Here is a 57,671-nt window from a genome sequence, read left to right as displayed (position 1 = left end):
GATGCACGAATTGTTCACAGATTAAGAATTGTGAATATTGCGGGTGACCAAGTGGAGTGGCTTGCTGAGCAATCCGGTTTTTCGATATTTTTCTAACAGTAATCAATTATTATCCGATAATTTTCCAGTAGTAATGGCGAATTATCAGATAGTGGCGCTTTTTCACAATAGATGATGACTACCGTATTCTAATTTTAGTATCGCTAACGAGAGTGAATTTGTTGATAATTTGCTCGCTGTAAGTCTGTAAAATTTTTACAATGACATCCGAAATCTCCGTTACACTTTGAGATGAAAGTCTAAGGAGGATAACTCCTTTGTGTGGAAGTTGCTTTCTTATAACCAGATCACCAAAATCTTTATCATTTGTTAAAAGTATGCAATCCAATTCATTTGCAACAGACAGTACAAAGTTATCATCCTCGCCCTGGTGCATGTCCATAATAGAAAATACTTCGAATCCGAGTTCTCTTAAATTTCGAATTACCGGATAATCAATATTTTCATCAGCGAGTATACGCATCATGCAGCAATGTCATGGATGATTTCGTTTTTAACGGAATCGACAGCATAGAGTAAGCAAGCGCGTATGGAGTCTGCCGAAAGATGAGGGTAGGATTCAAGAAGTTGTTCCGTCGTCCAGCCGTTGCCAAGCCTTTCCAAAATTAGTTCAACAGTTATACGGGTTCCTTTAATAACAGGCTTACCTGTCATAACCTGGGGATTCAAGGAGATATATTCTTGCCAGTTCATTTTCTTTCAACTTAGTTAATACAAATATAACGAGTAACGACTGTAAAAAATTTGTAGCTACTCTTTTAACAGGCAATTTCCTTTTTACTCATATTTCTAAAAGTTATTACTGTACAGTCACTTTCCCGCCACCGGAATAACTCCTGTATTCTCCCTGATACATGGCGTCTGCGGCGGCTGGACCCACGGTGAAAGTTCCTTTGGAAACAATCCTAACCTGATAGTAAAATGACTTTTCAATTTTTCCGGCAGTAGTGAAAAAATGGATGCGGTCGTCACGAATGTCGAGATAATCAGGTACAGCAGCTTGTTTGATCCATGGCATATCTCGTGGTTCGGTAATTCTTGGGTTTTCGATTTCAAACCCGGCGGGCAGAATGTCTGTTACCACTACATTTTCAACCGGCAGACCATTGGTGCTGACAAGCGATAATTTTACAACAACAAGGTCGTTCTGTTTCAATTGACTCACAGGTTTTCCATCTCTGGTCAGGAATAATCTTCTTACGCGCAATCCCTGATCTTCCGCCGTGAACGATCCCGTAGCCGACATCCCTTCACTTTGTGAAAACCAGTACAAATTCCCTTTGCCAGCTGTTGCAACGGCGAGTTTTTGGTTAGCAATTCCTTTGGACACTTTCCATTCCTTGCCGTTGAATGCCGCAATATTTTTCCCCGCAGACAATACGGTGGCTGTTACAGTTGAACCTGCACTTTGTTTGGCCACTTTTCCCAAAGCCAGTACAGCGAATGCAGCCTCCTGAGTGTTCAGATACGAAGCCGATTGTAGTGCTTTTGAAAGTTGTCTTGAAAGAGGCGTAATCTGCAAATTGTCCGGATCCGATTCCAGAAGTGTATTCAACACCAAAGCCATATTCCTCAGAGGAGATGAATAACTATCATCGAAAGTCTGGTTGTTATCTGCAAAAGAATATGCTTTTGGTAGCAAAGCAGCAAAATTACGTGTGTCCCCAGCCAACTGAAATGCACCGGCAAGTAGGTACTTGGAGTCGGTGGTGAGCAGTTGTTGGTTTTGCTTGTAATAATTCATTGCTGCTCGGTTGGGTTGTCCGGCAAGTGCAAGTACATAAAGAGAATAAATAGCCTCCCGTTTCGCAACCGTTTTCCGAACCTGCGAACCCGACGACGGTTCTCCGTTGTACGCAAGTCCGTTACCTGTACTTGCCACAACGACTTCCTTAGTTGCGGTTACACCTGTTTTTCCAGTCAGATATTCTGATGCTTTACTAAGTGTTTTGGTATTTACCTCAAACCCAGCTCTGCGCGCTTCTTCTAAAAAATGAACTGCATAAGCTGTTGTCCACCAGTCTTCTCTGGCGGCTCCGGGCCACATGGCCATGCCGCCGTTGAACAGTTGCTGCGATTCTATTTTTCGAATGGCTTGCTGCACATTGGTCATTGGGTTGAAATCGCTTTCTCCATTTTTTACGAGATATACCGGTGCCGCCATTGCTTTGGCAAGATCAGCGAAATAGAGCTGTGGAAAAGCTTTGGATACTGTTTGTTCCAAACAGCCAAAAGGATATCCCAACAGCGTTGAAAATGCTTTTCCTCCACCTTGTACGAGCGGCGATCTGCTAAATACCACTTCGCTTCTACTGGTGGATGGAATAAAACTATTGGTCAGGTTAATCATTCCCTGAGTTCCACCGGCTATGGTACCAGACTGGCTGGTATTCAGTAAAGGGGAAGCCGGGCGGACCATCAGCTCGGTTTCCTGCGAAAATGTTTCACCAAAGGCATTTACTTTTACAATCACTTTCCCAGTTCCAATAGCCTGAGCTGCTTTTATGGAAAAAATCGCCCTCGTTTCTTTTCCTGGTGCAATACTGATGTTTTGAACAGCGGAGGTGCCGGCCAATGGTCCGGTGAGTTGCAGGCTTACTGTTGCGTTGGCTGTTTTGCTTTCCGTATTACTAATGTTCACAGGCAGAACGAGATCGTCCCCCGGGCTCAGGAAGCGAGGCAAACCAGAACTAATCACAACCGGATCAGACACTTTTATGTTTTTTGATGATGAGCCAAAAGCATTGTCTTTATATGCAACTGCCATCACCCTAAGATCACCACTGAACTGGGGAATGTTAATATCAAATGTAACTTCTCCACTTCCATTGGCATTGAGCGCTCCACTCCAGAATGAAACCAGTTCGGTTCGTCCGTTACTCAGCGGGTTCACACGCCGTTCAAGATCATAGCCATCACCGCCGGAACTGGAATTGCCGGAGATGTTTAATTCTGGGAACAGCATGGCGTAAAGATCATGGCTGGTTACTTCCAGAGCACGTTTTTGGTAAAAATAACCGTGTATGTCGGGAGTTTTGGTATTTTTAATTTGCAAGATTCCTTCATCCACAATGGCTAGCGTAACCTGCGCATTGGGTTGGGTTTTGATTCGTATTTTCTGCGTCAGCTTCGACCTGGACTTTTCGATGGCAGTGATCGCAACCGGCAAAATACGCTTGGAATCCTGTACAAGTATCGGAGCAAAGCCATGTGCAACGGTAAGTGGCATATCCGATGCATCCAATGGGCGGATAAGCGTTGCAGTGACAAACACATTGGGAAGATGTGCTTCTTTCAAATTCAGTTTGAGCTCAGCAGCTTTTTTATCTGTGGTCAGCACATGCTGTTCCAGAATATTGTTGCGCTCAATTGTTACAAGTAACCGACCATCGAAAGGTGTTTTGAATAAAATTTTTGCACTTTCGCCAAGGTTGTATTTAGGTTTGTCAGTTTCTATCAAAACCCTGCCTTCATTGCTGACTTCAAAAGAAGAATACTGGGTGTAACCTGATCCATAAGCGTAAAAGTTGGTAGCTGTGTAATGCGCTGCACCCGGTCTCCGAACCCGGATTTCATATTCTCCTGAAACAACAGGAACATAACTGAAAGTGCCCTGACCTTTCGGCAAGCCCAATATATTGGAATAAACTACCTTTTCTTTTTTTCGGGAAGTGTAACGCAGTTGGTCATTTTGTTTTTCCACCACCGTCTGGTATTCCAAACGTACCACTTCCACTTTTGCAGAAGTTCCTCCCTGCAAATTGCCTTTATTGTTAAGACCGATCAGATCTACCGCTACCGGGGCATTTACTCCAAAATACGTAGCCGGAAGTCTCACGCCGTATAATACAGGCTGTGTGAAAACTTCAAATTGATGTAAACGATTTACGGGACGGCTGTTTTCGTCGAAGACTGTCACATAAATTTTACCTTCAAGTACACCAATGTCTTTTAGTCCGGCAGCGAGCGCGAAACGTTCCGAAGCCTGGCCTTGAGCATTGGTGACGCCCTGCCTTCTCTCTCTTTCAAAAGAAGTAACGGCAGGAATATCAAAGGTGTATTGCGGGAAATTCGGAGCGAAATAGCCTTTACGTTTTAACTGGGATTCCATTTCGTAGGTTCTGTCTGCCGCAGGTGGACCAAACAGGTTCGTGGCAGTTGCGGTTAGTGCAACAGTGCCGCCGGAAACGTAGGTTTTTACTGCACCACTCAGATCAACTTTAATCCGGTCAGGAATAAATTCTTCAACACTTACAGGATGGGATGCGAGTAAAATATCATTGGCATTGTACACTTCCAGGATATAGGTTCCTGTCATCACGGCAGCATCGAGTTCCATATCAGTTTGCACTGCTCCCTGTTCGTTTGTACTTTTTCGCCAGGTACGAAGCTCTTTTCCGTTTGGTGTGACGAGACGCAACTTCAAAGGTATTTCCTTCGCCGTTTTCCAATTGGCTGTTCGTAATACCGTATTGAAATGCATGGTTTCGCCGGGTCGGTAAATATCCCGCTGACCATATACAAAAGCCTGAAATCCGGAGAGATTATCACGGCGGCCATCCACTTCAAATCTGGAAGTTTCTACACGGGTATCGTCCAATAACAGATAATTGAAATCATCTTTATCGCCCGCAGTAATCATCGCAATTCGAAAACCAGGAGCTTTTTCTTTCAGTTTTTCGGCATGAGCAATTCCTTCTCCGTTGGTTTTTAGCGTATATACCGATTGGTTATTGGAGCTAACCAGTGTTATTTCCAGATTCGCAAGCGGTTCATTGGTTTTGATTGAATTCGCAAAAATCCAGATATCATCCTGCCCTTGTTTTGCGATGAGTCCAATATCCGAAATGGAAACAAGCTTCGTAGCACCCAGATACGCCTCATCTTTGGAACTCACCGAAACCAGGTAGATGCCTTTTCTCTGATTGTCGTCAGGCAATGCTATATTGAGAGCTGAAATTCCTTTATTCACCGGAAGATTTTCCGTATCTACCGTTTTATCTACAATGATATCACTAAAATTACCTTCCGAATCATCGCTGTATTGAAAACCGCCACTTGGTGTCCATACGTCGCCTACGTAAGCATAATCTTCCCATCTGTTGTTTCTTATGTAGGCAAGAATATTGTTCGAATATAGTTTTGAAATCCGAACCTGAACTTTTGGCACATTCACAATTTGCACGCCCATATTCCGGGAGCCTTTTGGAGTCATGTACAATGCCTTTTTATTGGCAAATGATATACCGGCAGGCATTTTGCCAAAAAAGAGATCTTTGGAGGTTTCTTCTTCAAGATTTGGACCTAAAATTCCTTTTAAAGTTTTGTTGATCAGAAGTGCGTAGGTTTCCGTTTCATTAAAATCTCCACGAACAATGAATCCATTTTCGGTCGCTTCCGTTTTTGTTATCAATGCAGGATTTATCCCAAATCCTTTTTCAATACTTTCCTGGTTGAGTTCCTGAGTGGTGATAATTCGTGCGAATGCGCTATTATTTTCAAACCCAGTTTTAATGTCCGTTACTTCCAGATGAAGCGGAGATGGCAGGCTTGTAGAGGACGAAATGTCTTCTTTTGTAATGTATTCAAAGTTTTGGGCTTTAAGTCCTTTGGTCAAATTTACTGTAACAGGCGATGCGTTGTTGTCCGCCTTGCCGGGATTGGTAAGGGCGATGGTAATAGATTTTTCACTGGCCGACGGAAGTATTTTGAAATCAACAGCATTGCTTGAAAGTGTGATTTTTAATCTTTCTGCTACATTTTGAGCATTTACAGGATAATTGAAAATTAGTTTCAAACGTGCTTCCTGTCTGCCGCTTTCCTTCGACAAAGCCCACCAGCTTTCGGTTTCAATCAGATTGAGGTACGGAGTATGGAACTCCACCAAATCTCCGGTAATACCGTACTTTTTATCTTTTGGAGTTGTTTTTACAAGTTGCGGAGTAAGTTTTGCCTTGTATGCAGTTGCCGGGGCAAATCCTGCGAGAGGGGAGAAAACCACTTCGTTGGGAGCAGTCCATTTGAACTTTCCCTTTACTGCCGGTTCAAACTGAACATATTGTGTAGAATCCCAGCTATTGAGCTGACTTTCTGAAACCAGATCTTTGTTAAATGTAAAAACCAGATTCTGCGACTGACTGATTTCGCCGGTAAAATTGGTGCCCGAAATCTTGACCTCATTCAGTGACGAACAACTATTGAGCAGAAGAGAAATAATGAAGAAACAGAGTACACGGAACGCAGAAATTTTCATATCCGAAGGAGATTTTCAATTATACGTCGAATGTAATCTTTTATTATTTCCGAAGGTGGAATATGAGGGATTTAATAGGTAATGCTATGACGGGAATGTTGAGGCTAAATTGGTCCTGTGCTTTGAACATAACAAATTTCAATACCTGTAAATGATCGGTCAGTGGTTTGTCTTTTGCAGCAAGGCCTTTTCACAAAATACCTGTGCTTCACTGTAAACTCTTCCCACGATTCCATTTGGCGAAATTGACGGATGATTTTATTAGAGGCTTTGAGAATCAATCAATTGTAGTCCTTCTATTCCTTTGAAATGGTCGTCGTTGGATATAAGTATTAAATTATGAACAATCGCCGTAGCTGCAATGATTGCATCGGGTGTTTTGATCTTTCTATTTCTCCGGATTTTCACACAGCTTTTAACAATTGCAGGTGTCAGAGGGAACACATTAGCATCACTAATAAATTCTCTAATCAATGCCTCTTTACTCTTGTCGGGATTTACCCAGGAAAGGGCTTCGATCTCAGTAATAACGGATACGTTGGGAGTTTGATCAAGGATCTGTGCTATAAAAAGCATCCCATTTTCAGATAATAGTTCCGAAAAGTAATGTGAGATCACATTGTTATCAATCAGGTATTGTCCCATTCCTGACGCATCATTTTGGTATGATTATCAAAATTTTGGGCGTCTTCTTTTGAGAATACGCCTCTATACTTGTCCGATAATTTTGGTTTGGAGTCGATATTTTCTTTTAAAACCTTAATCAAGTTTAACTCTTCTAGCTCATGCAAAAGCCGAACAGCTTTTTGGTTAGTGAGTTGTATAAGCATCGTATCCATGATATAATTCAATTAAATGATGCAATTAAAATCTTGAAGGAAGGGAGATCAAGACTCTCACTTCATGCAAGATAACTAATTCTTAGTAAAAGCAAGTTCGTGAACATAGGCACTCTCTCATCAAAAATCCAACATCACCTCCTCAACCGGCTTCACGCCTTCATAAAAGGATAGTAATCTTAATAATATAGCTTCTACAACAGCATCGGGGCAGGAAGCTCCGCAGGTTAGCATAATGCGTACCGGACTGTTTTCAGGAAGGTAATTTTCTGTAACAACTTCTTCTTTGGTATGCAGGTTAAAATGGCGTATGAGCTGTTTGTCGAGAATTTTATTAACAGATTCAATGAAGTAAGTCGGAAATTTTCCTTCACATAATTCCACCAGATGGGAGGTATTCGAGCTGTTGTATCCTCCGGCAACCACCACGATATCTGCTTCATGAGTAAGCAAAGCATAAGTGGCGTCCTGATTGTCATTTGTTGCGTAACAAAGTGTATCACGGGTATTGGCAAAATGCTCTTCAACCTGTTCCGGGCGCAGACTGTAATGTTTGATCATCACACTTTTGAGGTAATCTGCAATTCCCTGTGTGTCCGATGCCAACATGGTGGTTTGGTTCACTACACCAATGCGTTTTAAATCCTTTTCCGGATTGAAACCGTCAGAAAACTGGCCTTCAAATTCTTTGAAAAACGAGTCTGATATTGCTTCGCCGGTAATATATTTAGCCAAACTTTGCGCTTGTTCTATATTTTCAACGACAACGGTCGGTGCGTTTTCTTTGCTATGTGAGAATGTTGCCCTGGTTTCTTCATGATATGGTTTCCCGTGAACTACAATTGTGTAATTTTTTTCACCGATTTGAGCCGCCCGATTCCAAACTTTTTCAACAAACGGGCAGGTAGTATCGTATACGTAAGAATCAATTCCAAGTTCTGCCAGTTTACTCTGGTTTTCCACTGTAGTTCCAAAAGCAGGCACAATTACAATATCTGCAGGTGTGAGTTCTTCCCAGGCAATGAGTTGCTTTCCCTTCGTATCCATCAGAAATTTAACGCCGCGGTCTGTCAGGTCATGGTTCACATCCGGATTGTGGATCATTTCACTAAGTAGAAAAATACGCTTATCAGGATTTTCAGAAATAGCCCTGTATGCAATATCAATGGCATTTTCCACACCATAACAAAATCCGAAATGACGTGCGATCAGAAACTGAACAGGTCCGAAATCCAAAACCGTAGGGCTGAAATCGCGTTTCAGTTTGTCCTTTTTTCTTCTGGCTTCTTTTATCGGGGTTATGATCCGGCTTCTGTAAAAGTCCGGGATATTGAATGTTTTCATGATGCGTGGCTATCGGTCGCCAGCTTTCAGCTAGCGTAAATCTTGGTTGTAAATACTGCGTTCAAAGATACGCATGTCCTTTATGAACAACAATATGACTTTGTGCATTGTTCGTGCAGCACTTTTTTATGAAATATTTTTAATAACATGCAACATCTTTGTCCTGACTCATGTCTTTGATTCAGAACGTTCAAAAACTAAACCTTCTGCTTGAAAACAAATTTGTACATCGACCGGCATGTCGAACTGGTAGAACGCTGTAAACTCGGGGAGCGAAAGGCTCAATACGAGCTTTACAAGAGTTACTCGAAAGCCATGTTCAACATTTGCATGCGGATCATTAACCACATGGGTGAGGCAGAGGACGCTTTGCAGGAAGCCTTTGTGGATGCATTTTCCAATTTGCATCAGTTTCGGCAGCAGTCAACTTTTGGAGCCTGGCTAAAACAAATTGTTGTAAACAAAGCGATTAATCAGGTAAGGAGCAGGAAGGTAAAGTGGGTTGAGATTGACGAGTGGCAGGAGAATGAATCGGATGAACATGCAGAGGGAATCTCGGCTTGGAATGAAGATGATACCTCTTTCGAAGTGGAGCGGATACGTAACGCTGTACTGAAATTGCCGGATGGTTATCGTGTTGTGCTGAGCCTTTATTTGTTTGAAGGCTACGACCATGAAGAAATAGGTGAAGTATTAGGGATCAGTGAGTCGACTTCGCGTACACAGTATATGAGAGGGAAGAGAAAGCTGATCGAAATGATGGAAAGGTAAACCGGAGAATGAAGTACAATGTTGCAGGACTTTGCGTTTGAAACTTTTTAAACCATGAAAATTTGAGGCAAAACATTTACACTTTACCAGTAAGTTACAAATGAAAAAGAATTCTGATAAAAAAGATCGTCTGGAGAGGTTTGTGCGGGATAACAAAGACGGATTTGACAGCTTCTTGCCACAGGACAATTTGTGGGCGCTCATCGAAAGTAAAATTCCAGGTGAAGCAACACCTGCGGAACTTCCCAAAAACAATAAAACCTTAAAGCTCTGGAATGGTAATGCCCTTTTCAATTGGCGCATTGCAGCAGGTATATTTCTAGCGTTGGGTATTGGTTTTGCGGTATATCTCAACCAGCAATATGGCGTAACCCGGGATCCGGGCGTTGCCTTGAAAGTGCCGGGATATGCAAAGGAATTTAATGCCTATAATGTGGCTATTAATGAGAAGAGGGATGAGATAATCAAACTCACCCGAAACAATCCGGAGCTTTACAAAGACTTTTCGGCAGATTTGAAAAGTCTGGAAAGCAGTTATGGAAACCTGCGATCCAACCTGTCGGATGCTCCCAATCAGGAGGCTTTACTGCAAGCCATGGTTCAGAACCTGCAATGGCAGGTAGATCTTCTCAATCAGCAGATAAAAATTTTACAACGTATTAATCAAGTCAAAAATGGCTACGATAAAGAAAATAGTAATTCACCTGTTATATAGTCTGGTTGCTATGCTGCCTTATGCAGTGTATGCAACCGATCCGGACCCTGCCGGGCTTATAGAGAAGCGCAGAAATATTGTGAAAGTATTTGATGTAAAAGACCAGGATATGCTTTTGGTGGACAACCAGTTTGGTCAGGTGAAAATTAATCTGTGGGCAAAAAAGGAGATTAAAGTGGAGATCGTTATTACTGCTAATGCTCCGTCAGATAGCCGTGCAGCCCAGTATTTAGGTGCTGTAAATATTGAAGAAAATCGGGAAAAGAATAAGATCAATCTGGTAACGGTGATAGACAGAGGGCAATTTGGTTCTAACAGCTGGACCAACCGAAGAGGAGAAAAGAACTTTATCCAGATTGATTATACCGTTTACATGCCCAAGGAAAATGCTTTGGTTGTGAAGAATAAGTTCGGCAACACGGACATTCCCTCATTCCTGGCTCCGTTGATTGTCGATTGTCGTAACGGTACTTTTTCAGCGACCTCATTATCGGGAACCAATAACACGATTGGTGTCCGCTACGGAAATGCCCGTATTGGGAAAATGGATGAAGGTAAATTGGAAAGTCATTATTCGAATGTACGGCTCGACCACGTAACCAAGTTACTTCTTAACAATAAGTTTGGGGAGCTTAGTATTGGTGATGTAAAGGATCTGGAAGCTGATATTGATTATTCTGGTGTGAAAATTGGTACCATACGTGGACTTACCAATATCAAACTGAATTATTCAGGCAATTTCAAGATTGACGAATTGACCAAGTCAGCCGAAAATGTAAATATAAAAGCCGCTTATTCTTCCGTAACCCTTCCAGCTGAGGCGAATCGGTTTAACGTGACTGTTACTTATGGAGATTTTAGTTATCCGTCTGATAATGTAAACTTTACACAACAGCCTGCGAAAGAAGATCGCCACCACAAAGTGAGACAATATCAGGGGAAAATAGGATCCGGGTCTGGTACCAAAATCACAGTAATTTCAACCTATGGAGATGTGAAGCTGAAAGACTGACATTGCCAGTCTGATCTTAAATAAAATTACTATTGGCCGGACTTTGCTTTAATCTTCAATCAATATAAAGTACTTAAAATCAAGAGGTTCGAATACGTCGAATAGCTTATTTATAAAGGAAGAGTCGTCTATATAAAAGCTTAGCAAATTGTCATAACGTTCCTGGGCGGTTCCGTTCGGGAACAATTTGTTTTGCAGGTTCAATAGCTGATCAATCTCGGATTCATGATTTCTTTCTTCTGCTCTGCGAATGCGTTTTTCCAGATTTTTCAGTGATTTAACCAATCTTGCCTGTTCAGCTTTCACAGCTCCTTCCATGGTCTTGTCAACGGCAAGGGCCTTGTCCAGAATTCCGTCAAAGACATTCGTGAAAGCCAACTTTTGCTCTTCCAGAGACAACACATTTACTGTGTTTCTCTCAACAAAAGTTCTTCTCAGCGCAACCTGATCAAGGAAAAGCTCGTCGTGACTAACATTAAGTTTTTGAAGCTTGTTGTTTTGAGAAGCTTTAATATACATCCCGAAGTTACGGGGAATAAGCATCGGGAACGGAACCTGATGGTGGTCGAAAACGCCTTTAAGCTGCAACCAATAGGGAACTTCTGACGGTCCTCCGATATAGGCAAGATTGGGCAGGATTATTTCCTCATACAATGGCCGCAATACAACATTGGGGCTGAAATATTCAGGATGCTCTTCTGCCTGTTGTAATATTTCCTGCTGCGTAAAAGTCAGATCCGTGTTTAACACCTTAAATACGTCTCCCTCCCGCGTGATGCGCTCTCTCAGGTTATCCTGTAAATAAAAAAGATTAATTTCTCTTGCGTGAAGTGGGGTGTGATATCCCAGAGAGGATAGCTTGGATGTTGTCTCTGCAACAATTTTTTCAGCGACCGGGTCTGTTAGTTCCTGCCGGATTACAGGGAGAAAGTGACGTTTTAAATCAGTATTGTCGGCATCAATACAAATAAGGCCTTCCTGACCGAATAATTCATGCATATAACATCGAACGGCATCCGCTAGGGTATTGTTTTCGAGATATGCCTTTGCAAATAGCAATGGTTTAACCGGCAAAAGTTTAAGGATGCTTTCAAGTTCCTTTGGGTCCAAACGACCAACTGCACCCGAATGTTCACCTTCCCATTTATAAGTTTGTCCGAACAGATGAAGTGAGGCTATTTCCTGAAAATCGTGGTCTTCCGTTGCCATCCAATAAACCGGTACAAAGTTACAGGACGGATAGGCCTGTTTCAATTCCCTGGCCAACTTAATGGTGGTAACAATTTTATATATAATGTAAAGCGGTCCTGTGAAAATATTGAGCTGGTGACCAGTTGTTACTGTAAAAGTATTGGCATCCAGCAAGGAGGTAAAATCGGGTTTATGGGCGCTGCCTTTGTACTGCTTTTCAAGCACATCCACCAAAGTGCGGCGTTTAGCAGGATCAAACGCTGCTCTTTCGGAAATTACCTTCTCAGCATTTTCAATTGTAGGGTAAGTACTATAAAATTCTTTAATAGAATCTTTCTGGTCAAGGTAGTCGAGCAATAATACCGGAAACTGCCCTGTATTACGCAGATCCACTTTTTTAAGAGTCATGAAAGGTGGTTTTTCAGTAGTCAGTAGAGAATCCAACGTGGTTGTTTTTTGAGTATAAATGAAACCCTGCAAATATCGTTAAAGTTCGGGATTGGTCAATAACTTAACGAAGAAGCAGGGGCTTCATTATGTATAACTAAAAAGCCGGAACTGATGCAGCCCCGGCTTTCCTTATAACGTTTTGGTTTTTAGTTGCGCCGGTGTTACCCGGAATATTTTTATATTTTAAAATGTGTAATCGTTTTTAGCAATGAGCTTGTCGGCTATTCTGCGGCGGGCGTCTTTAAGATTGACAGGTTCTATCTTGGTAAATCTTTTCAGACCCATAAGCATCACACGAAGTTCGTCTCCCTCTGCAAAACTGGTAATCGCCGATCTGCCGGCATTGTTCGTTTTTTCTACTGCCCGGTTCAGATACACCGTTGCTATATCTTTGTACAATCCATTTGCTGCTTCTCCGGTAAGCCCTATTCGTTTTTCCACGCGTAACAATACCGACTCAGCCGCATATGTTTCTATAACCATGTCGGCCAGGTTCATGATAATCTCCTGTTCGTCCGAAAGTTTGGTCATGAATTTCTGAACCGCAGCTCCCGCAACCATCAAAACAGCCTTTTTAAGATTTTTCAGAACCTTCTTTTCTGCTGCAAAAATGGTATCATCCTCATCTGCACTAAAATCCGGGATCGACATAATTTCCTTTCCTACTGCCATTGCAGGAGTCATCAAGTCCAGTTGGCCCTTCATGGTTCGTTTCAGAAGCATATCCACCACCAGCAGCCGGTTTATCTCGTTGGTACCTTCGAAAATACGATTAATCCGACTGTCACGATAAGCGCGATCCATTGGTGCGTCTGCCGAGAAACCCATTCCGCCATAAATCTGCACACCTTCATCCACAACATAGTCAAGTACTTCGGAGCCGTGTACCTTCATAATGGCGCATTCAATGGCAAGCTCTTCCAGTGCTTTGAGTTTTGCTTCTGCTTCCGGCATTCCCTTTTCAAGAAGGGAAGCGGTAATGTCGTCGATACTTTGACCAACGCGATAAGCCGCAGCTTCGGTTGTAAACATACCGACTGCCATTTCAGCAAGCTTGTGCTTTATAGCTCCAAAAGTTGAAATGGACACACCGAACTGCTTGCGCTCATTGGCATAATTGATAGCCTGTTGTGCAACCTTTTTAGATCCACCCAAAGCCGCCGCAGCCAGTTTGATTCGGCCAATATTCAGGATATTCACAGCTATTTTGAAACCGTTGCCTCGGTCAGAAAGCATATTTTCGACTGGAACGAGGCAATCATTGAAAAATATCTGTCTTGTATCCGAGCCCTTAATACCCATCTTATGCTCCGGCTCATTCATGGTTATACCGGTAATGGTTTTATCCAGAATGAATGCGGTCAGGTTTTTATCAGTTTGTCCGTTTTCTTCTATTTTGGCAAAAACAATGAACACATCTGCGAATCCACCGTTGGTAATCCACATTTTTTGCCCGTTGATGTTGTAGTGTTTACCATCTGAGGTCAGTATGGCTTTGGTTTTTCCGGAGTTTGCATCGGATCCAGAATCCGGCTCTGTAAGGCAGTATGCCGCCTTCCATTCTCCGGAAGCGAGCTTCGGAAGATATTTCTGTTTTTGCTCTTCATTCCCATAATACAGGATTGGTAATGTACCAATACCCGTGTGTGCGGAAAGAGCTACTGAAAATGAATTTCCCGCACCAGTTGCTTCGGCAACCAGCATAGAGGTGTTAAAATCCATCCCAAATCCACCATATTGCTCCGGTACCACCGTTCCTAACAAACCGAGTTCACCTGCCTTGTCCATAAGAGAAGCGATCAATTCCGGACTTTTAGCCTGGTCAATCTCATCTAACCGTGGCCATATCTCTGTCTTCAAAAAATCCCGACACGTGTCGGCGATCATTTTTTGCTCCTCACTAAACTCTTCAGGAATAAAAATTTGTGATGCAGATGTTTCCTTTATCAGGAATTCACCTCCTTTAATCGACGTTTTTTTATCTTCTGCAACGGCCATGGTTAAGGGAAATTTGGTTATTGATATAAGATAATTGGTATGCATGCATACCAATTATAGTGTCACAAATATATCAAAATAAATTGTTATGCAAGCATACGGTTTGCCTAAATTTTTTCAAACCGTATGCCTGGGATGGAGAGATTATTTTTTGAATATTTTGAATTGTTTCAAAAGCTGCCCGTTACTTTCGAGATGAATAAAGTAAATACCTGATGCGAGCTGCATGGAGCGAAGGTCAATGTTAACCAGGTGGTCATCAATATTGGTATAACCCAAAGGGATTTCACTTTTCTTGCCGAGCGAATTGATAACGTAGTATCTGATATCAGCCTCTGGCAGCTCGTCAGGCAGTTTTATATTGATTACAGATTCAACAGGATTTGGGTAAAAGTTCCATGCTTCTATGCCCCTTGTAATATTGAGTGAGTCACCGTACGAGATACCAAACTGCATTGTGTTGGAGATGATGGAGGCATCCTTATTCGTTGCTGTTACCGTGAGTGTATACCTTCCCACAAATGGCGTAAAGCCTCCTTCGCTCTCGAAAAGTGCGTATGGGAATCTCATGGTTTTGGAGCTAATGTTTACAGGACCTTTAAGGCTGAATACCACCTGGTCATAATCGAAATTTCCATACGCGAAAATGTTCAGCAAAGGCGGCATGTCTTTCAGGTCAAGAACATCATCATGTTGTAATGGCCGGATAATCTGCTGGTTTACAGCACTACCTCCTTTCACAAGTTCAAAACGCAGACGGGGGATTTCGACTCGTATAATAAAAGGCACTTCCGCATAGGCCCCGAAATTATCGTATGCTCTTACGATCAGCCTGTGCTCGCCTTCTTCGGGAGGCGTACCCGAAATAACATTAAGTGCCACATCCAGCCAAGACGGGCGATTCTGAATGGTGATTGATGATATATAGCCATCGCTATCGGTGAAAATATCATTTGGAATGGCGTATGTAAAGGGCGTATTAACAGATGCATATTTGATAGGGAAGGAACCTATCGCGTAAGGAGGATTATTCAGGAACTGCGGCTCTACCACTTTAAGTGTGAAATAGGTTTCCACAAACGCGTTCAAATCATCGTACGCTTTCAGCGAAATTCGGTATTCCCCTAGCACGGTAGGAGTTCCCGTGAATGCTCCGTTAGCGAATTTGAGCCATGAAGGCATTTCAATTACCTCTACCTTAGTCACTTCGCCATCCGTATCTATGAAGGCATCTTTTGGAATTGTAAGCGAAAACGCCTTGTCAATTGCAATGGTCTGGTTGGAAAAATTGGTGTTTACAACAGGTGGCTTATTTGCATTTTCTCTGGTATCCACTCGTATGGTGAAATAAGCCTCGGAACTAGCGCCTTCATCATCAAAACCTTTTACTAAAATACGATGGTCGCCCAGAACGGTCGGTCTGCCTTTCAGTTGTCCTCCTTCATATCTTAGCCAGGAAGGCAAGAGCGATACATCCATCCGAACAATAGTACCATCCACGTCGGAAAAGGTGTCTGTTGGCAATCTGTAAGTGAAGTCTCTGTTTACAGCAATAATCTGCATTGGGATAGGCCTGAAAACGTAAGGCGCATAGTTGGATGCATCGTCCCAGTATTTAGGAGAAAATAAATCTTCGTCGACCCGAATGCGCACAGGTTTGGGGTTCGATGGGTCTGCATATGCTTTTTTAGCCCAGTCACTGTAAATGACATTACCCGCTCCTGATTTTTCCACAGCGGCGGATAACTTATAGCTCACCTCATCTTTGTAAACAATCGGGGTTATGGGCTGATTGAGCCAGGTAGCAGATGCCTGTTGTAAAAAAGGAGCGGCTTTCTGCATGGAAGCAACTGTCGATATTACTACAGCTACCATATTAGCACCGTGGGCAAAATTCTCATTGAGCTGTTTGAGATGAGTTGCGTTATCAACACTCGCATTTACAAACAATTCGTTTGCTGTGATGAAATGTGCCGGAGCGTCACTTTTGAGGATATCCACAGACCAGCGGTGATCGTGCGTTAACAAATCATCGTTTACCTTAATTCCGTCCGCTTTTTCGCTGAGACTTTTATATCCCAATGTGCCCCGTATTGCCGACATGCCGTCGAAAACGGATCCGTAATCAGCCACAAACTTAATTCCCGGATCGACAGATTTGATTGTTCCAATCATTTGATTTACAAATTGTTTCATCACATTGTGGCGGTAGATATACATATCTTTACCAGCACGCTGTCTGAAAGACTGAAAAGGCTCCCATCTATTACCCGGAAGAGGAACCTCGTCAAAGGATTTGTAGTGTGTTCCCCATAAGAAATTTAACCTTTCAATTTTTTTGTAATTGGGTTTCAGCCATTCCTTAAACCCCTTCCTCATAGATGACGAATAATCGTAAACGGTAATTTCTTCTTTGTCATTGATAATAATACCTCCGGGATATTCTCCTTCCTGTGTCGGGGTATTGGTTACAGTAACAAAAAGTAATTTTTTTTCGGTTTGAAGGTGTTTGTATCGTGTTGCTGCTTCTTTTACAAAAGCGATTGCTTTATTGGTAATTGGCTGATTGTCGAATCCAAAAAAGGTATCTCTGTACCCGCCGGATAAAGGCAGGTCAAAGTTGCTGATCTGGCTGTCAGAAATTTCCCAAAAATTCTTAATTCTCGTAGTGTGTCGCGCCAGATGAACCCGAAGCGCGACTTTCATACCCAGGCTCGTGGCCAAATTGATCTGCTCGTCAAACCTTGCCCAGCTTGGGGTTTCGGTAGGGGAGTTGAGATATATTTTATCCCAGGGAAGGGTGAGGTATACGGCGTTGAGACCGTTCTGTTTGGCTTGCCTTATGATGTCAAGCTCCGGACCTTTTTCAACAGTCAGGTTCATACAAAGTACTGCCAGATACCGCTGAGGATCGACTTCATTTGCGGAAGGCGTATTTTGTGAATAAGAAGCCAGACTTTTTAGTACAAAAAAGAGGGCTAAAATTATTTTTTGGTACTGAAAAGTGTCTTTTATAAGTAGAAACATAAGCTCGTGTTGGCTTTACAAGGTGTCCATAATTTTAATCCAGTCGGCGTAGCCATTTGCTATGTTGAAAACGCCTGCACGTTCCTTACTGATCTCCGCATTTGTAGAAATCTCCTTATTCATAATCAGATGCATAGCGTTAACCATTTGTTTAACGCTGATTTCTTCTGTTACAATACCCATGCCTTCCTGAATGAACTCAGAAGCTCCGCCCGAAGGAAATGAGATGATCGGTTTTCCAAGGAAGGCAGCTTCTATCATGACAAGCGGGAAAGGATCCTGTCGGGATGTTAACAGAAAGCCATCTCCGAGATTAATATAATTGTAGTAATCTTCTTTTTGTTTTCCGGTAAAATAAACCCTTGTTTGCGACTTGGAATTCCGGCATTTCTGCTCGGTGTAATAGACCATTCCATCATCGATTTTGTTGCCGACCCACACCAGATGAACACGCGGATCGTTAAGCTGATTGGCGATTTCTGGTAAAAGATCAAAGCCTTTTCGCTCTGAGGTCATGCCGGATAATATCCAGATGTGATCCTCCTGAGGTATACCCAGGGATTTCCTAAGCTCGGCAGTACGCGGGTTATCGGTTTTGATTTTTGTAGAATCGATGAAAGAATACAAGAGCTTTACATTATTTCCGCCCGCATCGCTTATCGCATCACAAGTTACCTGTGAACACCCGATTAGCAAATCTGACTTTGTGATGATGCTCTTCATATCTGTACTGCTTAGATAAGCGTAGGTGAGTGGTAACTCATGAAAGTGAGTAATCACCTTTACATTGAATTCCTTTGCAATCAGATAAACCTCCGGGAGCATTGTTGTATTAATGTACCAGATATCTGCTTTAAATTCTTTCCCAATCTTTCGAATATATTCCAGTGTTGGATTGAAACCCATGCGAAACTGGACCTTCTGAAAAAGGTTGTATTTTTTCGGAGCCACAAATGTGGGTATATCGGCAGGAAACTCTTTTAGCAATTCCCCATTATCGAAACTAACCAAACCTGCGTCAAAACGTGCTCTGTCTATATTTTGAAGTATATAAAGCAACATCATCTCAGATCCTGTTCGCGTGGCAAACGGTGTAAAAAACAGAATGCGCTGTTTTGGTTTTGTCATGGTAAAAAAGCTGATGATGTTATCCTTTTGAGGAGGTTAAGAGGTCTATGTTTTCGGACGGTTTAATCTTATACAGCTCTTTTTGCGCTAGTAAAGTTTTCCAGAAGTACTTCAACAAAACGACCGTTTTTCTAAAAAATACATGTTGGGTGCCCAGCTCTGAAAATGGATTTCCCGAGTTTTTTATATTTAATACAATCTTCCAGATGTACACGACAGGAATCATTAGTAAGTAATGAAAAATGAGTATTAAATAGGGCAGCACACCATACTGTTTTCTGATCCACAGCAAATTAGAAACCTGCATTTGGGTACTGAATCTGTTGATCCATGAAATGTTGGTCCGTCTGAAAGGGTTTTTGTTTTCCAGATGTATGTAGGTGCAATCTTCAAAAATACAGAGCTTGCCCAGTAATCCCAGTCTCCACGACCATTCCACATCTTCGCCATACATAAAAAAGTCTTCGCTGAATCCTCCGGTACGTTCAAAGCCTTCCCTGCGGGTAAAAATGAACGCTCCAACGAGCCAATCATACTGGTCAGGATCTTGATGGCTGGGTTCAGGATATAATTTATGCATGATTTTATCAGAAGTATTTCCCGGAGGCAGGATGTAGAAAGTACGCCTGAAATCATTAAAACTTTGATAGAATGGCATTTTGGTGCCGTCTTCGTAATGCTGAAACGCACCGCACGCCATGATGTCGGTTCTTGAATTCATTCGATCGAAACAGCGTCCGATCACGTTGTCTGTCAGAAGTGTATCAGCATTTAAGAGTAAAAAATATTTTCCAGAAGAAATCTCCATTCCCCTGTTATTTGCTCTTCCAAATCCGGCATTGTACTCCATGTCAATCCATTTCACTGCCGGGTGCGTATTCCTGATCACATTACCTCCTCCGTTTTCCGGGTCATTGTCTACGATTATAATTTCAAAACTGACATTTTGTGTGTATTTGTAAATAGAATTTATGCAATTAAGAATAAGGTCCGGACACCGAAAGTTTATGATGATAATGGATACATCCATATATAGTTTTCAAAGTTTGTACGGCAAAAATAAAGAAACTCCCCGGAAGACTGTTACATCTGCCGGGGAGAGCTTCAAAATACTGTAATATGTAACTTTAACTTAATTAAGTCTTTCGTATATGCCCGCTACTCCTTGTCCGCCTCCTACACAAGCAGTTACCATGCCATATTTTTGATTTCTTCTTTTCATCTCATTAAAAAGCTGTACCGATAAACGGGCTCCTGTTGATCCTAACGCATGCCCTAACGCAATTGCGCCTCCATTTGGATTCACTATTTCAGGATTGATGTCCAATTCCTGAATTACAGCGAGTGCTTGTGCTGCAAAGGCTTCGTTCAGCTCTATCTGTTCAATATCCGACAATTTAAGTCCGGCTTGTTTTAGTGCGATCGGGATAGCTGCAACTGGTCCAATGCCCATAACACGCGGATCTACTCCGGCGGTGGCATAGGATAACATTCTCGCAATGGGTGTGAGTCCCAAATCATTCACCATTTTTTCCGACATTACCATCACAAACGCTGCACCGTCGGATGTTTGGGATGAGTTTCCCGCAGTTACTGATCCACCTGCGGCAAACACAGGTTTTAGTTTCATTAGTGCTTCAAAAGTCGTGTCTGCACGTGGTCCCTCGTCCTGAGTTATAGTCGTTTCTTTTGTCTTTTTCTTCCCGGTAGCCTGATCAAAATAAGTTTCCTTAACCGTGATAGGCACAATACCATCTGCGAAAATATTCTCCTTTTGGGCATTGAGTGCCTTCTGGTGAGAAAGGAATGCGAACTCATCTTGTTTTTCGCGGCTTATTTTGAAGTCCTTGGCAACCTGCTCAGCAGTAAGTCCCATACTGAGATAATAGTCAGGATTTGTATGGGCAATTTCATAGTTAAGAGCGGTTTTCCATCCCATGGTTGGTACCATAGACATGGATTCAGTGCCTCCTGCGATAATACAGTCGGCCATTCCGGCGTGAATTTTAGCTGCTGCCATAGCAATAGCTTCAACTCCTGAACCACAATAGCGGTTAATGGTTATGCCAGATACATTTTTAGGAAGTGCTAGTAATGCTACATAACGTCCCATTTGCATACCCTGTTCTGCTTCGGGAACCGCATTGCCGACTATAACATCGTCTACACGTGCAGGGTCAAGATTGGGTATTTTGTCAAGAAGGTATTTAATTACTTCTGCTCCAAGATCGTCCGGTCTTGTAAAGCGGAATCCTCCTCTTGATGCTTTTCCAACGGCACTCCGGTACCCGGCAACAATGTATGCGTTCATATCTAAGGTTGGTTTTAGTTCAAATTTTTGCCAGTGATGCAAAATAGTATGCCTGCATACTATTTGTAAAATTAGCAATTAAAAATAAAACAACAAACCACCGGAATTTGTTTTCCGATGGTTTGTAAATACCAGTAAGTTCTGAGTTTTAATATTGATTTTCTAGGAAAGAATAGGTTGCCTTGCTGTTACTGTGATACAGAATGGCCTTGTTCAAGAGCTTTCTGTCCCGTATTTGCAGGCATCACAGCCCATAGAATGATGTATATAAGTACAATTGGGAATGGTTTAGGAATGAAAATTGCCAAAACCAGAAGTACCCGTACGATTGTTACATCGATCTGTAGATAGTCGGCTAAACCGGATGCTACACCACCTATTACTTTGCTGTTTGTATTGCGGAATAATCTATTGTTGTTCATGGCTATGTTCGTTTTGTTTGTTATTGTTGATTCAAAGGTACTATGTAATGCATGGTAGTTTGATCTGAAATGTTATGAGTGGTTTGTAGGTTTGAGAAATGGTTCTTTTTAGGGAAGAAATACCGAGAGTAATCGGCATTTGAGAGCAGTTCCTGCTGCTAAATTATTTTGTAACCACTGGAAAGCATTGATTCAATACTCCAATATGTCGCTCAGTTTTACGGAGAAGTCGATCAGGACATCGCTTCCCGTAAGTATATCGTTAAATGAGCAGGTTGTAACAGGGAAGTCAGACTGATAAATGTAAGTGAGTTGCTCCTCAGGAGAAACCAACCATGCAAGTCTGACGCCATTGTCAATCCACTTTTGCATTTTAGCCTTCAACTCATTGATGTTGTCTGTTTCAGATTTTAGCTCAATGACAAAATCCGGAGCCAAACGGGGAAACGATTTCTTTTCTGCCATGGAAAGTTCTTTCCAGCGATCAATGGCGATCCAGGCTACGTCCGGTACACGCATCGAAGAATCGGCAAGAAAGAAGGCGCCATTTGAATCCAAAACTTTGCCAGTTTTCTGACGACGGTTCCAGATGATGAGCTCTCCATTAAGTTCGCTGTTGTTGGAGCTGCTTAGTGCAAAAGTGGGTGTCATGTTGATGAAGAGTTGTCCATTTTCGTCCCTTTCCACATACAGATCCGGATTGGCTACACAAAACTCCATCAGCTCATTGTCGGTAAAAGATTCGATTGCAGGAAGATTTAATGGGATGATCATGCCAAAATGCTTTGTTCAACTCAAATATAACGAATTATGGATTATTCAAAATGCATAAAACTATTCATTTTGAATAAAGAACTATTTAAAACGAACAGTTTACCAAGGTGATATTAGAACAGGGTTACAACCGCTCTCATGGCTAACTGTCAATATTAGACTTTCCTTAGGATTATTCTGAATCTTGCTAATAACTATTTGTAAAGAATTACTTTTGCAGTTGAAAATAGTAGCTTTGCTGACAATCTGGCACATAAGATAAGCCGGGTGTAATATTTTTCAGAGATAAGGAACGATAAAAAATATAGATAAAAGATCATGTTTAAAATATTTTCGAAGCTATTCGGTACCAAAGCGGAACGGGATTTAAAGGAATTGACCCCTTATGTTGGGATGGTCAATGCAGAATATGCTTTGCTGGCTTCTCTTACGAATGACCAGCTTCGTGCTGAATCGGAAGCGCTTAAAACCCGCATAGCTTCTGAGCTGAAATCCATAGATGAACAAATTGCTTCTCTGCGCACGCAAGCCGCAGATGAGCCTAACGTAGACAGTAAAGAGGCTATTTTTAAGAAAATAGATGAATTGGAGCTGGATCGTAATAAAGAACTGGAACGCGTGCTTTTGGAAATATTACCAAAAGCATTTGCCATTGTAAAGGATACTGCGCGCCGTTTTAAAGACAATGACCGCATTGAAGTTACAGCATCATATTTCGATAGAGAAGTTGCTTCAAAAAAATCACATGTTTCTATCGAGGGTGAAAAAGCCTTTTGGAATACAACCTGGGATGTAATCGGGCAGCCGATCAAGTGGGCTATGCTTCATTATGATGTACAGCTGATCGGTGGTGTGGTGTTGCATCAGGGGAAAATTTCTGAAATGGCCACTGGTGAAGGTAAAACGTTGGTAGCTACTTTGCCAGCATTTCTAAATGCGCTGGCTGGTCGGGGTGTGCACATCGTTACTGTGAACGACTACCTTGCTAAACGTGATGCGGAATGGAATGCTCCGTTGTTTGAATTCCATGGAATGAGTGTTGATTGTATTGATCGTCATCAGCCTAATACCGTTGCCCGCCGTAATGCTTATAAGGCAGATCTTACGTACGGAACCAATAACGAATTCGGTTTTGATTACCTGCGTGACAACATGTCACGTACCCCGGAGGAGCTGGTACAGCGCAAGCACCATTACGCAATGGTCGATGAGGTTGACTCCGTTTTGATTGATGACGCGCGTACGCCATTGATTATCAGTGGACCTGTTCCTCGCGGAGATGAGCAGGAATATCTGGAATTGAAACCACGGGTGTCACGTATCGTAGAAGCTCAGAAGAAACTGGCAATGGATCTTCTGAACGAAGCAAAGAAAAAAATCGCTGCCGGTGATAAAAAAGAAGGAGCGTTGTCTCTTTTCCGTGCGCACCGCGGTATGCCAAAATACAAACCTTTGATTAAGTATCTGAGTGAGTCAGGAATCCGGCAGTTGATGCAGGAGTCCGAATCGATTCACCTTGCAGAAAATCAAAAATTGATGCCTGTTGCTGATGCACCTCTTTATTTCACAATAGATGAGCGTCACAATAGTATTGAACTTACAGAAAAAGGAATTGACTTCCTGACAGGCGAGTCGGTTGAAACCAATTTCTTTATTCTTCCAGATATTGCTGTTGATCTTGATGTAATCGAGAAAGATCAGTCCTTAAACGAACAGGAACGTATTCTTCAGAAAGAAGCACTGATTCGTGATTACTCTGTAAAAACAGCTCGTATTCATACAGTTAACCAACTTTTGAAAGCATATACACTTTTTGAAAAAGACGTGGAATATGTGATCATGGATGGAAAAGTTAAAATTGTGGATGAGCAAACGGGTCGTATTATGGATGGCCGTCGTTACTCTGATGGTTTGCACCAGGCGATTGAAGCAAAAGAAAGTGTTCGTGTAGAAGATGCAACGCAGACTTATGCTACCGTTACCCTTCAGAACTATTTCAGAATGTACCACAAGCTGGCCGGTATGACTGGTACAGCCGAAACAGAAGCGGGTGAATTCTGGGAAATCTATAAATTGGATGTCGTTTCTGTTCCTACCAATGTTGGAATTACACGTAAAGATCAGGAAGACAAAGTTTACCGTTCGGTTCGTGAAAAATACAATGCGGTAACGGATGAGATTGTTGAACTGGTAGAAGCAGGCCGTCCCGTTCTGGTTGGTACGACTTCGGTAGAAAATTCAGAGATTATCAGCCGGATGCTTACCCTTCGTAAGATTCCACATCAGGTTTTAAATGCAAAACAACACCAGAAAGAAGCGGAGGTAGTTGCAGAAGCCGGTAAGCCGGGAACTGTTACGATCGCAACCAACATGGCTGGTCGTGGTACGGATATTAAACTTACCGCTGATTCGAAAGCAGCGGGTGGTTTGGCTATTATCGGTACAGAACGCCATGAAAGTCGCCGTGTTGACCGTCAGTTAAGAGGTCGTTCCGGTCGTCAAGGTGATCCGGGTTCTTCGCAATTCTTTGTTTCTCTTGAAGATAACCTGATGCGTTTGTTCGGTTCTGACCGTATGGCGAAGGTGATGGACCGCATGGGACTGGAAGAAGGTGAAGTGATTCAGAGTGGAATGATTACCAAATCAATCGAACGCGCTCAGAAAAAGGTAGAAGAAAACAACTTTGGTATGCGTAAGCGTCTGTTGGAATATGACGATGTCATGAACTATCAGCGTGATGCCATCTATACGCGCCGTCGCAATGCTCTGTTTGGAGATCGTTTGGCTGTGGATATTGCCAATACATTATATGATGTTTGTGAGGAAATTTCGGCAACAGCAGGAACTTATGCTGAGCTGGAACTTGCTGCTATCACCACACTGGGTATGGAACTTCCATTCTCAGAAAGTGAATACGGATCTATGAAGCCGGCTGAGCGTTCACAGAAACTGTATGACGCTGCTGAGACTCAGTATCAGGATAAAAACAATGCGATCGGTCAAAAAGCGTTGCCCGTACTGCAATCAATTCACGCTGAACGTGGAGCTACAATTACTGAAATAATGATACCGTTCAGCGATGGTCTTCGCCAGACGGGTGTTGTTGTTGGTCTTAAAAAGGCCATTGACAACGATGGTCGTGAGATCACGCATGAGATGGAGAAGGCTATTGTGCTTTCGCTTATTGACCAGGAATGGAAAGAGCATTTGCGCGAAATGGATGACTTGAAACAGTCGGTACAAAATGCCGTATTTGAGCAAAAGGATCCTTTATTGATATATAAATTTGAGTCAGTTGAGTTGTTCAAGCGTTTCCTGAGTAAGGTGAACTTTGATATGATCTCGTTCCTGATGAAAGCGGATATTCCACAGGAAGACGCAGCTCCTGCTGCCGCTGCTGTTCCTCAACAGGTACGCCGCCCTGCGGCTCCTGCTCCCGAACTTCATACCAATCGTGAGGAGGATTTCGAATCTGAGCTCGACGGCCCTGGTGAATACGGTCGTCAAATGGAGTCATCTACGAAAACACAACCAGTTCGTACCATCAAAATTGCAGATAGAAATCAGAAGGTTTCAGTTCAGTACCGCGACGGACGAATTTTAAGAGACGTGAAATATAAAAAGGTTGAACTTGAAGTTAAAAACGGCGACTGCGTTGTAATTGAATAGTTTAGTCTTAAAATAATACGTTTTTTTAAGAAGCCCTGCCTTTCAAAATGTGACTGGCGGGGCTCTTTTATAAAGACAAAATCAGGATTTATACGATATTTGTATTTTACGGGACAAGACATTAACGAAATTTACCCTTAAATGAAATTACATAGAGAAGGATATACAATTATGGCTGTTACGGCCATTGTTCTCATACTTATCAATTTGGGCATACTGTATCTGTTGCCCGACGGATATTGGATTCCCCGAATTGTGCTTGTTGCCAGTATCGTAATTTTCTTTTTGGTTGTACAGTTTTTTCGTGTACCATCACGTGTTGTTCATATGAGCGACCGCCAGGTGGTAGCCCCGTGCGATGGTAAAGTAGTTGTGATTGAAGAGGTAGTTGAAAGTGAATACTTCAAAGGACCACGCAGGCAGGTGAGTATTTTTATGTCACCTCTTAATGTGCACATCAACTGGAACCCGATCAGCGGTGTGATCCAGTATTTTAAATATCATCCCGGATTATATCTGGTTGCCTGGCATCCCAAATCAAGTACGGAGAATGAACGCACAACAGTGGTAATTCGTAACACAGAGGGTGTAGAAGTTCTTTTTCGCCAGATTGCCGGAGCAGCCGCACGCCGTATCCGCTGGTACGTGAAAGAAGGAGATAAAGTAGAGCAAAGCACCGAAATGGGCTTTATTAAGTTTGGGTCGCGCGTGGATCTTTTCTTACCGCTGGATGCAGAAATAAAGGTCAATTTGCAGGACAAAACGGTTGGAAGTGTAACTGTAATTGCCGAGTTGAAATAATATATCGTATTACGAAAACGAAAACGCCATGTTTGCAGTGATTCTGTAAACATGGCGTTTTCATTTATATTACTAGAATAACCGCCAGCTCAGTATCTGCTGGAAAAAGTTTGGAACAGCAGCCGGATATACCACAGCCATAAACACCATCCCGAAAATTGCACCGTACATGTGTGCACTGTGGTTGACGTAACTTCTGCCTCGTCTTCCTTCATAGAATGAATATCCAAGGAAGAGTATACCGAAAATAAATCCTGGCATGCAAATGAAGAAGTAAAGGCAAATTTCCATCAGCGGAGCAAATAGTAAAGCTGCGAAAAGTACAGCAGATACGCCTCCGGATGCTCCCAGCGAGTTATAGTTAGAATTGGTCCTGTGTTTAAGATAGGTTGGAATATCAGATACGATGATACCAACTATATATAAAAAGAGGTAGTAAAAAGTGCCGTTCGGACCAAATAGCATTCCGAAAAGGCGCTCAATTCCATCACCTACAAACCACAAACTGAGCATGTTGAAGATAAGATGCCCAAAGTCGGCATGAACGAAACCAGAGGTAATAAACCGGTAGTACTCGTTCCTTTTTGTAACCTTATATGGATTCAGGATCATTTTCTCCATTAAGCTATAATTATTAAAAGCATAATAGCTGATCCCCGATGTAATAATGACAAGAATGAGGGTAATAGACATGGATTATATTAAGTGAATGATAGAATGATTGATTTAAATGTGAGCATAACCATTGTGATTATTGCTCACGGTTTACCAGCTGATCAACGAATTGGAGCAATGGTTGCAAGCGTCTGGCTGGTACATTCAGTTGCTCAAGAGAGGCAAAACCGCTGTTAAAATACTCGCTTATCTTAGCTTCGGTAAGCTCACGGATTCCTAGTTTGTCATAAATACCTCGTACGGCGTTTACTTTTTCGTCTTTGTCAAAAGTCTCCAAAGCTATCCATTTGTTCAATTCCTCTTTCTCTACTCCTTCTGCTTTTCCCAGCGCTTCAATTAGTAAAAAGGTTTTTTTATTGGAAATAATATCTCCACCAACCTGTTTGCCGAATTTTTCAGGATCTCCGTATACATCAAGCAGATCATCCTTTAACTGAAACCCGATTCCCATACTTTCTCCTGCTTTATATAGCAAGCGTGCAGAGTCCTGATCGGCTCCGCCTGTCATTCCTCCAAGTTCCAGAGCGAAGCCCAGCAGAACAGAGGTTTTGAGGCGGATCATTTCCAGATATTCTGTTTCAGTCACATCCCAACGGGTTTCAAAATTCATGTCGAGCTGTTGTCCTTCACAAACTTCGGCAGCAGTTTGGTTGAAACGTGCTAAAACCTGCCGCAAAAGATTCGGGTTGATATCCAGGAGATGATCATATGCTTTTATCAGCATAACATCACCGGACAAAATAGCCGTATTGGCATTCCACTTTTCGTGTACAGTTGCCTTGCCACGGCGCAGTGGCGCTTTATCCATGATGTCATCGTGCATGAGCGTGAAATTATGAAAAATCTCCACCGCCATAGCAGGCTTCAAGGCATTTTGCCAGTTGTCGTCAAATACGCTGGCTGCCAGTAAAGTTAAAAGGGGGCGAAACCGTTTTCCATTCAGAGACATGATGTACCGGATCGGTTCATATAATTCGTCGGGATGGTTGCCATAAGAACTTTTATCGAATTCGCTGTGAAGCGTTTGCAGCAGTTGTTCTGTTTTTATCATTTTTAGTTTATTTCAGCACCATACTTCCGGTTGTGCTGATGACATGAGTAGTAACGATTCTCTATATCCTGAGATGTATGCAAAGTAGCTAAATAGTGGTGACAATCTCAAAAGAACGTAGAGTTCGTATATATAAAGGCAATTTCGTACTAAGAGGTTCGCTCTGTCCCAATTTTAATATCTTTGGTTTTCATTACTTCAACCTGCCCAACCATGCCATTTTACCAATATTTCAACGGAGATATCATTCCTGTGGATGCTCCTGTTTTTAAGACAAATGATCTCGGTCTTTTACGGGGTTTCGGTTTGTTTGACTATTTCCGAACTTACAATGGAGTACCTTTCCGGTGGAATGACTACTGGCAGCGTTTTGAGAACTCTGCGAAATTGTTAAAACTTCCGTTGGCAATAACTCAGGAGGAGACTGCTAAAATTCTTGCCGATTTATATGCGCTCTCAGAAGAAAAGGAAGTGGCATTCAGGTTCGTACTTACGGGTGGTTACGCACCTGATAGCGTGAATGTAGTAAAGCCCAACTTTTTGATCAAAACTGAAGCGCTTCCTCAGGATAATCCCGCCGGCCGCTTAAAAGGTATCAAAGTTCTTCCGTACGAATACGTTCGTGATTTGCCGGAAGTGAAGAGTACAAATTATGTACATATGGTGCTCATGGCAGATAAAATGCGGGAAGAACAAGCTTCGGATTTGCTTTTTTACAAGGATGGTGAGGTAAGCGAATTAACCAGAAGTAATGTTTTTATAATAAAGGACAATGTTCTGATCACTTCTGATGCAAACATTTTAAAAGGAATTACCCGTAAGGTGGTGATGGAACTTGCTGCACCCTTTTTCGAAATCCAGGTTCGACGTGTCACTTACGACGAGCTGATGAGTGCTGATGAGGTATTTACAACCAGCACGACCAAATGGGTGATGCCAATTGTCCGGATCGGAACACATACTGTGGGTAACGGGCTTGCTGGCAGGCATTCATTATTTCTTCAAGGACTTTTAGAAAAGTTAGTGAGTGAATGGGGAAAATAGTGCTTTATTTTCAGACGTATATTAGCATATGTCACTCATAGTATATTACCAATGTTTAGTTAAATCATGGTAAAGTAATAAATTCTTCAGTTCCTCCCTTGTATTTATAATGTAGTTGTATACCTGAGACTACATAATTCCAACTATTAATTTATCGTCTATTTATTTATGCAAACGTTTCCGATAACGTTTGCATAAATAAATTAGTAGAAAAGTTTTATTATTTCTACTCAAATGCATAAATCATGTCAGGGTTTCGAATAGTACTTTTCGTCCATTTTTTATTGTTATTGCTTTTGTGCAAATAGCGGCATCCACCATTCACTCTTTCTCTATATAGGTTAATGCAATCGGTTGAATCATTACTTGAGCAATAAAGTTATGTTCTTTCTAATATTGCATTATATGAATTTTATTTTGAATAATTTATATCGCAACGGCATCATAAATTTAATTACTTGTCAGTTTTTTAAATCCCTAAGTTAGTATGAAACAAAACTTTACCTGTATTAATCGTTACCTGATCGGATTTGCCCTCACCGGCATATTAACCGCAGGTAACGCTGCTCATGCACTGCCTTCAAGCCCACCTGCGGCGAAGGAGTTGACAGTGGATAGACCTGTAACAGGAACCATCCTGTCGGCAGATGACAATACGCCAATTCCGGGAGTTTCAGTGGTATTGAAAGGAACGCGTTCCGGAACAAATTCTGATGCGGAAGGAAAGTTCAAAATTGACATTGTGGACGATAAATCGATTCTGGTTTTTTCGGCAGTTGGTTTTGTGAGCCAGGAGGTAGTAGTAGGAAATCAGTCCACCTTCGCCATATCCCTGGTAAGTGATATGAAATCGCTGAGCGAAGTAGTGGTTGTGGGTTATGGATCTCAGAAGAAGAGCCAAACCACAGGCGCAATTTCATCCGTTTCGGCGAAGGAAATTACCGAAATGCCAATTACCAACCTGGGGCAGGCATTGCAGGGACGTACAGCCGGTGTGGACGTGAGTCAGTCAGGCTCCAAGCCGGGTAGTGCTCCTAAAATCCTTATTCGTGGTCGTCGTTCTTTTAATGCAGGAAACGATCCTCTTTATGTTGTGGATGGAATTCCGTTGGCGGCAGGTTATGAGGATATTAACCCCAATGATATTCAATCAATGGAAGTATTGAAAGATGCGACAGCAACTGCCATTTATGGAGCCCGTGGAGCGAATGGCGTTGTGCTTGTAACTACAAAGCGTGGTGGTGTAAAAGGTAAAACAACGGTTACTTATGACACCTATTTTGGGGGTTCCAAGGCACTTAATAAATTAACGTTGTTCAGCGGACCAGAATTTGCAGAATACGTACGTGAAGCATATCGATCAACTAAAAACAGTCAGGGGCAGATTATTTACACCGACAAAGATGGCAAATATGTTCCAACAGGGCAGTCTGATCCTACTGCGGATGCGAAGATTGCTGTACTTGGTAGTGATCCCAATGTTGTGGATGGTATCGAGAAAGGTCGTAGTACAGATTATCAGGATTTGTTATTAAGAACTGGTTTTCAGCAGAATCATACATTGGGTGTACAGGGCGGAAGCGACAGAACACAATTCTACATTTCTGCCGGTGTATTTCAGGATAAAGGTATAACCAAAGGTCTTGATTACATGCGTACATCGCTGAGAGCAAATATCGACCACAGTATCAATAAAAGACTGAAGGTTGGAATTTCTTCTTACCTCATGTTCAGCAACCGAAATGGTGAATTTTTAAATCCATATAGTTTTACTATTCAGCAAAACCCGCTCGGTGCACCATATAAAGAAGATGGGAGTATCAATTTTACACCAACAAATGACGCTCTTTTGACAAATCCATTGGCTGAAATTGTTGATGGAGCTCAGGTCGATAATATCAAGAGATACAGAATGTTCAACAGCGTTTATGCAGAAGTACAAATCCTGGATGGTTTAAAGTACCGCGTTAATTTTGGACCTGATATTACTATTTCACGCTGGGGAAGATTCATAGGAGCGCAGACTAACGCTCGTAAAGGTGGTGAATCGCAGGCCAGTGCTGCCAGTACATTTGCTTTTAACTGGACCGTTGAAAATATTTTAACCTACAATAAAACTTTCAATAACAAACACAATTTGGGAGTGACATTGGTTCAATCTATCCAGCGTGATAGATATGAAGGCTATCAAATAAATGTACAGGGTGTTCCGGTAGAAGCACAGCAGTTTTACAATATGGGCAATGCCAGTACGGTATTGCCTCCGGGCAGCACCTTAATTCCATGGACAATCAGCTCGTATCTGGGACGTATCAACTATGACTTTAATGATAAATATCTGGTTACATTGACATTGCGAAGAGATGGATCAAGTCGTTTTGGAGAAAATACAAAATGGGGTAATTTTCCAGGAGTTGCCTTAGGGTGGAACATGAGTAATGAGGCATTCCTGAAAGGTACACCATGGCTTGATTTGCTTAAACTAAGAGTTGGTTGGGGTAAAGTGGGTAATCAGGGTGTAGCTCCTTATCAAACCCAGGCTTTACTTGGTAGAACCGTATATGCATGGGACAACGTAGGTGCATTTGGTTACAGACCAACCACAATTGGTAATAAAGATCTGCGGTGGGAAAGTTCTGCTTCTACTAACATCGGGATAGACTTCGGTATCTTTGCTGGTCGCGTGCAAGGTTCTTTGGAATTCTATCAGACCAATACGACTGATTTGCTATTGTCCGATCAGCTTCCGGGCTCAAACGGTTATAGCGCTATAACACGTAACGTAGGAGAGACCAGAAACCGGGGTGTTGAGTTGGGTATAACTACTACCAACATCAACTCAAAAGGAGGTTTCAAATGGAATACGGATTTCCAGTTTACCAAGAATAGCGAAGCTATTATTTCTTTGTATAACGGAAAGGTGGATGATGAGGGGAATAAATGGTTTATAGGGCAACCACTTAACTCCTTCTTTGATTACAAGAAAGTTGGGATATGGCAGATTGCTGAGGCGGAAGAAGCGAAAAAATATTATCCTGGCGATCAAAACAATGCATTGGGTGCAGGTGTAGGACAAGTTAAAGTACAGGATACAAATGGTGATGGGGTAATCAATGCGCAGGATCGTGTTTTACTTGGATCTGACGTGCCTGATTTCAGCATGGGAATTACAAACCGGTTCTCGTACAAAGGTTTTGATTTGTCTTTCTTCCTTTTTGGCCGTTTTGGACAGATGATTGTTAGTGGTTTCCATCAGGATAACAATGCCCTTGCAGGACGCTATCAGCAGATTAAAGTGGATTACTGGACTCCGGATAATCCTAACGCATCATATCCGCGACCATTCAGCAGTCAGGAATTCCCGCAATACCGTCCAACATTGATTTATTTTGACGGATCCTTTATAAAAATTCGTAACATCAATTTTGGATACACTTTTCAAAACAATATCATAAAGAAATTGGGTTTAGAATCTTTGAGAGTTTTCACAAGTATTCAGCAGCCTAAAATCTGGTCGAAATTTATATCGGAGCACAATGGTGTTGATCCTGAAACTTCAGGTACAGCCGTTAACAACGGAATCACCCCTGCAACCAGAATAACTACATTCGGATTGAATGTCAAATTCTAAGGTTGGTTTTTAAGTATAGATTTTTTAAAATATTAATTGACTAAGACATGAATTTCAAACATATAATAAAACCTGCAAGAGTTTTTGCCATTGCAGCATTGATGCTTACCGGGCAGTCCTGTAGTCATTTATTGGACGAAGAGGTGGTCTCGGGAATAAGCAGCAACTATCTCAATACACCAAAAGGATTTGAGGATGGTGTAAACTCGGCATATTCTTCGCTTCGGACTTACTATGCCACCCAGTTGGGATTAACTATGACCGAATTCGGAACTGACATTTACGCAACAGGAGCAGATGGTGGATACAAAGGGTTTCACTTTTACGATACTCAAATGAACCCAACTGTGGATTATCTGGGTACTTTATGGGATGAGTTCTATCGGGGAATCAACACCTGTAACGCCATTATCGACAGGGCTCCCAATGTGACTGGCGTTAGTGATGACATTAAAAAGTTGCGAATCGCTGAGGTGAAATTTCTTCGTGCGCATTATTACTTCATCTTGTTCCAGCAATATGGCGGTGTAGACCTGCGGTTAACAGAAACTTTGGAAGCAACCAAGGATACAAAAAGAAATACTGATGCAGAAATGTATGCGGCGATTATTAAAGATATGACCGAATCAATTGCTGACCTTCCGGCGACAACAGGCCAATATGGTAGAATTACCAAGCCGATCGCAGAAATGGGACTAGCGAAGGTATATCTTACAAAAGCCTACTCGACTCAGAAAGCCGCCGACGATTTTACCAAAGCTGCGGAGTTGTGTAATAATGTAATAACCAAGTATAGCTACAAGTTGCAGGACGATTTTGCGAGTGTGTTTGACGAAGGTAATATCAGGAACTCTGAGGTTGTGTGGGCAATACAGTATACTGCCGATGCTATTACCAATGTTACCAATAACACCAATCCTGTGAACAGTGGCAATAACCTGCACCTTTTCTTTGGTATGCAGTATGATGTGCAGGCAGGAATGCAACGGGATATTCTGAACGGACGCCCGTTTAAGCGTCTTCGTCCAACTACCTATTGCACAGAAGTTGTTTTTGGAGAACGCGTGAATGATTCACGTTACAAAAAGACGTTCAAAGATACATGGTTGAGTAACAAGCCAGGAAAGGATTTGAAAACGGCATTCGACGATTCTAAAACAACGGTCACCTTCGCTGCGGGAGACACAGCCATATTCATACCTGGTTACGAAATGTCAAAAGAAGAACGGGCAAAAAGAAAATATCAGGTGCTGGTGCCAAGTAAATACTCCGAAGCATTGTTCCCGACCTTAACCAAATTTTTCGATACCAAACGTCCTGACATGACTTACGAACCAGGTAGCCGTGATTTCTTCGCCTTTCGCCTGGCGGACACATATCTGATGCTTGCAGAAGCACAACTTGCAGCAGGTAAGGTCAAAGAAGCTACTGACGCAATTAACATCGTTCGCAGAAGAGCTGGATGGCCCGGGAAAAAGGATGCGATGGAAATTACTCAGGCACAGACAACTTTTGAATTTATAGTGGAAGAACGTGCGAGAGAATTGGCCGGAGAACAAACCCGTTGGATGGATTTGAAACGTTGGGGTAATCTTGTGGATAAAGTTAAAAAATATAATCCACAGGCAGCAGCCAACATCACTCAGAACCATTTGTTGAGACCAATTCCTCAAACGCAGATCGACAGAAGCGCTAAAAATGCGGAAGGTGTATCTGTATTCGCTCAAAACGCAGGTTATTAAGTATTAATGGCCGGGTTGAAAACCGGGTGGGCTGTAAAGCAAAAGGGCTGCTGGTCGTCAAACCAGCAGCCCTTTTGCTTTATCCGGATTTTAACTCCAACCCTGCGCTGTAAGTGGAACACGGTTGTCGCCTTTGGTATGTAATGCGATTTCCTCTTTGTTGTCTGTCACATATCCTATCACACTTATTTTAGGATTGTTTTTGATCAGTTCGTATGCATCCTGTGGAACAGTAAATAGCAATTCGTAATCTTCACCGCCATTCAGAGCCGCGGTCATAGGGCTTAAATTGAGCTCCGTTGCTGCCAGATAAGTCTGATCGTCAATAGGTAAGCGCTCTTCAAAAACGATTGCACCCACTCCCGACTGCGCGCACAGGTGGAGCAGATCGGAAGCCAAACCGTCAGAAATATCAATCATAGCCGTTGGCAATACACCCGCTTCTGCAAGTTCGTAAATCACGTCCATACGTGCTTCCGGGCGAAGTTGCCGCTGAATCACATAATCTTTGCCTTCCAGCTCAGGCTGCATATTGGGGTTAGCAAGAAAAACCTGCTTTTCCCTTTCCAGTAACTGTAAACCAAGGTATGCTCCCCCAAGATCTCCCGTAACGCATAAGATGTCATTCGCTTTTGCCGTATTACGATAAGTGATCAGGTCCTTTTTTACCCTTCCAAAAACGCTGACTGATATGAGCAAGCCGGATCGGGAAGAAGATGTGTCACCGCCAACAAGATCCACATTATAATCTGCACAGGCCGTTTTCATGCCTTCGTAAAGTTCATCAATAGCCTCCACCGAAAAGCGGTTGCTCAATGCCAGGTTAACAGTTACCTGATGCGGAATGCCGTTCATGGCTGCGATGTCGGATACATTTATAGCGATCGCTTTATATCCCAAATGTTTCAGTGGAAAAAAGGTAAGGTCAAAATGAACCCCTTCCAATAACATGTCGGACGATAACAGTCCGAATTCCGTTCCCAGATCAACAACGGCGGCGTCGTCGCCAATTCCTTTTATAGTGTCAGGTAATTTAGTTTTAATTCCCTGGTTTATTCTTTTTATCAGGCCAAATTCGCCCAAGCTACTAATTTCTGTTCTTGCTTCCATGTTGTAAAATTAAACAAAAAAACGAAGCCACTTCCTGTATGAGAAATGGCTTCGTTTTTAAAGCTATTCTAAATCCTTTTAGTTCCTGGTTCCTTTGCAGGAAGTTGGAACTAAGGATTAGTAAGCGTGTATTCGTTTATAGTATTTCCTGTTTTCGGACTTGCTTTCAGATTTTTGATCACAAGTTTTGCGTCATCAATAGAAACTATAGAAAATTCAACAACTCCGCCACTGCCGGTTGGTTGCGGATTCAAACCTTTCAGTATCAGTTTTGAATCTCCCTCTACTTCCCATGTCCCTACGAAGGTTGAGCCTTCTTTTTCTGTGTAGGATACAGATGAAGCGGAAATGTTGAGGCGGAAGTTGGAATAACCGGGAGCAGTATTGCTCGATCCTCCTCGTGTATACACCGTCGCAGCACCTTCTTTAACCGATTCTGCCGTCCATGCTTTCGCAATGCGTTCAGAAAGAGGTTTTACTTTTTTCTTGCATCCCGTCGAAATCAGGACCAAAGCAATTACTACGCAGCAAAGCAGAGAGTAACTTTTTTTCATATCTTAATTTTGTGATATTCTTAAACAGAACGCCAAGTTCATACTTTTTAGTCTTATTATCAAAATATTCTGTGCGAGTGAATTAAAATTCCTCGCAAAAACCTTAATGACTAAATTGCACCGCAAAAATAATATTAAATGAAAGAATATACCAGAGCGCAGTTGGCATTACGCAACGGACAGGATCGGGAGGAAATCTGGTGTGCATATAAAGGGATTATTTATGATGTTACGACTTCCAGATTGTGGAGAAATGGACATCATTATGAACACTGGGCTGGCCAGGATCTGACAAAAGAATTGGGAGATGCACCACACACGGACCGTGTATTTGAGAAATTCAGCGTCATAGGGAAATTGACCATTTGAAGGTTTAAGAGGGCAGCAGATGTCTGTTATTAATGTAACTATGAATCAACAAAAAAATATATTGATTGCCGACAGCGGCTCAACCAAAACGGACTGGGTGTTAAAACATCAGAATGGTGTCACCAAAATCCAATCGGCGGGATTAAATCCTTTTTACCAGTCGGCAGAGGATATTATTGAGGTATTGACCAAAGAGGTTATTCCGTCAGTTAACACCGCCGTGCATGAGATCCATTTTTATGGAGCTGGCTGTGCGGATGCAGTTTCATCAAAACCCGTGAAAGATGCATTGGTATCCTGTTTCCCCGAAGCCTATATAGTAGAGGTAGCTTCGGATATGCTTGGCGCATCAAGAGGGCTTTGTGGGAGAGAGTCCGGGCTGGCTTGTATACTTGGAACAGGAGCAAACAATGTGCTATATGATGGAAATAACAACGTCAGATCCATCGGGTCGCTGGGTTTTTGGCTTGGCGATGAAGGAAGTGGGTCATTTTTAGGGAAAACACTGGTTGTTCATTTCCTGCAAAATGAGTTACCAGAAGATCTGAAAACCCTTTTTTCAGAACAATACCCGGAAATTAACCGGCTCACTGTGTTAGATCACGCATATAAAAAGCCTTTCCCTAATCGTTATTTTGCAGCTTTTACACATTTCATTGGTGCCAATATATCGCATCCGTTTTTGAGCGAACTGGTTAGCAAAGCATTTAACGTTTTTATTGAAAAATATGTGGTAAAGCACCCGGAGACAAAAGCGTATAAGGTTCATTTTGCGGGATCAATTGCCTATCATTTCAGGGATATTCTGGAAATGTCGTTGAAGGAGAAAGGACTCAAAGTCGGAAGAATTCTAAAGTCTCCGATGGATGGGTTAGTTGAGTTTCATTCGTGATTTTTTCCGTTGTGGTGGATCTGATAAATCGGAACAGTAAGGATTAGTGAATCAACATTAATGATTAACTTTACTTTAACTGCAAGTCAAATATTTAGAAGAATGGAAAATCTATTGGGCCGTATCACTATTAACCCAAATGTTTGTCACGGAAAACCAACTATCCGAAATAAACGGTATCCGGTAGAAATGTTGCTTGATTTATTGGCAGCCGGTAGTACCTACAAAGAAATTTTGGATGATTACCCTTCACTAGAAAATGACGACATCCTGGCTTGTCTTGCCTACGCTGCTAAATTGTCAAAAGTTAAGAGCGTTCAGAATGTAATTTCATGAAATTTCTGGTGGACGCTCAATTGCCCTACTTGTTGGCGCAATGGATTAGAGATAAAGGGTTTGAAGTTGTTCATACGGATGATCTCCCAGCAAAGGATGAAACAGAGGACCGGGAAATCCGATTATTTGCTGATGCCAACGGATTTATTGTTATCACAAAAGATTCTGATTTTTTGGATAGTTACATTCTGAAAAGCTCACCTCGTAAGATGTTGTTGATCACCACTGGAAACATCAAAAATAAAGCTTTGCTGGACTTGTTTCGTTTGAATTTTCAGGAGCTTATTAATCTCCTCGCCATTTATGATCTTATCGAGATGAGTAATACGCAAATCACAGCCCACGAATAACAAACGTTAATGTATGTTAACCGTAGACGTTAAGTCACTTTCCACAACTTTCCAAAAACGTTATACCAGAGTTAGGTACTAACTTTGTCTGGTAAAAATTACAATAATGTCCCGCCGAACAATTCAGTTGCTTACTATATTTTCTGCCTTGCTTATAATCGGTGTGGTGATTACGCAGATATACTGGGTGAAGCAAACGCTGGATCTGAGACATCGCCAGTTTAATCAGAACGCGCATGTGGCTTTGCAGGATGTAGCAGGGAAATTGGCTCATGTGAGCGGTGTGATGCAGACTACCAATCCGGTGGAGCAATTATCTACAGAGTATTTTCTTGTGAATACCAATGCCACAACACAGCCGGATCTGCTCGAATTGTTTATCAAGGACAGTTTTCAAAAGCATAATCTGATTACCGATTTTGAAGTGGGAATTTACGATTGTACAACCAATCGCATGCGATACGGTATGTCGCTGAGTACCAAAAACAATGAAAAATCTCCCACGGCAACGTCAAATTGGGTCAAAACAGACAAATATCCCTACTATTTTGGCGTTCGTTTTCCTGAGCAGGAAACCTATTTCGCCGGAAGTATGACAGGCGCAATCTGGTCGTCTGTGCTGGTGTTGGTTGCCGTTTCGTTCTTTGCGTATGCTTTATTTATTATTCTGAGACAGAAACAATTATCGGAAGTGCAGCGCGATTTTGTAAACAATATGACACACGAGCTGCAAACGCCGATCTCTACCATACGCATTGCAGCCGATGTGCTCAATTCAGAAAGTATAATAAAGCAACCTGAGCGGCATAGCCGATACGTTCGCATTGTGCAGGAAGAAATATTGCGTTTGCAAGGTCAGGTAGAGATGGTGTTGTCCATGGCAAAAGCGGAGCGAAATGCACTTATACTGAAGGAAGAGACAATTGATGCGCATGAGGTGATACAATCTCTGCTGCTGCCTTTCGACGACAAAATCCAGTTTATTTCGGATGCAGCGAACGGTGTCATCCGGGCCGATCCTTTTCATTTCAGATGTATGATCACCAATCTGATTGATAATGCCCTGAAATACTCTGATGATGCTCCGAAAGTGATTGTTAAAACATCAAATAAAAATGGGAATCTGCTCGTTTCGGTGCAGGATCAGGGCATAGGAATTGCACCTGAATATCAGAAAAAGATTTTTAACCAGTTTTTCAGGATTTCATCCGGGGATGTGCATAACGTAAAAGGCTTTGGAATAGGGCTTAGTTATGTGAAACAAATCGTGCGTGCACACGGCTGGTTGCTGGAACTGGACAGTGCACTCGGAAAAGGAAGTACATTTAAGATTACAATTCCGCAGGGTAAAGGAACTGCGGGCTGAGATTATAGAAAGTCATTTTATCAAAGTTTTCAGACAATATTGCAACGTTAGCCATTTACAACCTAAACATCAGATCAGTTGAAGAAGAAAATTTTATACGTAGAAGATGATCCGAATCTTGCTTTTGCTACCAAAGATAATCTGGAACAGTTCGATTATGAGATTGTTCATGCACACGATGGTGTGGAGGCACTGGAAATTTTTGGTAAAGAGCATTTTGATATTTGTGTTTTGGATGTGATGCTGCCTAAAATGGATGGCTTTACACTGGCGGAAAACATCCGTAAGTCGGATAGCCAGGTGCCGATCCTTTTTTTAACAGCCCGCTCGTTACAGGAAGACAAAATCAAAGGCCTTCAATTGGGTGGGGATGATTACGTCACCAAGCCATTCAGTATTGAAGAGCTGAGGTTGAGGATTGATGTTTTTCTTCGGAGAAGCAAGGCAGAACAACCTGCCGTAGCTAAACCGGAATCTAATAGGATCGGGAAGTATATATTTGATTTTCAAAAACTTACTTTGTCAATTAATGACAGTTTACAAACCCTGACATTCCGTGAAGCGGAGGTGCTAAAATACCTTGCCGACAGACCTGACCAGGTAATCAGAAGAGATGATCTGCTTAAAGCTATCTGGGGCGATGATGATTATTTTATGGGCAGAAGTCTGGATGTTTTTATCTCACGTCTCCGAAAGTATCTGTCGCAAGATCCTGACATTCGTATAGATAACATTCACGGAGTTGGCTTCAGGATGCGTTGGTAATTTGAACTTTTTATAAAAATTTCTTGGTGGAATACTTGCGTTACCAAAAATAAGTCCGCATATTTGCACCCTCATTTGGAAAAATAGTAAAGTCATGGCTAAGGTTTGTCAAATTACTGGTAAAAGAACTCGTGTTGGAAATAACGTTTCCCACGCTAACAATAAAACAAAACGTAAATTCTTCCCGAATTTGCAGAAAAAACGTTTCTTCCTTCCTTCAACAGGGGAATGGGTTACGCTTAAAGTAGCTACTTCAGCACTTCGTACAATCAACAAGAATGGTATTGAAGCTACTATACAAAAAGCTTACGATAAAGGAACGCTTACGTTCTAAGAAATTTACGAATTTATTGGAAAGGACTTCTCCTATCGGGAAGTCCTTTTTTTCGTTGCTTTAATCGTTTCTAACTGATGCAATCTGAAAAACCGGTTTATCTGCTTTTGGGGTCTAATCTGGGCGACAGGCTGCATATCATGCATACTGCGGTTGAGATGCTGGCAGAAGCGGTGGGCAATGTAACTGCTATGTCATCGGTTTATGAAACTGCTCCCTGGGGCGTGTTGGATCAGCCTGCTTTCCTCAATCAGGTGGTGGAGGTGCATACCACGCTCGCCGCGGAAGAGGTTTTGCGACTTGTGCTGGAAATCGAACATGAGCTTGGTCGGGTGCGCTATGAGCGCTGGGGTGCCCGTGTTATCGACATTGATATCCTGTTCTTGGGTAATCATGTGCAGGATAGCGCCCGCCTCACAGTCCCGCACCCACGTTTGCATGAGAGGCGGTTTACACTTGTTCCTCTGGTTGAGCTCATACCATTTTATGTACATCCTGTTTTAGAAAAAACATTATCTGAATTATTAGAAACATGTACGGATGATAGCGACGTACATGTCTTTTCAGGAAATAATTCAATTGCGGATTAAATAGTCATCTGCATCTTTCTTCCCATTCACTTCCCTTTTACAGCAGTTCATCATTTATTAATTCCTTTCGCGCCATTTTATTGGTTGTTTTGCGTTGTGAAACTGACGACGCCCGGAATTATTTGTTGTTAAATAATTAGGGTATACGTCTTCTGAGTTGTCACCGAATAAGAAAAATTCAATTTTACACCACCTAAAGTGAGCCATGATTAAAAAATTATCCGTCATCTGGTTAAGCACTATACTCTTGTGTATGAGCATAAGCGCTTTTTCCCAAAATAAACAAACCGTGAGCGGTTATGTAAAAGACGCCTCGAATGGAGAAGGTCTTATCGGCGTATCAGTATATGTGCGCGAAGCAGAAACGGGCGTCGTTACCAACCCCTACGGCTTTTATTCTATTACATTACCTGCTGGAACCTATACGCTGGTGTATAGCTACATTGGTTACCAAAAAACGACTAAGACAGTTGTGCTGGATGCTGACAAAACCGTGAGTATTGAAATGGGTGACGAAAGCAGTGAACTGGCCGAGGTAACTATTTCTACAAAAAAAGAAGATGAGAATGTGAAGGGTATCGAAATGTCGGTTAATAAGGTGGAGATGAAAACCATCAAAAAAATGCCGGCACTTTTTGGTGAAGTTGACCTTGTTAGAAGTATTCAGCTCTTACCTGGCGTAACTACCGTTGGTGAGGGTGCATCCGGTTTTAATGTAAGAGGAGGGGATGTATCCCAAAATCTGGTATTGCTGGATGAAGCACCTGTTTACAACTCATCACATTTGTTTGGATTTTTCTCTGTATTTAATCCTGATGCGGTAAAAGATGTGAAACTGATCAAAGGCGGGATTCCTGCTCAATACGGAGGAAGGATCTCTTCGATTCTGGACGTCAGGATGAAGGAAGGTAATGCCAAAAAGAGAGAGATTAACGGAGGTTTGGGGACTATTTTCTCTCGTCTTACCTACGAACAGCCTTTTGCAGAAGGAAATGGATCATTTATTGTGGCTGGTCGTCGGTCTTACATAGATGTATTGGCAAAGCCATTTTTGAATAAAGACATCCGCGATTCCAAGTTTTACTTTTATGATCTTACTGCCAAAGTGAATTACAGACTTGGCGATAAAGATACTTTTTATGCTTCCGGTTATTTTGGTAAAGATGTATTCGGTGGGGGAGATTTCGCATTCGGTTGGGGTAATGCAACGGCCACAGGTCGCTGGAACCACATTTTTTCCAATAAGCTGTTCATGAACCTGACTGCTTTTTACAGCAATTATGATTATTCGTTAGCGCAAAATGCAAATGATGACAATGCAAAGGACAAATTTGACTGGAAATCAAAAATTATCAGCACCAGTATCAAGCCTGATTTTACATATTACCTCACACCAAACAATCAGTTAACTTTTGGTGGACAATACATTCGTTACGATTCACGTCCGGGAAAAGCAACTGCAATTTCAGAAGGTGAACAAACCGATATCAGCCAAGATCCACGCTATGGAGATGAGTCAGCATTGTATATTGGGAATGAACAAAAACTGACGGATAAAATTTCTTTACAATACGGTTTGAGATACTCATACTTCCGTAGCCTTGGTCGCGGAACAGAGTATGACTACCAGGAGATTATAAAAGGTGAACACAAACTGCCTATTTTCCCGGGTCGGGAATACGGCAAGGGTGACGCGATCAAATCATACGGGAATTGGGAACCACGTTTTTCCGTAAACATCGGTCTGTCTTCGTCAACATCTATTAAAGCGAGCTATAACCGAACGGCGCAATATCTGCATTTGCTTTCCAACACTGCTGCTAGTTCCCCTTTGGATGTATGGACTTTGAGCTCGACGGCCATTCGTCCTGAAAAGGCAGATCAGGTGGCTTTGGGCTGGTTCAGAAATTTCAAAGAGAATACTTACGAAGCATCTGTGGAGGTTTATTATAAAAAACTTTACAACCAGATTGACTACGTTCCGGGATCCGAATTGTTGCTTAACAGATTTGTTGAAGGAGATTTGCTTTCAGGAAAAGGCCGTGCTTACGGTGCGGAATTCTATTTGAAGAAAAATAAAGGAAAACTTACCGGTTGGGTGAGCTACACCTTATCCCGTACGGAGCGAATGGTTGAAACCATCAACAACAACGACTGGTTTGCAGCACGATTTGATAAGCCGCATAACTTCACTGCTGTTGCCATTTATGAGCTTAAAAAGAGACTTTCTTTGTCAGCTAACTTCACGATTGCGTCCGGTACACCGGCAACCTTCCCTACTAATAGTTACATATGGAAAGGAATGTTGGTAGGACACAACTACAAAAACGAGAGAAACAACAATCGAATTCCGGCATATCACAGGCTGGATCTGGCTGCTACACTTAAATCCAAAAGAAAGCTGTTTAATATTGGTGAAGGAGAGTGGGTGTTTTCGATATATAATGTATACAATCGGAGAAATGCGTTTTCGATTTATACTCGTGGTAACGAAGATACTCCCCTTAGAGCCGAGGCTATACGGTATTCGGTTATTGGAAGTTTTATTCCTGCTATTACTTACAACTTCAAGTTCTGATCAATTAAATTATCCCTTTCTTGAAAAGTTAAAAAGATGAAAAATACATTGAAAAATACATTAACAAAGTCAGCTATTTACAGCTTGTTATCGCTACTTGTTATCGTCAGTCTCACTGGCTGTGAAGACGTGATTGACTTCCAAACTGAAACAGGGCCGCCGCAATTGGTTGTCGATGGATGGATAACCAACGAGCCGGGATCTCAAACCATCACCCTCAGCTGGTCATCTGGATATTTTGATAACGGTTCTCCCAAACCATATCTGGGTGCAACAGTAACAGTTACAGATAATTTGGGTACTGTTTATGAGTTCAAAGACGTAGCAGGTGACGGCAAATATGTTTGGCAATCGCCGGGAAAAGATACGTTGGGTCACATTGGCCGTAGTTATAAATTACAGATAAAAAATGGCAATGATATTTTTACCGCCGCAAATGAAATTAGGCGAGTTCCCAATGTGGATTCTGTTGTTTATCAGAATGAAACGTTGCCATTTGAACCAGATAAAGGCCCCAAAAAAGGCTATATAGCATCGTTCTATGCAAGAGACTTTGTGGGAGAAGGAGACACATATTGGATTAAACCAGTGATAAGAGGAAAAGCGGTTGTAGAAAAACCTTCCTTAATTTCAACTGCATATGACGCAGCGTTCAGTGCGGGCGCTCCGTCTGATGGGCTGATTTTTATTTTGCCTTTGCGTCAATCAATTACAACTGATTCACTATATTCTGCCGGTGCTTCGGTAGGAGTAGAGTTACATAGTATTACGAATGAGGCATTTGAGTTTTTGAAACAAATGAGAGAACAGGCATCTAATGGTGGCCTTTTTGCCGTTCCTATTCAAAATTTGAAGTCAAATGTAGTAAATACGAATTCCTCTGGAGACAAAGCTCTGGGCTATTTCGGTGCCTCTGCTGTGAGCCGGATGGAAACAGTGATTGATCCTGCAAAAGCAAGGCCTGAAGATTAATTCCAAAACTGTTTTCGTTAAAAGCCACTTGTGAGAATACTTGCAAGTGGCTTTTTTGTATATTTCTAGTACATTTTACAATCTTCATGAAAAGACTATTCTTGTTGTTCATTTTTTGCCAGATTTTATCTGCACATGCTCAGCAACGCCCACGTGAACTGGGTATCAAAATTGGCGTTTTGCCTACCGGCACTTTAAACGCAATTACGGATGTTGAGGGTGTGAAAGTTGGGCAGATCACGCTTTCGGAAGGTGATGATGTACGAACCGGAGTTACGGCGATATTACCACATAGTGGTAACATTTTTCAGGAAAAGGTACCGGCAGCCATTTATCTGGGAAATGGTTTTGGCAAGTTGGCTGGATATTCTCAGGTGGAGGAACTGGGGACTATGGAGACTCCAATTGTGCTTACAAATACGTTGAGTGTGCCCACTGCATCAGACGCTTTGATTGACTGGACATTGGGCCAGGCAGGTAATGAGGACGTAAGATCTGTAAATCCTGTGGTGGGAGAAACAAATGATGGCTATCTGAATGATATTCGGGGGCGTCATGTAAAAAAGGAACATGTTCTTAATGCACTTGCTCAGGCAGAATCGGGTGCGGTAGATGAGGGTAATGTGGGTGCAGGTACAGGTACTGTGTGTTTTGGCTGGAAGGGCGGCATTGGTACTTCATCCAGGAAATTACCTGAAAAACTGGGAGGTTATACTGTAGGTGTTTTGGTTCAGACCAACTTTGGAGGTGTGTTAAAAATAAATGGGGTGCCTATCGGTGAGGAACTTGGACAATATGCTTTCAAAGAGGCTCTTGATAAATCTTCGGACGGTTCCTGTATGATGATATTGGCTACTGATGCACCTTTGGATGCGAGAAACCTTAAACGCTTGGCTAAAAGGGTGATGCTGGGCATGGCTCAAACGGGAGGTATTGCTGCCAACGGAAGCGGAGATTACGTGATCGCTTTTTCTACGGCTAACCGCATACTTCACAATGCTCCCCAACCGACTTCTACGGCTACTTTTTTGAATAATGATTTTGTTTCTCCGCTTTTTTTAGCTGCAATTGAAGCAACAGAGGAAGCAATCATTAACTCGCTGTTTATGGCTACAACCTCGTCGGGAACAAAAGATCACAAAGTTGAAGAACTTCCAAAAGAAAAAGTAATGGAAATTATGAAGAAGTACGGCAGAGTAAAGCTGTAATCTTATAGTTAATTCTGTCCGTTGGGTTAATTATAATAAAATAAGCACTTTATATTTGCGATTGTAATATTTTACACTAAAATTTGCGGTTTATTAAGAAGACCTATATCTCGTGCAGACCCGACGCTTTATAAATCAGACAATTACTTTGCTTATGGCTGCCATGCTGTTAATGGTAGCAGGGGCGAAGTCATGGTCAGGTAATAACGACGGTGCGTTTTTCAAAAATGAGAAGGCGGCACTTGAAAGTCTGGCTAAGGAAGATGCTTCCAAAGCGCCTGAGGGAAATCAGGCTACGGTTAGTTCCCTTTCTCTCAATGCGGTAATTACACCCGCTATCTCTTTCGATTTCTTCCAATATTTTTATTTCCTTCCTTCAACCGTCTGGAGCTTTGTGCAAAAGGAAACGGTTGTGGAAATTGCCTACACAGAAACGACAAGATTGTTATCCTGCTTCAACAGGATTTTTGGTCGTTATATTGTCACCAATGCCCCCTGATAACCAGGCGATTCTGCATTTCTTATCGGATGTTCATACCATAACGTATCGTACGTTTTTCGGGTAATTTGGCATCTTTTGGCTTTTGCCGCTTTTCTGATTTTGTAAAAACAATCAATTAATAATACCAATGACCAATAAAAATGGAGTAATAGGGTTGTCCATTGTGCTGGCCCTTATTAGTGTTTACTACCTTTCTTTTACGTTCGTTTCGCGTAATATCAAAGGTAAAGCTGAGACCTATGCCATGGGAACAGATGGCAAAGTAGATGTGTCTAAAAAACAGCATTATATCGATTCGCTTTGGCGTGAAGATGTATATCTGGGACAGACATTACAGGAAGTAATGGAACGCGAACTTAGCCTTGGACTTGACCTTCAAGGTGGTATGCATGTGGTTTTGGAAGTTTCTCCTGTTGATATTCTTAAAGGAATGGCTGGTGGAAATGCCCGTAGTGCAGCATTTCAGAAAGCACTTACACAGGCAGGTCAGGACAAAAAAGCAAGCAACAGTACATTTGTGAGCCTTTTTGTAAAAGCTTTCAAAGAAGCTGCTCCTAATACCAGCCTTGCAAGTGTTTTTGCAAATAGCGCCAACCGTGGCAAAATTAACAGCACATCTTCGGACAGTGATGTTATCAAAATGCTTAATACTGAAATCGATGGGTCGATCGAAAGAGCTTTACAAATTACACAAGCACGTATTGATAAGTTTGGTGTAACAAACCCTAATATTCAAAGACTACCTGGTAAAAACCAGATTTTGGTTGAACTTCCGGGTGTAGATAATCCTGAGCGTGTACGTCGTTTATTGTCAGGTGCTGCGAAACTTGAATTCTCGGAGGTATATCTTACCAATGAACTAGCCTCAGGTTTGGACCAATTGGGTAAATACCTTTCAAAACAAGCGGAAATTGAGAAAGCTGCTAAGCCAACTACTGCGGCGGCTGCAACTGATACTACTAAAAAAACCGGCTTGGGCGGTTTGGCTGCTCAGCTCGAACAAAAAAGCGACTCTTCCGCAACCGATTCTTCTGCTTTGGCAGCTCAAAGTGCAGCATTGACAAATCTTTTTGTACCAATGCCACAAGGACTTGGTGTATACATGAAGGATACCGCACGTGCTAACCAGATCTTGAACCGTCCGGAAGTTAGATCGTTTTTCCCGGCTGACCTTGTGTTTATGTGGGACCGTAAAGGAACCGCCGGAGCCAACAATCAGTTGATTCTGCCATTGTATTTTATCAAAAAATCGAATGGACAGGCTGCAATGGAAGGTGATGTGATCGTGGATGCAAACCATGACTACGATGACCGTGGCCGTCCGGAAGTAACTATGCGTATGAACGGAGAAGGTGCACGTAAATGGCGTACACTTACTGCAAGAAGCGTTGGTCGCCCGGTTGCGATTATTATTGATAACCTTGTTTACACTGCTCCTACCGTGCAGGGTGAAATACCGAATGGTAACTCGAGCATCACTGGTAACTTCACAGTGGAAGAAACCAAGGATATGTCTAACGTATTGAAAGCGGGTAAACTTCCTGCTCCTACGCATATCGTTGAAGAAGCAGTAGTTGGTTCTACACTTGGTGCAGAGGCTATCTCACAAGGCGTTTGGTCGTCGGTAGTTGGTCTTGTCATTGTATTGGTATTTATGTTTGCTTATTATAGCAAAGCAGGATGGATAGCGGATTTGGCGTTGTTCATCAACCTTTTCTTCTTGCTGGGTATCATGGCGTCTTTGGGTGCTGTTCTTACACTTTCGGGTATTGCTGGTATCGTGTTAACGATTGGTACTGCGGTGGATGCGAACGTACTGATCTATGAAGGTATCAAAATTGAAATCGAAGAAGGAAAGCCTTACAAACAAGCTGTAACGGATGGTTTTAAAAATTCTCTTTCAGCTATTATTGACTCCAATGTTACTACGTTCCTGACTGGTATTATCCTTTACGTATTTGGTACAGGCTTGGTGCTTGGTTTTGCCACAACGCTCCTTATCGGTTTGGTTACATCGTTCTTTACAGCTGTCTTTATCACAAGATTGATTCTTGAAAAACAAACTGAGGCGGGGCATGTTTTCAAATTCTATTCAGGATTGACCAAAAACTGGTTTAAGGATAACAACTTCGATTTCATTTCTCAGCGTCGTCGTTTCTACGTTATTTCTACCGCGATCATCGTTATTGGTATTGGCTCGTTTATCTTCAAAGGTTTCGGTTTGGGTATCGATTTCAAAGGTGGACGTTCTTACATCGTTCGTTTTGAACAATCGGTGGAGACTGATGATCTGCGTGCTGCAATGGATGATGTACTTGGAATGCCAACCGAAATCAAAACTTTTGGTGGTTTTGACCAGGTTAAAATTACAACGCCATATCTGATCGAAGACGTATCTCCTGATGCAGATCAGAAAGCTGAGGCCAAGATTCTAGAGGGTGCTTCCAAGCTGAAAGGTAATCCGGCCAAGATTGTAAGCTACTCTAAGGTAGGACCTACAATGGCTTTTGACACGATGATTTCAGCTGTTTATGCCGTACTACTTGCCCTGTTGGTAAACTTTGTATACATCTTTATACGTTTCAAAAGGCTTGCATTTAGTTATGGTGCAGTAGTATCTCTGTTTCACGATGTGATTATACTTTTGGCTGTCTACTCTTTGTTTAATGGTTGGTTACCGTTCTCATTAGATATTGATCAGGCGTTTATTGGTGGTATTCTTACGATGATCGGGTATTCGATGAATGATACAGTTGTAATATATGACCGTATCAGAGATTATATGAACGAGAATAAAGGTAAGAATGAGAATATTTCAACGGTTATCAACAACGCACTTAACAGTACTTTAAGTCGTACGGCTGTAACCGGTATCTCGGTAATCCTTGTACTCTTGGTATTGATGATTTTCGGAGGTGTTGTACTTCGTGGGTTTACCTTCTGTATGTTGCTTGGGGTAATCGTTGGTACCTATTCTTCTCTTTTTGTGTCTGCTCCTATCGTGGTAGATTTCCTTCAGAGAGATAAGATGAAAGAAGACCTCACTCCTGCTGTCGAAGGTGCTGGACAAATAGCCGCTGCGAACAAAAAGATCAAAGCGTAATAATTTAGAGGATTAAAAGGGGAAAGTAATTTACTTTCCCCTTTTTTATTTTGCAGTTGTGAATACTTAGCAAATTTTCTTTTAGTTTTAGGGAATAATGATAAAATAATTACAATAGAAAACTCTTTATGGCAAATCAACTTTGGGTTAAAAAGCCTATCGAAAAATTATTAAAAGAATCAACAGGTGAGGAGAATCAATTAAAAAGATCATTAGGATCGGCTAGCCTTGTTGCACTGGGTATTGGTGCGATCATTGGTGCCGGTCTTTTTTCATTGACAGGAATCGCCGCAGCAGAACATTCCGGCCCTGCCGTAACGATATCATTTATATTGGCTGCTGTCGGATGTGGATTCGCGGGTCTTTGCTATGCAGAGTTCGCATCCATGATTCCAATCGCTGGTAGTGCATATACCTATTCGTATGCTACCATGGGTGAGTTTGTGGCCTGGATCATTGGATGGGATTTGGTTCTCGAATATGCTTTGGGAGCTGCAACGGTATCTGTGAGTTGGTCGCGATATTTGCTCGAATTCCTTAGTAAGTTTGATATACACCTGCCTGCGCAGTTGGTTTGTTCCCCATTTGAAGTTGTAAAATTGAGTGACGGTACTATTATTGACAATGGTATTGTTAACCTTCCTGCAATTCTGATCGTTTTTCTTTTGTCGTTGCTCTTGATTAGAGGTACAGAAGGTTCTGCTTTTCTTAACAATCTTTTGGTAATCTTGAAAGTTACCGTCGTTTTGGTTTTTATAGCACTTGGATGGAGCCACATCGATCCACAAAACTATGTTCCTTACATTCCTGAAAACACAGGTAATTATGAAAACTTCGGATGGACTGGAATTGCAACCGGAGCGGCAGTAGTATTCTTTGCGTTTATTGGTTTCGATGCAGTATCAACAGCAGCACAAGAAGCTAAGAATCCACAGAAAGGAATGCCAATTGGTATCTTGGGGTCGTTGGTGATCTGTACCGTTCTATACATTCTGTTTGCACACGTGATGACGGGACTTGTTAACTACAAGGAATTCCTGAACGATGCTAAACCGGCTGCAACTGCATTTGCCAAAACCGGATACGATAGTTTACAAACGGCGCTCATCGTGGCCATTCTGGCGGGTTACACATCTGTAATGCTTGTAATGCTTTTGGGACAAAGCCGTGTGTTCTATTCCATGAGTAAAGACGGATTACTTCCTAAGTTCTTCAGCCAGGTTCATCCTAAATTCAGTACACCATGGAAAACGAACGTGTTCTTCATGTTCTTTGTAAGTATTTTCGCTGGTCTTGTACCTGTAAGTGATTTGGGACACATGGTAAGTATCGGAACGCTGTTTGCATTCTGCCTTGTTTGTGTGGGCGTGTGGATGTTGCGTGTTAAACGTCCGGATATACACCGTTCGTTCCGTACTCCACTAGTACCGTTCGTTCCAATTATGGGTATTGTAGTATGTCTTTATCTGATGTATTCATTACCTATTGAAAGCTGGTATCGTCTTGCCGTCTGGTTGGCAATCGGTTTTGCTATCTATTTTGGATACGGTAAAAAGAACAGTAAACTAGGAAAAGAAAATAATCTTAACTCTTAAGTTCTTACAAATAAAAATTGCCTGGTTTCACTTCGAAGCCAGGCAATTTTTGTTTTTTGGATATAACTGAAACGCTTTCAGTAGGCTACATTCTTGCTAAAACTCTTTCCGAAATCGTTTGTCCGATCGAGAGGGAAGAAGTTGCTGCTGGCGAAGGAGCGTTACATACATTGATAGCACCCTTATTTTCGATGATTGAGAAGTCATCCAGCAAACCTCCGTCATAGTCGCACGCCTGCGCTCTTACACCTGCTCCGCCTGGTATAAGATCATCCGACTGGATGTCAGGAATAAGTTCCTGTAGTGCTTTGGTGAAAGCAGCTTTGGAAAAAGATCTGTAATATTCTCCCATACCAGTCTTCCAGTATTTCGCCGCTACCTTTCTGAATCCCGGCCATGCCAGCGATTCCAGCATTTCGGGAACGTTTATATCTGTCTTTTTATATCCTTCTCTTTTAAATGCAAAAACGGCATTCGGACCAGCTTCTACACCACCTTCAATCATCCGCGTAAAATGTACACCCAGAAATGGGAAATTAGGATCCGGTACAGGATATATCAGGTTGCGAACCAGATGATGCTTTTCTGGTCGTATTTTGTAGTATTCACCTCTGAAAGGAATAATACGGACTTTGATGTTTTCGGGTTGAGTTAGCTGTGCTACTTTGTCGGAATATAACCCTGCGCAATTAACCACCAAGCGCGTTTGAAATACCTTACCAGATTCAGCAACGACTTCTGAATGAGTTCCTTTATTTTTTATATCAACCACTTTCTGACCAAAAAACAAATCTCCACCTGCTTTTTGAAAGCACTCCGCATATTTTTCAGATACTGTTTTGTAGTCAATAATACCAGTATATGGTACCCAAATTCCTTCAACACCCCGAACGTGAGGCTCTATTTCTTTAATTTCGCCAGCACTGATCATCTTGTTATTTACAAGGCCATTCTGCATTCCCCGGTCAAACAGATTTTTAAGTAATGGTTTTTGCTCCTCGCTTGTAGCGACCACAATTTTGCCACAAAGATCAAATGCTACGCCTTCACGTCTGCAAAAATCAATAAGCATTTCATAACCACGAATACAATTGGTGGCTTTCAGGCTTCCGGGTTTATAGTACAAACCCGAATGAATAACCCCGCTGTTGTGACCGGTTTGGTGTTTGGCAACTTCATTCTCCTTTTCGAGTAACAGAATTTTAAGAGAAGGCTTTTGTTCTTTAATACGAAGAGCTGTGGCAAGGCCAACAATGCCTCCGCCTATAACGATGATGTCATGCATGGAATATCAGATGTCTTTTTTCAAAGAAGAAAATTGTGGTTGATTAATATGCTATCCTGGAAAAGATATCTTGCCCATTGTCACCGCAGGTACGCCTTCACGAGAGCTAAAGGTATCGCCGGTACCTGCAACGGTTTCGTTGGCTAAGACTGCGAATAACACCGCTTCTTTGGCATCTCCGGAAACACCCAGTTCATCCAATAGAAACACAGGATAGTCCGGGAGCTGATCTTTAATGGCTTTCATGAGTATCGGATTATGAGCTCCGCCGCCGCTAGCAAAGATTTTATATGATTCGTTATTGTTTGTTACCTTTCTGATTGAGTCTACAATTGTATCTGCACTCAGTTGTGTTAAGGTTGCAATAATATCATTTCTGGAAAGAGACGATAACCTCGATTTTTGAATTGCGTTTTCCACATAGTCGAAATTGAATACTTCCGGACCTGTGGTTTTAGGGAATGGTGCATCAAAAAACGATTTCTCTTTAAGCACTTTCAAAAATATTTCGTTGGGTATGCCGTTGCTTGCGACCTCTCCGTTTTCATCGTAAGGTTTTCTGAAAAAACGCCTCATGTAGGCATCAATAAGCGTATTTCCTGGTCCGGTGTCGGTGGTAAATACCGGAAGTTTTTCTGAGGGATCGGTATTCACTGTCCCGGGTAGAAGAGTGAAATTTGCAATACCGCCCATGTTGAGCAATATCCGGTTTTCGCCTTTTTTGGAAAAAAGAAAATAGTCGCCATAAACTGCCAAAGGAGCTCCTTCTCCGCCTGCCGCAACATGTTTTTGCCGGAAATCGCTTAGGGTAATGATATTGGTTTCAAGTGCAATATGATCTCCATCGCCAATTTGAAGCGTGGCATTTGGAAAATCAGCGAGTCCGTGCTGGATTTTAGGTGCATGAAAAACAGTTTGTCCGTGACTTGCTATAAGGTCAATTTCGGATGGAGCAATGTTCCATTTTTCCAGACAGTCGAGAATCATTTTGCCATGTTCAATACCAATAAAGGGATTGAGCACACACAAATGCTGGAAGTCAATTTCACTTTTGGCAAATACTTTGCGAATCTCATCCCGGAACGTTTCAGAGTAAGGAACTGTAGTGAAATTCTCTACTTCCAAAATGGTATCCGTTCCGCTATTTTCTATTTTGCAAAGAGCAACGTCCAATCCATCAAGCGAAGTCCCGGACATCAGTCCAATAATTCTTCTGCTTTTCTGATTGGCAATGGTATGCAGTTTCTCTACATGCTGTTTCATGACTACGTCTGATAACAGAAAAAGTCAGGTTTTGAGGAGTATTTCCCTGCCTGACTTTTTCTCTTTCAACACAACTTTACCTTATTGTGGTGAAGGGGTTGTTTGTGGTTTATTGGTATTGTTGCTCCGATTTCTCGGTTTGTTTTTCTTCTTTTTCTTCTTTTTTTGTTCCTCGCTATACTTACGATCCAGATTTTCCAGATCACTATTTAGCTTTTGAGGCCCTTTGTCAGCACCTTTTTCAGGTTCAGGTGTAAGAATTTCCAGTGATTCAGGAATGATGTTGTTTTTGTTCAGTTCAACAATTTCCAAAACCTTGCTGATCGCAACCGGATACCAGTTTGTATCCTTCTCGAAGCCGAACCACATGATCTTCTTGAAAATATCGGTCTTCTGAAGTGTCGCTACTCCCTTTTTTGTTTTCAAAGGAGCATCTACGGTTGGTATGTCCCTTAGCGCATCTATATAAGTTTCCAGCTCATAGTTCAGGCAGCATTTCAGCCTTCCGCATTGTCCCGAAAGTTTGGCCGGATTCAGAGATAGATTCTGATACCTTGCGGCAGACGTAGAAATGTTTTTAAAATCAGTAAGCCAGGTAGAGCAGCACAATTCTCTTCCGCAAGAACCGAGTCCACCAAGGCGGCTAGCTTCCTGTCTCAGACTGATCTGACGCATTTCGATACGAACCTTGAACTCAGAAGCAAGCTGCTTGATAAGCTCACGGAAATCCACTCGCTCTTCTGAAGAATAGTAAAATGTCGTTTTGGTGTTATCCGACTGGAATTCAACATCCGACAGTTTCATATTCAGTTTCAGCTCGCGGATAATTTCCCGTGTGCGGTAAAGCGTTGGCATTTCACGTGCCATTGCCTGGGTATGTTTGTCAAGATCTTTTTCAGTAGCTACACGATATATCACGTGTAAATCATCACTGATCACGACATTCTTACGCTTCATTTGCAGGCGAACCAATTCACCTTGCAGAGAGACCGTACCCAAATGCTGACCCGAAGCCATTTCGCAAACCACGTAATCGCCGGTGATAAATTCCAGCTGATTTATATTGCGGAAATATTCTTTTCTTCCGCCTTTGAACTTAACTTCTACTACATCGAACCTCTGGCTGGTTGGCACGTCCATATGGCTCAACCAGTCGTAGACATTCATTTTATTACATCCACCTGTTCCACAGGTTCCATTACTTCCACATCCGGATACCGCCGACCCACTGGTACTGCATCCTCCGGATGAACATGATCCACATCCCATAGCTTCCTCTTCATCTAATCGTTATAACGAATTAAATCCATACCGATGTCGTGCCGAAAATATTTGCCTTCATATTGTATAACCTGCGCAGCGCGCTGAGATTTATGTACAGCGTTTTCGAGGGAGTTCGCCATGCCGGTTAGGGCCATTACGCGTCCTCCGTTTGTTACGACTTCGGTATTTCCATTAAAGGTGGTTCCTGCATGATATAGGTGAACGTCTTCCACCTTATCGCTGCCGGTAATTACCTTGCCTTTTTCATAATCCCCAGGATAGCCACCAGCCACCAAAACGGTTGTTACCGCCACCTGAGGGGAAATTTTTATTTCAAAGTCATTCAATGTTCCTTTTGCAGTTGAGGCCATAAGCATTGCAAAATCCGACTGGATACGTGGTAAAACCACCTCCGTTTCCGGATCGCCCATGCGTACATTGTACTCAATGACAAAGGGTTCGCCTTTGATATTCATTAACCCTATAAAAATAAAGCCAACGTATTTGATGCCTTCGCTTTTCAGTCCGTGCAGAGTTGGTTTTACTACTTTCTCCTCAACTTTACGAAGAAAATTTGCATCTGCAAAACTTACTGGTGATACAGCACCCATTCCGCCCGTATTGAGACCGGTGTCATTTTCTCCGATACGCTTGTAATCCTTTGCTTCCGGAAGAATCTTATAATTTTCTCCGTCTGTCAAAACAAAAACGGATAACTCAATTCCTTTAAGAAACTGTTCAACCACTACTTTATTTCCAGCGGCACCAAATTTGCCATCAACCAGCATCTCAGTAAAAGCCTGTTCTGCTTCGGCATGTTTTTCAGCAATGATAACACCTTTTCCTGCCGCCAGACCATCCGCTTTCAAAACGATTGGTAAGGGAAGTGTTTCAAGATATTCTAGTCCAATAGCCAGTGTTTCAGCAGTAAATGTGCGTGAAGAAGCTGTTGGAACGCCATACTTTTGCATGAAGTTTTTGGAGAAATCCTTACTTCCTTCTAATTGTGCACCAGCCTTGTTCGGTCCTATCAGTTTTATTTTGGACAGTTCAGGGCGCGATTCGAAGTAATCAACAATTCCATTAACGAGAGGTTCTTCCGGTCCTACAATGACCAGTTCAATGTTGTGTTCAAGAACGGCTTTTGCTACACCTTCGAAATCGTTGTACGAAATCGGAAGATTGGTTGCAATCTGTGCTGTACCGGCGTTTCCGGGTGCTGCATATAAACCATCACAAAGGGGGCTTTGAGCAATTTTCCAGGCAAAAGCATGCTCTCTACCTCCCGAACCTAATATAAGTATATTCATAATTGATTTTAAATTTTGTCAAATCGTAACGCCTCCCAGAGCCTAAGTGAGGGCATTACTAATTTGCCAATTCCGATAAAAACTTGATCCGTACCAATCTTAATTCTTCTTCGCTTATTTCATCATCTGAAAATTCATCAAGAGCTGCCGCAATATTGTCCGTTTCGGCAGTCATGAAGTAATCGTAAATGTCCTGCTGACGTTCACGGTCAATTACCTGGTTGATGTAATAGTCAAGATTAAGCTTGGTTCCGGAATAACAAATGTGCTCTACTTCTTCGATGACATCGGCCAGGGGAAGGGCTTTTACCTCCGCGATCTCATCCAGGCTCACCTTGCGGTCGACCTGTTGAATGATAAAAATCTTAATTTTTGATTTATTGACAGTCGATTTAATGACAACATCCTTCGCAGTTTCGATGTCATTTTCTTCTACATATCTGCTAATCAGTTCAATAAACTGCTTTCCGAATTTTTGAACTTTCCCCATTCCCACACCATTGATCTGGGCCATTTCCTGCTGGGTAGTAGGATAAGTGGTTGCCATTTCTTCCATTGAAGGATCCTGGAAAATAACGAATGGGGGCAGGTTCTTTTCTTTTGCAACTTTTTTACGAAGTGCCTTGAGCATACCAAGGAGCGTTTCGTCATAGGCGTGTGCACTTCCACCGGCATTGCCCTCTTTATCTTCGTCTTCGGCTTTTACATCTTCCTCGTCGAAGTTATGATCTTTATGTAGCGTGATCGGGTAGGGGTCATTAATATATGACAAACCTTTCTCTCCGATTTTCATAACGCCGTAGTTCTCAATATCCTTTTCAAGATAATTGAAAATGACAAGCTGGCGTATTACGGAGATCCAATAGTCCCGGGATTCATTCATTTCCAAACCTTTACCGTAAACGTCCAGTTTGTCGTGTTCGTAACTACGAACATACTGGTTGTCTTTGGCAGTGATCAGGTCGGCTATGTGCTCACCGTCAAATCTTTGTTCTGTTTGCTGCACCGCACGTAACAC

45 protein-coding genes (1 of these 45 only partly in view) are annotated in these 57,671 nt (G+C 42.1%); 22 read left to right on the top strand and 23 right to left on the bottom strand.

Annotated features, from left to right (window positions below; translation table 11 throughout):
• Nucleotides 1–178: 178 nt before the first annotated feature.
• The 6 genes from LZG71_RS21575 to LZG71_RS21550 form a co-directional block, all read right to left on the bottom strand.
• Complete coding sequence (locus tag LZG71_RS21575) at nucleotides 179–526, bottom strand: DUF5615 family PIN-like protein (protein WP_233823925.1); 348 nt, start codon at nucleotides 524–526, stop codon at nucleotides 179–181.
• Nucleotides 523–753: a DUF433 domain-containing protein gene (locus LZG71_RS21570; protein WP_233823924.1), complete on the bottom strand. Its 231-nt coding sequence runs from the start codon at nucleotides 751–753 to the stop codon at nucleotides 523–525. The genes LZG71_RS21575 and LZG71_RS21570 overlap by 4 nt, the downstream gene beginning before the upstream one ends.
• A 106-nt stretch (nucleotides 754–859) precedes the next feature.
• Nucleotides 860–6,313, bottom strand: a complete 5,454-nt coding sequence (locus LZG71_RS21565; protein WP_233823923.1) for an alpha-2-macroglobulin — start codon at nucleotides 6,311–6,313, stop codon at nucleotides 860–862.
• Between the two features lie 261 nt (nucleotides 6,314–6,574).
• On the bottom strand, nucleotides 6,575–6,958 hold the full coding sequence (locus LZG71_RS21560; protein WP_233823922.1) for a type II toxin-antitoxin system VapC family toxin: 384 nt from the start codon (nucleotides 6,956–6,958) through the stop codon (nucleotides 6,575–6,577).
• The gene (locus LZG71_RS21555) at nucleotides 6,943–7,152 is read right to left on the bottom strand and encodes a hypothetical protein (protein ID WP_233823921.1); all 210 of its coding nucleotides are present in this window, start codon (nucleotides 7,150–7,152) and stop codon (nucleotides 6,943–6,945) included. Before LZG71_RS21555 ends, LZG71_RS21560 begins: the two co-directional genes overlap by 16 nt.
• A 120-nt stretch (nucleotides 7,153–7,272) precedes the next feature.
• Nucleotides 7,273–8,496 (bottom strand): 4-hydroxy-3-methylbut-2-enyl diphosphate reductase, encoded by a 1,224-nt coding sequence (locus LZG71_RS21550; protein WP_233823920.1) that lies wholly within the window; start codon nucleotides 8,494–8,496, stop codon nucleotides 7,273–7,275.
• Between the two features lie 210 nt (nucleotides 8,497–8,706).
• Between LZG71_RS21550 and LZG71_RS21545 the strand changes: the two genes are divergently transcribed.
• The 3 genes from LZG71_RS21545 (at nucleotide 8,707) to LZG71_RS21535 (ending at nucleotide 10,994) form a co-directional block, all read left to right on the top strand.
• The gene (locus LZG71_RS21545; protein ID WP_233823918.1) at nucleotides 8,707–9,267 is read left to right on the top strand and encodes an RNA polymerase sigma factor; all 561 of its coding nucleotides are present in this window, start codon (nucleotides 8,707–8,709) and stop codon (nucleotides 9,265–9,267) included.
• Nucleotides 9,268–9,367: 100 nt separating this feature from the next.
• Nucleotides 9,368–9,982 carry a hypothetical protein gene (locus LZG71_RS21540; protein ID WP_233823916.1) on the top strand — a complete coding sequence of 205 codons (615 nt, stop codon included), beginning with the start codon at nucleotides 9,368–9,370 and terminating at the stop codon, nucleotides 9,980–9,982.
• Nucleotides 9,942–10,994 (top strand): hypothetical protein, encoded by a 1,053-nt coding sequence (locus LZG71_RS21535; RefSeq protein ID WP_233823914.1) that lies wholly within the window; start codon nucleotides 9,942–9,944, stop codon nucleotides 10,992–10,994. Before LZG71_RS21540 ends, LZG71_RS21535 begins: the two co-directional genes overlap by 41 nt.
• Before the next feature lie 48 nt (nucleotides 10,995–11,042).
• Here LZG71_RS21535 and bshC read toward each other — a convergent pair whose 3' ends face one another.
• The 8 genes from bshC to LZG71_RS21495 all read right to left on the bottom strand — a co-directional run bounded on the left by bshC (nucleotide 11,043) and on the right by LZG71_RS21495 (nucleotide 22,295).
• Nucleotides 11,043–12,593 (bottom strand): bacillithiol biosynthesis cysteine-adding enzyme BshC, encoded by a 1,551-nt coding sequence (bshC, locus tag LZG71_RS21530; protein ID WP_233823912.1) that lies wholly within the window; start codon nucleotides 12,591–12,593, stop codon nucleotides 11,043–11,045.
• A 225-nt stretch (nucleotides 12,594–12,818) separates the two neighbouring features.
• On the bottom strand, nucleotides 12,819–14,633 hold the full coding sequence (locus LZG71_RS21525) for an acyl-CoA dehydrogenase family protein (RefSeq protein WP_233823910.1): 1,815 nt from the start codon (nucleotides 14,631–14,633) through the stop codon (nucleotides 12,819–12,821).
• 144 nt (nucleotides 14,634–14,777) lie between these two features.
• The gene (locus tag LZG71_RS21520; protein ID WP_233823908.1) at nucleotides 14,778–17,660 is read right to left on the bottom strand and encodes a putative Ig domain-containing protein; all 2,883 of its coding nucleotides are present in this window, start codon (nucleotides 17,658–17,660) and stop codon (nucleotides 14,778–14,780) included.
• Nucleotides 17,661–17,675: 15 nt separating this feature from the next.
• The gene (locus LZG71_RS21515; RefSeq protein WP_233823906.1) at nucleotides 17,676–18,788 is read right to left on the bottom strand and encodes a glycosyltransferase; all 1,113 of its coding nucleotides are present in this window, start codon (nucleotides 18,786–18,788) and stop codon (nucleotides 17,676–17,678) included.
• A 19-nt stretch (nucleotides 18,789–18,807) separates the two neighbouring features.
• On the bottom strand, nucleotides 18,808–19,818 hold the full coding sequence (locus tag LZG71_RS21510) for a glycosyltransferase family 2 protein (RefSeq protein ID WP_233823904.1): 1,011 nt from the start codon (nucleotides 19,816–19,818) through the stop codon (nucleotides 18,808–18,810).
• A 102-nt stretch (nucleotides 19,819–19,920) separates the two neighbouring features.
• Entirely contained in the window at nucleotides 19,921–21,099 is a 1,179-nt protein-coding gene (locus LZG71_RS21505; protein WP_233823902.1) for an acetyl-CoA C-acyltransferase, read from the bottom strand.
• A gap of 188 nt (nucleotides 21,100–21,287) precedes the next feature.
• The gene (locus LZG71_RS21500; RefSeq protein ID WP_233823901.1) at nucleotides 21,288–21,521 is read right to left on the bottom strand and encodes a PspC domain-containing protein; all 234 of its coding nucleotides are present in this window, start codon (nucleotides 21,519–21,521) and stop codon (nucleotides 21,288–21,290) included.
• A gap of 192 nt (nucleotides 21,522–21,713) precedes the next feature.
• Nucleotides 21,714–22,295 carry a Uma2 family endonuclease gene (locus LZG71_RS21495; protein ID WP_233823899.1) on the bottom strand — a complete coding sequence of 194 codons (582 nt, stop codon included), beginning with the start codon at nucleotides 22,293–22,295 and terminating at the stop codon, nucleotides 21,714–21,716.
• A 318-nt stretch (nucleotides 22,296–22,613) separates the two neighbouring features.
• Here LZG71_RS21495 and secA point away from each other — a divergent pair, with 318 nt between their 5' ends.
• Both secA and LZG71_RS21485 read left to right on the top strand, forming a co-directional pair.
• The gene (gene secA / locus LZG71_RS21490; protein WP_233823896.1) at nucleotides 22,614–25,964 is read left to right on the top strand and encodes a preprotein translocase subunit SecA; all 3,351 of its coding nucleotides are present in this window, start codon (nucleotides 22,614–22,616) and stop codon (nucleotides 25,962–25,964) included.
• Nucleotides 25,965–26,105: 141 nt separating this feature from the next.
• A complete protein-coding gene (locus LZG71_RS21485) occupies nucleotides 26,106–26,765 on the top strand; it encodes a phosphatidylserine decarboxylase family protein (RefSeq protein WP_233823895.1) in 660 nt (219 codons plus the stop codon).
• 72 nt (nucleotides 26,766–26,837) lie between these two features.
• On the opposite strand, the gene LZG71_RS21480 is transcribed toward LZG71_RS21485, so the two are convergent.
• Together LZG71_RS21480 and LZG71_RS21475 are read right to left on the bottom strand one after the other, a co-directional pair.
• The gene (locus tag LZG71_RS21480; protein WP_233823893.1) at nucleotides 26,838–27,458 is read right to left on the bottom strand and encodes a rhomboid family intramembrane serine protease; all 621 of its coding nucleotides are present in this window, start codon (nucleotides 27,456–27,458) and stop codon (nucleotides 26,838–26,840) included.
• Between the two features lie 58 nt (nucleotides 27,459–27,516).
• The gene (locus LZG71_RS21475; RefSeq protein ID WP_233823891.1) at nucleotides 27,517–28,491 is read right to left on the bottom strand and encodes a polyprenyl synthetase family protein; all 975 of its coding nucleotides are present in this window, start codon (nucleotides 28,489–28,491) and stop codon (nucleotides 27,517–27,519) included.
• Nucleotides 28,492–28,704: 213 nt separating this feature from the next.
• On the opposite strand from LZG71_RS21475, the gene LZG71_RS21470 reads away from it, so the two are divergent.
• The 3 genes from LZG71_RS21470 to LZG71_RS21460 all read left to right on the top strand — a co-directional run bounded on the left by LZG71_RS21470 (nucleotide 28,705) and on the right by LZG71_RS21460 (nucleotide 34,908).
• Complete coding sequence (locus LZG71_RS21470) at nucleotides 28,705–29,535, top strand: aminotransferase class IV (RefSeq protein WP_233823889.1); 831 nt, start codon at nucleotides 28,705–28,707, stop codon at nucleotides 29,533–29,535.
• A gap of 487 nt (nucleotides 29,536–30,022) precedes the next feature.
• On the top strand, nucleotides 30,023–33,166 hold the full coding sequence (locus LZG71_RS21465; RefSeq protein ID WP_233823887.1) for a TonB-dependent receptor: 3,144 nt from the start codon (nucleotides 30,023–30,025) through the stop codon (nucleotides 33,164–33,166).
• Between the two features lie 47 nt (nucleotides 33,167–33,213).
• Nucleotides 33,214–34,908: a RagB/SusD family nutrient uptake outer membrane protein gene (locus tag LZG71_RS21460; protein ID WP_233823885.1), complete on the top strand. Its 1,695-nt coding sequence runs from the start codon at nucleotides 33,214–33,216 to the stop codon at nucleotides 34,906–34,908.
• A gap of 90 nt (nucleotides 34,909–34,998) precedes the next feature.
• Here the strand turns inward: LZG71_RS21460 and thiL are convergent, their stop codons facing one another.
• Both thiL and LZG71_RS21450 read right to left on the bottom strand, forming a co-directional pair.
• On the bottom strand, nucleotides 34,999–36,018 hold the full coding sequence (thiL, locus tag LZG71_RS21455) for a thiamine-phosphate kinase (protein ID WP_233823884.1): 1,020 nt from the start codon (nucleotides 36,016–36,018) through the stop codon (nucleotides 34,999–35,001).
• Between the two features lie 110 nt (nucleotides 36,019–36,128).
• Complete coding sequence (locus LZG71_RS21450) at nucleotides 36,129–36,572, bottom strand: hypothetical protein (protein ID WP_233823882.1); 444 nt, start codon at nucleotides 36,570–36,572, stop codon at nucleotides 36,129–36,131.
• Nucleotides 36,573–36,710: 138 nt separating this feature from the next.
• Between LZG71_RS21450 and LZG71_RS21445 the strand changes: the two genes are divergently transcribed.
• The 14 genes from LZG71_RS21445 (at nucleotide 36,711) to LZG71_RS21380 (ending at nucleotide 51,532) form a co-directional block, all read left to right on the top strand.
• Nucleotides 36,711–36,941 carry a cytochrome b5 domain-containing protein gene (locus tag LZG71_RS21445; RefSeq protein WP_233823880.1) on the top strand — a complete coding sequence of 77 codons (231 nt, stop codon included), beginning with the start codon at nucleotides 36,711–36,713 and terminating at the stop codon, nucleotides 36,939–36,941.
• A gap of 40 nt (nucleotides 36,942–36,981) precedes the next feature.
• Entirely contained in the window at nucleotides 36,982–37,833 is an 852-nt protein-coding gene (locus LZG71_RS21440; protein ID WP_233823878.1) for an N-acetylglucosamine kinase, read from the top strand.
• 102 nt (nucleotides 37,834–37,935) lie between these two features.
• Entirely contained in the window at nucleotides 37,936–38,169 is a 234-nt protein-coding gene (locus LZG71_RS21435; protein ID WP_233823876.1) for a DUF433 domain-containing protein, read from the top strand.
• Entirely contained in the window at nucleotides 38,166–38,519 is a 354-nt protein-coding gene (locus LZG71_RS21430; protein WP_233823874.1) for a DUF5615 family PIN-like protein, read from the top strand. The genes LZG71_RS21435 and LZG71_RS21430 overlap by 4 nt, the downstream gene beginning before the upstream one ends.
• 106 nt (nucleotides 38,520–38,625) lie before the next feature.
• A complete protein-coding gene (locus LZG71_RS21425; RefSeq protein WP_233823872.1) occupies nucleotides 38,626–39,885 on the top strand; it encodes a sensor histidine kinase KdpD in 1,260 nt (419 codons plus the stop codon).
• A gap of 78 nt (nucleotides 39,886–39,963) precedes the next feature.
• Nucleotides 39,964–40,650: a response regulator transcription factor gene (locus LZG71_RS21420; protein WP_233823870.1), complete on the top strand. Its 687-nt coding sequence runs from the start codon at nucleotides 39,964–39,966 to the stop codon at nucleotides 40,648–40,650.
• 94 nt (nucleotides 40,651–40,744) lie between these two features.
• Nucleotides 40,745–40,984 carry a 50S ribosomal protein L28 gene (rpmB, locus tag LZG71_RS21415; RefSeq protein ID WP_026632020.1) on the top strand — a complete coding sequence of 80 codons (240 nt, stop codon included), beginning with the start codon at nucleotides 40,745–40,747 and terminating at the stop codon, nucleotides 40,982–40,984.
• A gap of 77 nt (nucleotides 40,985–41,061) precedes the next feature.
• Nucleotides 41,062–41,574: a 2-amino-4-hydroxy-6-hydroxymethyldihydropteridine diphosphokinase gene (folK, locus tag LZG71_RS21410; protein ID WP_233823868.1), complete on the top strand. Its 513-nt coding sequence runs from the start codon at nucleotides 41,062–41,064 to the stop codon at nucleotides 41,572–41,574.
• 253 nt (nucleotides 41,575–41,827) lie between these two features.
• Nucleotides 41,828–44,152, top strand: a complete 2,325-nt coding sequence (locus LZG71_RS21405; RefSeq protein ID WP_233823866.1) for a TonB-dependent receptor — start codon at nucleotides 41,828–41,830, stop codon at nucleotides 44,150–44,152.
• A gap of 36 nt (nucleotides 44,153–44,188) precedes the next feature.
• Nucleotides 44,189–45,124, top strand: a complete 936-nt coding sequence (locus tag LZG71_RS21400; protein WP_233823864.1) for a DUF4249 domain-containing protein — start codon at nucleotides 44,189–44,191, stop codon at nucleotides 45,122–45,124.
• An 86-nt stretch (nucleotides 45,125–45,210) separates the two neighbouring features.
• The gene (locus LZG71_RS21395; RefSeq protein WP_233823862.1) at nucleotides 45,211–46,332 is read left to right on the top strand and encodes a P1 family peptidase; all 1,122 of its coding nucleotides are present in this window, start codon (nucleotides 45,211–45,213) and stop codon (nucleotides 46,330–46,332) included.
• 112 nt (nucleotides 46,333–46,444) lie between these two features.
• Nucleotides 46,445–46,831, top strand: a complete 387-nt coding sequence (locus tag LZG71_RS21390) for a hypothetical protein (RefSeq protein ID WP_233823860.1) — start codon at nucleotides 46,445–46,447, stop codon at nucleotides 46,829–46,831.
• A 130-nt stretch (nucleotides 46,832–46,961) separates the two neighbouring features.
• Complete coding sequence (gene secDF / locus LZG71_RS21385; RefSeq protein ID WP_233823858.1) at nucleotides 46,962–49,937, top strand: protein translocase subunit SecDF; 2,976 nt, start codon at nucleotides 46,962–46,964, stop codon at nucleotides 49,935–49,937.
• Nucleotides 49,938–50,065: 128 nt separating this feature from the next.
• Entirely contained in the window at nucleotides 50,066–51,532 is a 1,467-nt protein-coding gene (locus LZG71_RS21380) for an amino acid permease (RefSeq protein ID WP_233823856.1), read from the top strand.
• An 85-nt stretch (nucleotides 51,533–51,617) separates the two neighbouring features.
• Here the strand turns inward: LZG71_RS21380 and lhgO are convergent, their stop codons facing one another.
• The 5 genes from lhgO to recQ all read right to left on the bottom strand — a co-directional run.
• Nucleotides 51,618–52,817 carry an L-2-hydroxyglutarate oxidase gene (gene lhgO / locus LZG71_RS21375; RefSeq protein ID WP_233823854.1) on the bottom strand — a complete coding sequence of 400 codons (1,200 nt, stop codon included), beginning with the start codon at nucleotides 52,815–52,817 and terminating at the stop codon, nucleotides 51,618–51,620.
• A gap of 51 nt (nucleotides 52,818–52,868) precedes the next feature.
• Complete coding sequence (locus LZG71_RS21370; protein WP_233823852.1) at nucleotides 52,869–54,080, bottom strand: anhydro-N-acetylmuramic acid kinase; 1,212 nt, start codon at nucleotides 54,078–54,080, stop codon at nucleotides 52,869–52,871.
• An 81-nt stretch (nucleotides 54,081–54,161) separates the two neighbouring features.
• Nucleotides 54,162–55,247 carry a regulatory iron-sulfur-containing complex subunit RicT gene (locus LZG71_RS21365; RefSeq protein WP_233823850.1) on the bottom strand — a complete coding sequence of 362 codons (1,086 nt, stop codon included), beginning with the start codon at nucleotides 55,245–55,247 and terminating at the stop codon, nucleotides 54,162–54,164.
• Nucleotides 55,248–55,363: 116 nt separating this feature from the next.
• Nucleotides 55,364–56,653: a phosphoribosylamine--glycine ligase gene (gene purD / locus LZG71_RS21360; protein ID WP_233823849.1), complete on the bottom strand. Its 1,290-nt coding sequence runs from the start codon at nucleotides 56,651–56,653 to the stop codon at nucleotides 55,364–55,366.
• Between the two features lie 58 nt (nucleotides 56,654–56,711).
• Nucleotides 56,712–57,671, bottom strand: the end of a protein-coding gene (gene recQ, locus LZG71_RS21355; protein ID WP_233823847.1) for a DNA helicase RecQ. Its footprint extends 1,251 nt past the window's final position; 960 of the gene's 2,211 nt are visible here — the last part of the coding sequence; its start codon lies beyond the right edge, outside the window; the stop codon is at nucleotides 56,712–56,714.

It is taken from the genome of Dyadobacter sp. CY312, from assembly GCF_021390535.1.
GTDB lineage: Bacteria > Bacteroidota > Bacteroidia > Cytophagales > Spirosomataceae > Dyadobacter.
This window is presented reverse-complemented; position numbering and strand designations above follow the sequence as displayed.

Excerpts from the sequence above, each read along its gene's own strand:
- LZG71_RS21575 (WP_233823925.1), bottom strand. The coding sequence starts at position 526 with ATGATGCGTATACTCGCTGATGAAAATATTGATTATCCGGTAATTCGA.
- LZG71_RS21570 (WP_233823924.1), bottom strand. The coding sequence starts at position 753 with ATGAACTGGCAAGAATATATCTCCTTGAATCCCCAGGTTATGACAGGT.
- LZG71_RS21565 (WP_233823923.1), bottom strand. The coding sequence starts at position 6,313 with ATGAAAATTTCTGCGTTCCGTGTACTCTGTTTCTTCATTATTTCTCTT.
- LZG71_RS21560 (WP_233823922.1), bottom strand. The coding sequence starts at position 6,958 with ATGGGACAATACCTGATTGATAACAATGTGATCTCACATTACTTTTCG.
- LZG71_RS21555 (WP_233823921.1), bottom strand. The coding sequence starts at position 7,152 with ATGGATACGATGCTTATACAACTCACTAACCAAAAAGCTGTTCGGCTT.
- LZG71_RS21550 (WP_233823920.1), bottom strand. The coding sequence starts at position 8,496 with ATGAAAACATTCAATATCCCGGACTTTTACAGAAGCCGGATCATAACC.
- LZG71_RS21540 (WP_233823916.1), top strand. The coding sequence starts at position 9,368 with ATGAAAAAGAATTCTGATAAAAAAGATCGTCTGGAGAGGTTTGTGCGG.
- LZG71_RS21535 (WP_233823914.1), top strand. The coding sequence starts at position 9,942 with ATGGCTACGATAAAGAAAATAGTAATTCACCTGTTATATAGTCTGGTT.
- bshC (WP_233823912.1), bottom strand. The coding sequence starts at position 12,593 with ATGACTCTTAAAAAAGTGGATCTGCGTAATACAGGGCAGTTTCCGGTA.
- LZG71_RS21525 (WP_233823910.1), bottom strand. The coding sequence starts at position 14,633 with ATGGCCGTTGCAGAAGATAAAAAAACGTCGATTAAAGGAGGTGAATTC.
- LZG71_RS21520 (WP_233823908.1), bottom strand. The coding sequence starts at position 17,660 with ATGTTTCTACTTATAAAAGACACTTTTCAGTACCAAAAAATAATTTTA.
- LZG71_RS21515 (WP_233823906.1), bottom strand. The coding sequence starts at position 18,788 with ATGACAAAACCAAAACAGCGCATTCTGTTTTTTACACCGTTTGCCACG.
- LZG71_RS21510 (WP_233823904.1), bottom strand. The coding sequence starts at position 19,818 with ATGGATGTATCCATTATCATCATAAACTTTCGGTGTCCGGACCTTATT.
- LZG71_RS21505 (WP_233823902.1), bottom strand. The coding sequence starts at position 21,099 with ATGAACGCATACATTGTTGCCGGGTACCGGAGTGCCGTTGGAAAAGCA.
- LZG71_RS21500 (WP_233823901.1), bottom strand. The coding sequence starts at position 21,521 with ATGAACAACAATAGATTATTCCGCAATACAAACAGCAAAGTAATAGGT.
- LZG71_RS21495 (WP_233823899.1), bottom strand. The coding sequence starts at position 22,295 with ATGATCATCCCATTAAATCTTCCTGCAATCGAATCTTTTACCGACAAT.
- secA (WP_233823896.1), top strand. The coding sequence starts at position 22,614 with ATGTTTAAAATATTTTCGAAGCTATTCGGTACCAAAGCGGAACGGGAT.
- LZG71_RS21485 (WP_233823895.1), top strand. The coding sequence starts at position 26,106 with ATGAAATTACATAGAGAAGGATATACAATTATGGCTGTTACGGCCATT.
- LZG71_RS21480 (WP_233823893.1), bottom strand. The coding sequence starts at position 27,458 with ATGTCTATTACCCTCATTCTTGTCATTATTACATCGGGGATCAGCTAT.
- LZG71_RS21475 (WP_233823891.1), bottom strand. The coding sequence starts at position 28,491 with ATGATAAAAACAGAACAACTGCTGCAAACGCTTCACAGCGAATTCGAT.
- LZG71_RS21470 (WP_233823889.1), top strand. The coding sequence starts at position 28,705 with ATGCCATTTTACCAATATTTCAACGGAGATATCATTCCTGTGGATGCT.
- LZG71_RS21465 (WP_233823887.1), top strand. The coding sequence starts at position 30,023 with ATGAAACAAAACTTTACCTGTATTAATCGTTACCTGATCGGATTTGCC.
- LZG71_RS21460 (WP_233823885.1), top strand. The coding sequence starts at position 33,214 with ATGAATTTCAAACATATAATAAAACCTGCAAGAGTTTTTGCCATTGCA.
- thiL (WP_233823884.1), bottom strand. The coding sequence starts at position 36,018 with ATGGAAGCAAGAACAGAAATTAGTAGCTTGGGCGAATTTGGCCTGATA.
- LZG71_RS21450 (WP_233823882.1), bottom strand. The coding sequence starts at position 36,572 with ATGAAAAAAAGTTACTCTCTGCTTTGCTGCGTAGTAATTGCTTTGGTC.
- LZG71_RS21445 (WP_233823880.1), top strand. The coding sequence starts at position 36,711 with ATGAAAGAATATACCAGAGCGCAGTTGGCATTACGCAACGGACAGGAT.
- LZG71_RS21440 (WP_233823878.1), top strand. The coding sequence starts at position 36,982 with ATGAATCAACAAAAAAATATATTGATTGCCGACAGCGGCTCAACCAAA.
- LZG71_RS21435 (WP_233823876.1), top strand. The coding sequence starts at position 37,936 with ATGGAAAATCTATTGGGCCGTATCACTATTAACCCAAATGTTTGTCAC.
- LZG71_RS21430 (WP_233823874.1), top strand. The coding sequence starts at position 38,166 with ATGAAATTTCTGGTGGACGCTCAATTGCCCTACTTGTTGGCGCAATGG.
- LZG71_RS21425 (WP_233823872.1), top strand. The coding sequence starts at position 38,626 with ATGTCCCGCCGAACAATTCAGTTGCTTACTATATTTTCTGCCTTGCTT.
- rpmB (WP_026632020.1), top strand. The coding sequence starts at position 40,745 with ATGGCTAAGGTTTGTCAAATTACTGGTAAAAGAACTCGTGTTGGAAAT.
- folK (WP_233823868.1), top strand. The coding sequence starts at position 41,062 with ATGCAATCTGAAAAACCGGTTTATCTGCTTTTGGGGTCTAATCTGGGC.
- LZG71_RS21405 (WP_233823866.1), top strand. The coding sequence starts at position 41,828 with ATGAGCATAAGCGCTTTTTCCCAAAATAAACAAACCGTGAGCGGTTAT.
- LZG71_RS21400 (WP_233823864.1), top strand. The coding sequence starts at position 44,189 with ATGAAAAATACATTGAAAAATACATTAACAAAGTCAGCTATTTACAGC.
- LZG71_RS21395 (WP_233823862.1), top strand. The coding sequence starts at position 45,211 with ATGAAAAGACTATTCTTGTTGTTCATTTTTTGCCAGATTTTATCTGCA.
- secDF (WP_233823858.1), top strand. The coding sequence starts at position 46,962 with ATGACCAATAAAAATGGAGTAATAGGGTTGTCCATTGTGCTGGCCCTT.
- LZG71_RS21380 (WP_233823856.1), top strand. The coding sequence starts at position 50,066 with ATGGCAAATCAACTTTGGGTTAAAAAGCCTATCGAAAAATTATTAAAA.
- lhgO (WP_233823854.1), bottom strand. The coding sequence starts at position 52,817 with ATGCATGACATCATCGTTATAGGCGGAGGCATTGTTGGCCTTGCCACA.
- LZG71_RS21370 (WP_233823852.1), bottom strand. The coding sequence starts at position 54,080 with ATGAAACAGCATGTAGAGAAACTGCATACCATTGCCAATCAGAAAAGC.
- LZG71_RS21365 (WP_233823850.1), bottom strand. The coding sequence starts at position 55,247 with ATGAATGTCTACGACTGGTTGAGCCATATGGACGTGCCAACCAGCCAG.
- purD (WP_233823849.1), bottom strand. The coding sequence starts at position 56,653 with ATGAATATACTTATATTAGGTTCGGGAGGTAGAGAGCATGCTTTTGCC.